General features: G+C 63.2%; 59 protein-coding genes and 2 pseudogenes (2 of these 61 running past the window's edge). 40 read left to right on the top strand and 21 right to left on the bottom strand.

Annotated features, from left to right (window positions below; all coding sequences use genetic code 11):
• Together eglC and AC0NIH_RS11695 are read right to left on the bottom strand one after the other, a co-directional pair.
• Positions 1-324, bottom strand: the 5' portion of a protein-coding gene (eglC, locus tag AC0NIH_RS11700; protein ID WP_473468704.1) for an endo-1,3-1,4-beta-glycanase EglC. 1,152 nt of this gene lie to the left of the window's left edge; only the first 324 of its 1,476 coding nucleotides appear in the window; the start codon lies at positions 322-324; its stop codon lies beyond the left edge, outside the window.
• Between the two features lie 422 nt (positions 325-746).
• Positions 747-1,625 (bottom strand): DMT family transporter, encoded by an 879-nt coding sequence (locus tag AC0NIH_RS11695; protein WP_473468726.1) that lies wholly within the window; start codon positions 1,623-1,625, stop codon positions 747-749.
• Positions 1,626-1,872: 247 nt separating this feature from the next.
• Here AC0NIH_RS11695 and AC0NIH_RS11690 point away from each other — a divergent pair, with 247 nt between their 5' ends.
• The 3 genes and pseudogenes from AC0NIH_RS11690 (at position 1,873) to AC0NIH_RS11680 (ending at position 3,164) form a co-directional block, all read left to right on the top strand.
• The gene (locus AC0NIH_RS11690; protein WP_473562737.1) at positions 1,873-2,022 is read left to right on the top strand and encodes a winged helix-turn-helix transcriptional regulator; all 150 of its coding nucleotides are present in this window, start codon (positions 1,873-1,875) and stop codon (positions 2,020-2,022) included.
• Positions 2,019-2,326, top strand: a pseudogene (locus tag AC0NIH_RS11685) (winged helix-turn-helix transcriptional regulator). Before AC0NIH_RS11690 ends, AC0NIH_RS11685 begins: the two are co-directional and overlap by 4 nt.
• Before the next feature lie 115 nt (positions 2,327-2,441).
• Positions 2,442-3,164, top strand: a complete 723-nt coding sequence (locus tag AC0NIH_RS11680; RefSeq protein WP_473468706.1) for an MBL fold metallo-hydrolase — start codon at positions 2,442-2,444, stop codon at positions 3,162-3,164.
• A gap of 58 nt (positions 3,165-3,222) precedes the next feature.
• Here the strand turns inward: AC0NIH_RS11680 and AC0NIH_RS11675 are convergent, their stop codons facing one another.
• The gene (locus AC0NIH_RS11675) at positions 3,223-3,828 is read right to left on the bottom strand and encodes an NADPH-dependent FMN reductase (RefSeq protein ID WP_023767573.1); all 606 of its coding nucleotides are present in this window, start codon (positions 3,826-3,828) and stop codon (positions 3,223-3,225) included.
• Between the two features lie 90 nt (positions 3,829-3,918).
• Here AC0NIH_RS11675 and AC0NIH_RS11670 point away from each other — a divergent pair, with 90 nt between their 5' ends.
• Entirely contained in the window at positions 3,919-4,287 is a 369-nt protein-coding gene (locus tag AC0NIH_RS11670) for a winged helix-turn-helix transcriptional regulator (RefSeq protein WP_023779866.1), read from the top strand.
• Positions 4,288-4,456: 169 nt separating this feature from the next.
• Here the strand turns inward: AC0NIH_RS11670 and AC0NIH_RS11665 are convergent, their stop codons facing one another.
• The 3 genes from AC0NIH_RS11665 to AC0NIH_RS11655 all read right to left on the bottom strand — a co-directional run bounded on the left by AC0NIH_RS11665 (position 4,457) and on the right by AC0NIH_RS11655 (position 6,458).
• The gene (locus AC0NIH_RS11665) at positions 4,457-4,660 is read right to left on the bottom strand and encodes a hypothetical protein (RefSeq protein WP_473468708.1); all 204 of its coding nucleotides are present in this window, start codon (positions 4,658-4,660) and stop codon (positions 4,457-4,459) included.
• A 111-nt stretch (positions 4,661-4,771) separates the two neighbouring features.
• Positions 4,772-5,167 (bottom strand): acyl-CoA thioesterase, encoded by a 396-nt coding sequence (locus AC0NIH_RS11660; RefSeq protein ID WP_013893544.1) that lies wholly within the window; start codon positions 5,165-5,167, stop codon positions 4,772-4,774.
• A 349-nt stretch (positions 5,168-5,516) separates the two neighbouring features.
• Entirely contained in the window at positions 5,517-6,458 is a 942-nt protein-coding gene (locus AC0NIH_RS11655; protein ID WP_473468710.1) for a phosphoribosylaminoimidazolesuccinocarboxamide synthase, read from the bottom strand.
• Between the two features lie 205 nt (positions 6,459-6,663).
• Here AC0NIH_RS11655 and AC0NIH_RS11650 point away from each other — a divergent pair, with 205 nt between their 5' ends.
• The 3 genes from AC0NIH_RS11650 to AC0NIH_RS11640 are packed head-to-tail and all read left to right on the top strand — an operon-like array spanning position 6,664 to position 10,405.
• Positions 6,664-8,280, top strand: a complete 1,617-nt coding sequence (locus AC0NIH_RS11650) for a GMC family oxidoreductase (protein ID WP_473468712.1) — start codon at positions 6,664-6,666, stop codon at positions 8,278-8,280.
• Positions 8,277-9,491: a mandelate racemase/muconate lactonizing enzyme family protein gene (locus tag AC0NIH_RS11645; protein WP_023779860.1), complete on the top strand. Its 1,215-nt coding sequence runs from the start codon at positions 8,277-8,279 to the stop codon at positions 9,489-9,491. Before AC0NIH_RS11650 ends, AC0NIH_RS11645 begins: the two co-directional genes overlap by 4 nt.
• Entirely contained in the window at positions 9,488-10,405 is a 918-nt protein-coding gene (locus AC0NIH_RS11640; RefSeq protein WP_287276155.1) for an NAD(P)-dependent oxidoreductase, read from the top strand. Before AC0NIH_RS11645 ends, AC0NIH_RS11640 begins: the two co-directional genes overlap by 4 nt.
• 93 nt (positions 10,406-10,498) lie before the next feature.
• Here the strand turns inward: AC0NIH_RS11640 and AC0NIH_RS11635 are convergent, their stop codons facing one another.
• Positions 10,499-11,437, bottom strand: a complete 939-nt coding sequence (locus AC0NIH_RS11635; protein ID WP_287276157.1) for a diacylglycerol/lipid kinase family protein — start codon at positions 11,435-11,437, stop codon at positions 10,499-10,501.
• Between the two features lie 821 nt (positions 11,438-12,258).
• On the opposite strand from AC0NIH_RS11635, the gene AC0NIH_RS11630 reads away from it, so the two are divergent.
• The 3 genes from AC0NIH_RS11630 to AC0NIH_RS11620 all read left to right on the top strand — a co-directional run bounded on the left by AC0NIH_RS11630 (position 12,259) and on the right by AC0NIH_RS11620 (position 14,575).
• Positions 12,259-12,693, top strand: coding sequence for a hypothetical protein (locus AC0NIH_RS11630; RefSeq protein WP_473468714.1), 435 nt, complete (start codon positions 12,259-12,261; stop codon positions 12,691-12,693).
• A 6-nt stretch (positions 12,694-12,699) separates the two neighbouring features.
• A complete protein-coding gene (locus AC0NIH_RS11625) occupies positions 12,700-13,830 on the top strand; it encodes a hypothetical protein (protein ID WP_473468716.1) in 1,131 nt (376 codons plus the stop codon).
• A gap of 223 nt (positions 13,831-14,053) precedes the next feature.
• Positions 14,054-14,575: a hypothetical protein gene (locus tag AC0NIH_RS11620; protein ID WP_023779855.1), complete on the top strand. Its 522-nt coding sequence runs from the start codon at positions 14,054-14,056 to the stop codon at positions 14,573-14,575.
• Positions 14,576-14,627: 52 nt separating this feature from the next.
• Here AC0NIH_RS11620 and AC0NIH_RS11615 read toward each other — a convergent pair whose 3' ends face one another.
• Positions 14,628-16,250: an FAD-binding oxidoreductase gene (locus tag AC0NIH_RS11615; RefSeq protein ID WP_473468718.1), complete on the bottom strand. Its 1,623-nt coding sequence runs from the start codon at positions 16,248-16,250 to the stop codon at positions 14,628-14,630.
• 134 nt (positions 16,251-16,384) lie between these two features.
• Positions 16,385-16,627, bottom strand: a complete 243-nt coding sequence (locus AC0NIH_RS11610) for a DUF1344 domain-containing protein (protein WP_023767559.1) — start codon at positions 16,625-16,627, stop codon at positions 16,385-16,387.
• Between the two features lie 433 nt (positions 16,628-17,060).
• On the opposite strand from AC0NIH_RS11610, the gene AC0NIH_RS11605 reads away from it, so the two are divergent.
• Positions 17,061-17,555, top strand: a complete 495-nt coding sequence (locus tag AC0NIH_RS11605; RefSeq protein ID WP_287276169.1) for a YegJ family protein — start codon at positions 17,061-17,063, stop codon at positions 17,553-17,555.
• 12 nt (positions 17,556-17,567) lie between these two features.
• On the opposite strand, the gene AC0NIH_RS11600 is transcribed toward AC0NIH_RS11605, so the two are convergent.
• On the bottom strand, positions 17,568-18,536 hold the full coding sequence (locus AC0NIH_RS11600) for a hypothetical protein (protein ID WP_473468721.1): 969 nt from the start codon (positions 18,534-18,536) through the stop codon (positions 17,568-17,570).
• A 418-nt stretch (positions 18,537-18,954) separates the two neighbouring features.
• On the opposite strand from AC0NIH_RS11600, the gene AC0NIH_RS11595 reads away from it, so the two are divergent.
• Positions 18,955-20,244: an IS4 family transposase gene (locus AC0NIH_RS11595; protein WP_473469862.1), complete on the top strand. Its 1,290-nt coding sequence runs from the start codon at positions 18,955-18,957 to the stop codon at positions 20,242-20,244.
• Between the two features lie 24 nt (positions 20,245-20,268).
• On the opposite strand, the gene AC0NIH_RS11590 is transcribed toward AC0NIH_RS11595, so the two are convergent.
• Positions 20,269-21,312, bottom strand: a complete 1,044-nt coding sequence (locus tag AC0NIH_RS11590) for a CapA family protein (RefSeq protein ID WP_473468015.1) — start codon at positions 21,310-21,312, stop codon at positions 20,269-20,271.
• A 106-nt stretch (positions 21,313-21,418) separates the two neighbouring features.
• Here AC0NIH_RS11590 and AC0NIH_RS11585 point away from each other — a divergent pair, with 106 nt between their 5' ends.
• Positions 21,419-22,690: a hypothetical protein gene (locus tag AC0NIH_RS11585; protein ID WP_473468013.1), complete on the top strand. Its 1,272-nt coding sequence runs from the start codon at positions 21,419-21,421 to the stop codon at positions 22,688-22,690.
• Between the two features lie 291 nt (positions 22,691-22,981).
• Here the strand turns inward: AC0NIH_RS11585 and AC0NIH_RS11580 are convergent, their stop codons facing one another.
• Positions 22,982-24,196: a clavaminate synthase family protein gene (locus AC0NIH_RS11580; RefSeq protein WP_473468010.1), complete on the bottom strand. Its 1,215-nt coding sequence runs from the start codon at positions 24,194-24,196 to the stop codon at positions 22,982-22,984.
• Positions 24,197-24,297: 101 nt separating this feature from the next.
• Between AC0NIH_RS11580 and AC0NIH_RS11575 the strand changes: the two genes are divergently transcribed.
• The 10 genes from AC0NIH_RS11575 (at position 24,298) to AC0NIH_RS11530 (ending at position 36,038) form a co-directional block, all read left to right on the top strand.
• Entirely contained in the window at positions 24,298-25,239 is a 942-nt protein-coding gene (locus AC0NIH_RS11575; RefSeq protein ID WP_473468008.1) for a LysR substrate-binding domain-containing protein, read from the top strand.
• 607 nt (positions 25,240-25,846) lie between these two features.
• Positions 25,847-27,466, top strand: coding sequence for a DUF2778 domain-containing protein (locus AC0NIH_RS11570; protein WP_473468006.1), 1,620 nt, complete (start codon positions 25,847-25,849; stop codon positions 27,464-27,466).
• Positions 27,467-27,594: 128 nt separating this feature from the next.
• Complete coding sequence (gene uvrB / locus AC0NIH_RS11565; RefSeq protein ID WP_473468005.1) at positions 27,595-30,765, top strand: excinuclease ABC subunit UvrB; 3,171 nt, start codon at positions 27,595-27,597, stop codon at positions 30,763-30,765.
• Between the two features lie 309 nt (positions 30,766-31,074).
• Entirely contained in the window at positions 31,075-31,980 is a 906-nt protein-coding gene (locus AC0NIH_RS11560) for a DMT family transporter (protein WP_473468003.1), read from the top strand.
• Between the two features lie 369 nt (positions 31,981-32,349).
• The gene (locus AC0NIH_RS11555; protein ID WP_473468001.1) at positions 32,350-33,876 is read left to right on the top strand and encodes an ABC-F family ATP-binding cassette domain-containing protein; all 1,527 of its coding nucleotides are present in this window, start codon (positions 32,350-32,352) and stop codon (positions 33,874-33,876) included.
• 117 nt (positions 33,877-33,993) lie between these two features.
• Positions 33,994-34,275: a type II toxin-antitoxin system RelE/ParE family toxin gene (locus AC0NIH_RS11550; RefSeq protein ID WP_023779627.1), complete on the top strand. Its 282-nt coding sequence runs from the start codon at positions 33,994-33,996 to the stop codon at positions 34,273-34,275.
• 14 nt (positions 34,276-34,289) lie between these two features.
• Positions 34,290-34,589: a HigA family addiction module antitoxin gene (locus tag AC0NIH_RS11545; protein ID WP_023779626.1), complete on the top strand. Its 300-nt coding sequence runs from the start codon at positions 34,290-34,292 to the stop codon at positions 34,587-34,589.
• A 133-nt stretch (positions 34,590-34,722) separates the two neighbouring features.
• Positions 34,723-34,905 carry a hypothetical protein gene (locus tag AC0NIH_RS11540; protein ID WP_013893521.1) on the top strand — a complete coding sequence of 61 codons (183 nt, stop codon included), beginning with the start codon at positions 34,723-34,725 and terminating at the stop codon, positions 34,903-34,905.
• A 159-nt stretch (positions 34,906-35,064) separates the two neighbouring features.
• Complete coding sequence (locus AC0NIH_RS11535; protein WP_023779624.1) at positions 35,065-35,487, top strand: VOC family protein; 423 nt, start codon at positions 35,065-35,067, stop codon at positions 35,485-35,487.
• Between the two features lie 197 nt (positions 35,488-35,684).
• A complete protein-coding gene (locus AC0NIH_RS11530; protein WP_473467999.1) occupies positions 35,685-36,038 on the top strand; it encodes a DUF1428 domain-containing protein in 354 nt (117 codons plus the stop codon).
• A 35-nt stretch (positions 36,039-36,073) separates the two neighbouring features.
• On the opposite strand, the gene AC0NIH_RS11525 is transcribed toward AC0NIH_RS11530, so the two are convergent.
• On the bottom strand, positions 36,074-37,711 hold the full coding sequence (locus tag AC0NIH_RS11525; RefSeq protein WP_023779622.1) for a tetratricopeptide repeat-containing sulfotransferase family protein: 1,638 nt from the start codon (positions 37,709-37,711) through the stop codon (positions 36,074-36,076).
• A 184-nt stretch (positions 37,712-37,895) separates the two neighbouring features.
• A complete protein-coding gene (locus AC0NIH_RS11520) occupies positions 37,896-38,120 on the bottom strand; it encodes a hypothetical protein (RefSeq protein ID WP_023779621.1) in 225 nt (74 codons plus the stop codon).
• 328 nt (positions 38,121-38,448) lie between these two features.
• Here AC0NIH_RS11520 and AC0NIH_RS11515 point away from each other — a divergent pair, with 328 nt between their 5' ends.
• The 6 genes from AC0NIH_RS11515 (at position 38,449) to AC0NIH_RS11490 (ending at position 41,565) form a co-directional block, all read left to right on the top strand.
• Complete coding sequence (locus AC0NIH_RS11515; RefSeq protein WP_013893516.1) at positions 38,449-38,655, top strand: cold-shock protein; 207 nt, start codon at positions 38,449-38,451, stop codon at positions 38,653-38,655.
• Positions 38,656-38,841: 186 nt separating this feature from the next.
• Entirely contained in the window at positions 38,842-39,111 is a 270-nt protein-coding gene (locus AC0NIH_RS11510; protein WP_023779620.1) for a hypothetical protein, read from the top strand.
• Complete coding sequence (locus tag AC0NIH_RS11505) at positions 39,108-39,374, top strand: hypothetical protein (protein WP_287278243.1); 267 nt, start codon at positions 39,108-39,110, stop codon at positions 39,372-39,374. Before AC0NIH_RS11510 ends, AC0NIH_RS11505 begins: the two co-directional genes overlap by 4 nt.
• A gap of 44 nt (positions 39,375-39,418) precedes the next feature.
• Positions 39,419-39,556 carry a hypothetical protein gene (locus AC0NIH_RS11500; protein WP_023768804.1) on the top strand — a complete coding sequence of 46 codons (138 nt, stop codon included), beginning with the start codon at positions 39,419-39,421 and terminating at the stop codon, positions 39,554-39,556.
• 91 nt (positions 39,557-39,647) lie between these two features.
• Complete coding sequence (locus AC0NIH_RS11495) at positions 39,648-39,866, top strand: hypothetical protein (RefSeq protein ID WP_473467995.1); 219 nt, start codon at positions 39,648-39,650, stop codon at positions 39,864-39,866.
• Between the two features lie 136 nt (positions 39,867-40,002).
• Positions 40,003-41,565, top strand: coding sequence for an EAL domain-containing protein (locus tag AC0NIH_RS11490; protein ID WP_473467993.1), 1,563 nt, complete (start codon positions 40,003-40,005; stop codon positions 41,563-41,565).
• A gap of 66 nt (positions 41,566-41,631) precedes the next feature.
• Here AC0NIH_RS11490 and AC0NIH_RS11485 read toward each other — a convergent pair whose 3' ends face one another.
• Positions 41,632-42,084, bottom strand: a complete 453-nt coding sequence (locus tag AC0NIH_RS11485) for a Kazal-type serine protease inhibitor family protein (RefSeq protein WP_473467992.1) — start codon at positions 42,082-42,084, stop codon at positions 41,632-41,634.
• Positions 42,085-42,583: 499 nt separating this feature from the next.
• On the opposite strand from AC0NIH_RS11485, the gene AC0NIH_RS11480 reads away from it, so the two are divergent.
• The 3 genes from AC0NIH_RS11480 (at position 42,584) to AC0NIH_RS11470 (ending at position 43,907) form a co-directional block, all read left to right on the top strand.
• Positions 42,584-42,796, top strand: coding sequence for a cold-shock protein (locus AC0NIH_RS11480; RefSeq protein WP_006202520.1), 213 nt, complete (start codon positions 42,584-42,586; stop codon positions 42,794-42,796).
• Between the two features lie 283 nt (positions 42,797-43,079).
• Positions 43,080-43,292 carry a cold-shock protein gene (locus tag AC0NIH_RS11475; RefSeq protein ID WP_008877668.1) on the top strand — a complete coding sequence of 71 codons (213 nt, stop codon included), beginning with the start codon at positions 43,080-43,082 and terminating at the stop codon, positions 43,290-43,292.
• 189 nt (positions 43,293-43,481) lie between these two features.
• Positions 43,482-43,907, top strand: a complete 426-nt coding sequence (locus AC0NIH_RS11470; protein WP_031250362.1) for a BA14K family protein — start codon at positions 43,482-43,484, stop codon at positions 43,905-43,907.
• 188 nt (positions 43,908-44,095) lie between these two features.
• Here AC0NIH_RS11470 and AC0NIH_RS11465 read toward each other — a convergent pair whose 3' ends face one another.
• The 3 genes from AC0NIH_RS11465 to AC0NIH_RS11455 form a co-directional block, all read right to left on the bottom strand.
• Entirely contained in the window at positions 44,096-44,734 is a 639-nt protein-coding gene (locus AC0NIH_RS11465; protein WP_287269300.1) for an MBL fold metallo-hydrolase, read from the bottom strand.
• A 198-nt stretch (positions 44,735-44,932) separates the two neighbouring features.
• Positions 44,933-45,247 (bottom strand): hypothetical protein, encoded by a 315-nt coding sequence (locus AC0NIH_RS11460; protein WP_013893507.1) that lies wholly within the window; start codon positions 45,245-45,247, stop codon positions 44,933-44,935.
• 145 nt (positions 45,248-45,392) lie between these two features.
• A complete protein-coding gene (locus AC0NIH_RS11455; RefSeq protein WP_023768810.1) occupies positions 45,393-46,286 on the bottom strand; it encodes a branched-chain amino acid aminotransferase in 894 nt (297 codons plus the stop codon).
• Positions 46,287-46,547: 261 nt separating this feature from the next.
• Between AC0NIH_RS11455 and AC0NIH_RS11450 the strand changes: the two genes are divergently transcribed.
• The 6 genes from AC0NIH_RS11450 (at position 46,548) to AC0NIH_RS11425 (ending at position 52,135) form a co-directional block, all read left to right on the top strand.
• On the top strand, positions 46,548-47,078 hold the full coding sequence (locus AC0NIH_RS11450; RefSeq protein WP_031258637.1) for a MarR family winged helix-turn-helix transcriptional regulator: 531 nt from the start codon (positions 46,548-46,550) through the stop codon (positions 47,076-47,078).
• On the top strand, positions 47,065-47,784 hold the full coding sequence (locus AC0NIH_RS11445) for a response regulator (RefSeq protein WP_013893504.1): 720 nt from the start codon (positions 47,065-47,067) through the stop codon (positions 47,782-47,784). Before AC0NIH_RS11450 ends, AC0NIH_RS11445 begins: the two co-directional genes overlap by 14 nt.
• A 47-nt stretch (positions 47,785-47,831) precedes the next feature.
• Positions 47,832-49,247 carry an ATP-binding protein gene (locus AC0NIH_RS11440; RefSeq protein ID WP_023768813.1) on the top strand — a complete coding sequence of 472 codons (1,416 nt, stop codon included), beginning with the start codon at positions 47,832-47,834 and terminating at the stop codon, positions 49,245-49,247.
• A gap of 278 nt (positions 49,248-49,525) precedes the next feature.
• Positions 49,526-50,548, top strand: coding sequence for a glycosyltransferase family 4 protein (locus tag AC0NIH_RS11435; protein WP_473467985.1), 1,023 nt, complete (start codon positions 49,526-49,528; stop codon positions 50,546-50,548).
• Positions 50,549-50,671: 123 nt separating this feature from the next.
• Entirely contained in the window at positions 50,672-51,592 is a 921-nt protein-coding gene (locus AC0NIH_RS11430; RefSeq protein ID WP_473467983.1) for a hypothetical protein, read from the top strand.
• Positions 51,593-51,736: 144 nt separating this feature from the next.
• Positions 51,737-52,135 (top strand): GFA family protein, encoded by a 399-nt coding sequence (locus AC0NIH_RS11425; protein WP_031258638.1) that lies wholly within the window; start codon positions 51,737-51,739, stop codon positions 52,133-52,135.
• Here AC0NIH_RS11425 and AC0NIH_RS11420 read toward each other — a convergent pair.
• From AC0NIH_RS11420 to AC0NIH_RS11410, 3 genes are all read right to left on the bottom strand, one after another.
• Positions 52,132-52,491, bottom strand: a complete 360-nt coding sequence (locus AC0NIH_RS11420; RefSeq protein WP_473467980.1) for a tRNA-binding protein — start codon at positions 52,489-52,491, stop codon at positions 52,132-52,134. The genes AC0NIH_RS11425 and AC0NIH_RS11420 overlap by 4 nt on opposite strands.
• Before the next feature lie 11 nt (positions 52,492-52,502).
• Positions 52,503-53,003: a type III secretion system chaperone family protein gene (locus tag AC0NIH_RS11415; RefSeq protein ID WP_013893499.1), complete on the bottom strand. Its 501-nt coding sequence runs from the start codon at positions 53,001-53,003 to the stop codon at positions 52,503-52,505.
• A 335-nt stretch (positions 53,004-53,338) separates the two neighbouring features.
• Positions 53,339-53,647, bottom strand: coding sequence for an accessory factor UbiK family protein (locus AC0NIH_RS11410; protein ID WP_473468019.1), 309 nt, complete (start codon positions 53,645-53,647; stop codon positions 53,339-53,341).
• Positions 53,648-53,863: 216 nt separating this feature from the next.
• Between AC0NIH_RS11410 and AC0NIH_RS11405 the strand changes: the two genes are divergently transcribed.
• On the top strand, positions 53,864-54,103 hold the full coding sequence (locus AC0NIH_RS11405; protein WP_473467977.1) for a BrnA antitoxin family protein: 240 nt from the start codon (positions 53,864-53,866) through the stop codon (positions 54,101-54,103).
• 136 nt (positions 54,104-54,239) lie between these two features.
• Positions 54,240-54,407: pseudogene (locus AC0NIH_RS11400) on the top strand (prolipoprotein diacylglyceryl transferase family protein); its annotated part runs 18 nt beyond the window's last position; the annotation flags it as partial.

Genomic DNA, 54,407 nt, shown 5'->3' with positions numbered 1-54,407 from the left:
CAGCCCATTCCCGAAAGCAAAGTTATTGGCGTGTGTGACGATGAGGTTCTCGACATTGTCGGGGAGCTTGTAGCTCATCCATGTGCTGATCGTGTCGATGCCGGCCCCAACGCCCTCGGCCACCTTGTTGCCCGCCGCATAGAGGTAATAGATGTCGTCGCCCGTGCCGCCATGCATGGTGACGTTGACACCGGATGCTCCGTAGATGGAGTCGTTTCCGGAGCTGCCGTACAAGTCCGGTCCGGACCCTGCCGCCGAGAACCAGTGGTTGGAAGCGCCGCTGTAGGGAAGAGGAACGCCCAAAGCGTTGACGAAAAAGCTCATCGGACAAATTCTCCTCGTGATGCCAGGCCTGCTTGAACCGCTCGACATGGGTGCGAGGCGGGTGCATCCGGACCAACGTTGCCACGCACGACATCGTTCCGGGAACTTGCCACATAGATCAACATTACATCGACTGTTCAGTGAGATTTTCTGGACTGAAAGCACAACGATCCGGGAAATGGTCTACGGACAGTAATTTGACCGGCGAAATATTTATTAAAAATTTCGCAACACGCGCCGATCTGCCTGCGACCATGCTTGATTTGGTCAAACGGAAGCGCCCCTGCGTTCTGATGGGGCGTGGAATCGCCGCTCTGGAAATAATGCGTCAACGCGCCGGGCTGGCGCCGCGGGACAGGCTGGTCGCCACCCGACTGCTCGGCGACCACCGCAGCAGCGCCCTAAGCGTGTCGCGGGGACTCTTAAACCGCGGCTTCGATCGGCTCGGCAAGTCTGGGATTGGAGCGTGAGGCGATCAGGCAGCTGGCCACGATAAGGCCGGCTCCCGTCAGCGTGGTCCAGGTCGCCGCCTCATTGAAGAAGAACCAGCCGATCGCGACCGCCCAGATGAAAGCCGAATATTCCGTCGGGATCAGATATTGCGCTTCGGCGCGCGCGTAGGCCCAGCTCATCAGGAACTGGCCGGCGAGCGACAGCGCCGTCACCCCGGCCAGCGGAAGCCAGAGATTGCCCGGCAGGGCAACGGCGAGCCAGGGCGCGGCAAGGCCAAGCGTGATCGCGACGCAAAGGTTTTGGAACAGCATGATCTCGATCGGCTTGGCCACCTGGGCCTGCCGTCGCGCAAGGATCAGATTGTAGGCGTAGAACACCGTCGATGCGAGCACCGCCGCCGTGCCGAGCAGCGCATCCTTGGGATAGCTCGCCTGCCCGAATTGTCCGGCCATGATGATTATGACGCCGGCGATGCCTGCCAGCGAGGCCCAGATCGCCTGGCGCTGTATGCGTTCGCCCAAAAGCAGCGCCGCCAGCAGGAGCGCGAACAGGGGCGCGACGAAGCTGAGCCCGATCGCCTCGGCGAGCGGCAGCCTGGCAAGCCCCCAGAAGAAGGACAACAAGACGATGCCGACGACCACGGCGCGCAGCGCATGCAGCCTCAGCACGGAAAGCGTGGGCCACGAGCGCGTCCCTGCCGACCAGGCCGCGCCGGCGACCACCGTCGCCAGCATGCTGCGCCAGAGCACCGTGTTGTAGACGCCCACGGCGATGACCAGGACCTTCATCGCCGCATCCATCGCCGACAGAAGGAAGATACCGAGCGCGCAGACGAGCACCGGGATCATGGGGGAAACGACGCCTGCCAGGCCGGATGACTTCACTGCGTTGCTCACGTGATGGATCGCAACCTGACATATCAGGGCAAAACGGCGGGGCCAGATGGCAGCCCCGCTGATATGGAGGTCCAACCCTTTCAGGCAGCGTCGAGGCGCGGGCGCCCCCTCAGGCTGCACTGGCATCGGCTGCGGTTTGCCACTATCTGCGGGGCCGCGACTACACACTCTTTTGTCCCCTGCTGACCAGGAGGTGACCATGGCCAGCCCAGCCAGGAAAATGCCAATCAAGAGACTGCCGATGCTGCCGGCTGAACGGGCGCTCAAGGTAATCGCCGGGCGTTGGAAGGCGGTCATCCTCTATCACCTGTTCGATGGGCCACTGCGGCTCACCGCGTTGAGGCAATGATGCCCGGCATCACTCAGAAAGTGCTGATCCAGCAGCTCCGCGAAATGGAGGAGCACGGCCTCGTCAGCCGCGAATCTTCGCCGAGGTTCCCGCGCGCGTCGAATATTCGGCGACCAGTCTCGGCCTCAGCCTCGAGCCGATCCTGCTGGCGCTCTGCCAGTGGGGCCAGCATCACGCCGGCGAGCTGAACGAGACGCACCGCCTCGCCGACTGCATCACCCGGCCACGGCAGGCGCGGCACGCACATGGCATAGGTCGAATCGACAGGGCGGGTTGCCGACATTGGCTGCCCATAGCAGACTGACTGACATCTTCAGAACGGATCGGCAAAAAATGCACCGGTAGCTTCGGGCGAACTTCATTCGACCTACACTCTGGGTGACCTGCGCATCACCGCCCTGCGCGATGGCTATGTCGACATGCCGATCAGACGGCTCCGGCAAAACGGTGACAAGCCATTTGACGACGAATTGCCGGAACAAGTTACGCTGGTTGGCGGTCAACTCAGGCTTTCCGTCAATGCCTTCGCGATCGACGATGGACATGAGATCACTTTGATCGATACCGGCGCCTCGAACGCCTGGCACCCGACCATGGGCCGGCTTCCCCAGGCGATGGACGAGGCCGGCATCGATGTCAGCAGAATTCGCGCCGTCTGCTTCACCCACACGCATCTCGACCACATCCATGGCCTTGTGCTTGCCGACGGCCGGGATGCTTTCCCACACCTGGCGCGCCTGCTCGTTCCCAGGCAGGAACTCGGCCTGTTTCGCGCCGAAGCGAAGCTCGAACGGTTTCATGGCATGGCGCAACCATTCGAAGCCGGGGACCGCCTCGATACCCATGTTGACGTTATCGGCGCGCATGGCCACGAGGTCGGTCACAGCTGCTTTCGCGTTTCGAGCGGCGGCGAGCGCATTTTGATCTGGGGCGATACCGTTCACGTCCCATCGCTTCAGTTCGATCGGCCTGAGGTGACCTGGGAGTTCGACGACGATCAGGACCAGGCGCGCGAGAGCCGGTTGCGGCTGCTGGCGCTTGCGGCGGACGATCATTGTTTCGTTGCGGGCGCGCATCTGGACTCGCCCGGCATCGGCCGTGTCATCCGATCTGGCGGCGGCTTTCGATTTGAGCCGCTATAATTGAAAGGGGCGGCGCAAGCGCCGCCCCGTATCCCTGGGAGGATAATTCGACCGGCGATCAGGCCGCCTTGATTTCCTCGTCGACCACGTCGGCATCGCGAGCCTTCTTCAGCGCCTTGGCCCACCAGGCCACATCGTTGACCAGGGCGGTGGCCGCCTGGTTCAGGTGCTCAAGCTCATCGAGCTTCTTCTCGCCCTGGCGAACGGCGAGGAAATCGGCCCAGACGATGTGGACGGCGGACTTGACCGGCGCCATCTGCAATTCGACGGCATGCATGCGCAGCTGCTCGACAGCGCGGGCGCCGCCGACGCCACCGTAGCCGACGAAGCCGGCCGGCTTCTTGTTCCATTCGTTGGCGGCGTAGTCGATGGCGTTCTTCAGCACGGCCGTAGGGCCGTGATTGTATTCGGCGGCGGTGAAGATGAAGCCGTCATATTCGGCGACCTTCTTCTGCCAGCGCTGCGCCACCTCGTTGGTCGACGGCACCCAGGCGGAGGACGCGACCTCGTCGAAGAAGGGCAGCGGGAAGTCGCGCAGGTCGACGATTTCGACATCGATATCGGCATGCGACTTGGCGATCTTGGCGATCCATTGGGTGGGCACATCGGCGAAGCGCGCGGCGCGCGTCGAACCAATGATGATGGCGATTTTCGGCTTTGACATGGGGGCTCTCCATTCCACTAAAAGCTGGTATCGTTTAGATACCGGCGCTATATGAGATACTGACAACTCAGCGCGCAAGGAGGCACCTTTTTGTTACTGAGGAACCCGCTTAACACCGAGGACTGCCGCGCCGTTTCGGAAATCCTGCAGCGCGTCGGCGACAAATGGACCGTGCTCGTGGTCGGCAAGCTTGGCGGCGGACCCTTGCGTTTCAACGAGTTGCGCGCTGCCGTCGGCGGCATTTCGCAGAAGATGCTGACCACCACCTTGCGCGGCCTGGAACGCGACGGCTTCGTCACCCGCACCGTGTTCCCGACCATTCCGCCACGCGTCGACTACGAACTGACCGAACTCGGTCACGAACTGTTGATCCCGGTCAGCGCGCTTGGCGAATGGGCACGCAGGAACACGCAGCGCGTCAGGGTCGCGCGCGAAAAGTTCGACGGCATGCACGGCTGAGATCCTTGCACGGCAAGGAGTGCGGAGTTTCGTTGTGAGCGCCGTCGCCTGATGACAAGCGGACTGGCGGTTCTTTAAACCAGATCTCGCGACTTTGGCTTTATGGGGCCTAAGACCACCCAAGCTGGCGCCGCTTTGGCGACGACAATCGCAATGGCAAAGTGACCATTCAGGATCTTGGCGCCTTGCCACCGCAATGCGTTGGCCCACAGATCGCGCACGTCGTGGCCGGCCCTCCGCCGCCGATATTGCCTTGCAGGCAGGCGATGCGCGGAGGGGCTTGCTTGACTTCGGCATAGGCCGTTGCGCCGAGCAGGCAGGCCAGCGCGAGAAGGGCTGCCGCGAGCCAGCCGTTCAGCATGTGTTGACGCATTGTCTCTCCTCCAACGCCGGCACAATCGGGCGTAAAGGCAACCATTGGATGTCGCGCGGGGCACCGCCCGCACGAGCGATGTTACAATTGCCCGAGTGGAACCAGCTTTCGTCAGCTCTCGGCAGGAACGGCCTTCGGCTTGCCCTCGCCATCCAGCGCCACCATGACGAAATCGGCGTGCGTCACCTTCTCCATCAGATCGGAGAGATAGCGTTGTGCCCAGGCCTCGACCTTGAGCGTCATCGAGGTGCGGCCGACGCGTTCGACATGGGTGTAGATGCACAGCGTGTCGCCGATCTTCATCGGCTTGGCGAAGGACATCTCCTTGACCGCCGCGGTCACCACGCGGCCCCGGGCGCGCTCGGCGGCGCGGATGCCGCAGGCAAGGTCCATCTGCGCCATCACCCAGCCACCAAAAATATCGCCGGCGGCATTGGCGTCCGAGGGCATGGCCAGCGTGCGCAGCGTCAGGTCTCCGATCGGCCGTCCGTCCGCGTACTGCACCATGGGCAGAATCCTTGTGAGATGGTGGTCATCGATCCGTATCGCCGCTGCTGGACCAGGTCAACGCGCCGCGGCTGCAGTTTCCTCGCCGTCGTGGGCTATAAGCTAACCCTGGCATTCGCGCGGTTGTGCCTGATTTTCAGCGGCTTCGGGTTTTGGGGCGGGTTTCCCCCACTCCGTCTCGGCTTCGCCGAGCCATCTCTCGCCCCTCCGAAGGGAGAGGAAGGGGCCATGCCGGCCAAGCTCGCGCCCTTCCTCTACCCCGTCGATCGGGGAGAGGTGTCGAGCGAAGCTCGACGGAGTGGGGGTCGACTGCACTGCGTAGGACCATTCGCTAGCTGAGAGGCGCCTCTTAAAAATAACCTGCCAGGTTCGAGCGGATGCGATCGAGAACGGTATCCCCGGACACATCGGGCACGAATTTCTTGCCGGTGATCGCCTCGTAGGCCTGCGCATAGACCTTGGAGGCCTGTTCGACGATCTCGTCCGGTATTTTGGGAATAGGATCCTTGTAGGGGTCGCAGCGCGCCGCCACCCATGAGCGGATGAAATCCTTGTCGAAACTCTCCGGCCGCGTGCCGTTGGCGAGCGCCTGTTCGTAGCTTCCGGCGATCCAGTACCGGCTGCTGTCGGGGGTATGGATTTCGTCGGCCAGGATGATCGTCCCGTTCTTGTCTGTGCCGAATTCGTATTTCGTATCGGCGAGGATGAGGCCACGTTCGGCGGCGCGTGCCTGGCCGCGGGCAAACAGCTTCAAGGCGTAGTTTGAAACCGTATCCCACTGCGCCTCGGTGAGAAGCCCCTGGTCGAGGATTTCCGCCCTGGACAGCGGCTCGTCATGGCCGCCGTCCGCCGCCTTGCTCGTCGGCGTGATGACCGGCTCGGCCAGCTTCTCATTGTCGCGCAGGCCGTCCGGCAAGCGCATGCCGTACATGTCGCGTTCGCCGCGCTTGTAGCGGGTCAGGATCGAGGTGCTGGTGGTACCCGCCAGATAACCGCGCACGACGATCTCGACTGGAAGGATGTCGAGCCTTGTGCCGACGACGACGTTGGGATCGGGATATTCCAGAACATGGTTCGGGCAGATATCGGCGGTTTCCTCGAACCAGTACCGCGCCGTCTGCGTCAGGATCTCTCCCTTGAACGGGATCGAGGTCAGGATGATGTCGAAGGCGCTGAGACGGTCGGTGGCGATGATGATGCGCCGCCCGTCGGCCAAATCGTAATTTTCGCGGACCTTGCCCTTGTAGTGACCAGGCAATTCGGGAATGAGAGCATCCGACAGGGTCCGCATTTGATTTCCTGCCTTCCGCAGAGTGATCGATGCCAATCGCATAAGCTGTCGACCCATGCCTATCAAGCGCGATTGTCGGGATTCCCCACAACACGACCTGGCATCACGGTCGCTTTTTTCACAACGCATGCCGGAAGGCACTGCGACGCGGCGAACCCGCCGCGTCTAGGCTGCGGCCAGTTTTCCGGAGCCACCCGTTTCAATCATGCAGACCTATGACTTCATCATCGTCGGCTCCGGCTCGGCCGGCTCGGTGCTTGCTGACAAACTGTCGGCCTCGGGCCGCTTCTCGGTGCTGGTGCTCGAAGCGGGCGGCACCGACCGCCGCTTCTACGTGCAGATGCCGCTCGGCTACGGCAAGACCTTCTTCGACCCCGCGGTCAACTGGAACTACAAGGCAGAGCCGGATCCCGGCCTTGGCGGCAATGCCGACCACTGGCCGCGCGGCAAGCTGCTCGGCGGGTCTAGTTCGATCAACGCCATGGTCTGGATCCGGGGCGCGCGCGAGGATTTCGACGACTGGCGTGCCGCCGGCAATCCCGGCTGGGGCTACGACGACCTGTTGCCGGCCTTCAAGGCACTCGAGGACAACGAGGCCGGCGCCGACACATGGCGGGGCGTCGGCGGTCCGCTGCATATCACCGACTGTTCAAACACCGTCCACCCGCTGACCAAGCGCTATCTCGCGGCCGGCCAGCAAGCCGGTCTGCCGCTCAATCAGGATTTCAACGGCGCTGCCCAGGAAGGCGTCGGCATTTACCAGATCTCGACCAGAAATGGCCGCCGCATGTCTGCGGCGCGCGCTTTCCTTCGCCCGGCGATGAAACGCGCAAACGTCCGCGTCGAAATGAATGCACTGGCGACCCGCGTGCAGTTCGAAGGCAAGCGCGCGGTCGGCATCGAATATCTGCAGAACGGCGAGACGAAGACGGCGCGCGCCGGCCGCGAGATCATCCTGTCCAGCGGTTCGATCAACTCGCCGCAATTGCTGCAGCTGTCCGGCGTCGGCCCGTCGGCGATGCTTGGTGGTCTTGGCATCCCGGTCGTCCACGCCAGCGAGAATGTCGGCGCCAATCTGCAGGACCATGTCGGCATCAACTACACGTTCAAGGGCAAGCTGCCGACGCTCAACCAGATCCTTCGCCCCTGGTGGGGCAAGCTCCTGGTCGGCATGCAGTATATCCTGACGCGGTCGGGCCCGCTGTCGCTGTCGATGAACCATGCCGGCGGTTTCTTCCGCACCGACCCGGCGTTTTCGCGCCCCAACATGCAGCTCTATTTCCAAGCCTTCTCGACCGTCATCCCGAAAGGCGGCGAGCGTCCGATCCTGACGCCCGATCCCTGGCCGGGCTTCTCCATCGGCCTGTCCAACTGCCGCCCGTCGAGCCGCGGCGAGATCATGATCCGATCCCGCAACCCGCTGGATTATCCAAAGATCGTCGCCAACGCCTATTCGACCAACGCCGACGTCGACGAAATGCTGGCGGCGGTGAAGTTCGTGCGCAAGATCGCCGCGATGCCGGCCATGGCCGAGATCATCGCCGAGGAGGTTCTGCCAGGCCCGTCGATCCAGTCGGACGCCGACCTGATCACGGATTTCAGAAAACGCTCCGGCACCGTCTATCACCCGGTTTCGACCTGCCGCATGGGCCCCGATCCCGCACGCGCCGTCGTCGATCCGCGCCTCAAGGTGCACGGCATCGAAGGCCTGCGCGTCATCGATGCCTCGATCTTTCCCGACAACATCACCGGCAACACCAATGCAGCCTCCATCGTGACCGGATGGAAGGGCGCAGAACTGGTTCTGGAGGACCACAAATGAAGATCACCGACGTCAAGACCTGGGTTGTCGGCAATCCGCCGCCCGGCATCGGCGGCAAGTACTTCATCTTCGTCAAGCTCACCACCGATGGCGGCGTGGTCGGTTATGGCGAGGCCTACAATGCCACCTTCTCTGCCCATGTCACGGCGAGGATGGTCGAAGACATGGCCGAACGCTATCTCGTTGGCCGCGATCCGCATGACATCGAGAATTTCTTCCGCCGCGCCTATTCCTCCGGCTTCACCCAGCGCCCCGACGTGTCCGGCATGGGCTGCTTCTCGGCGTTGGAAATGGCCTGCTGGGACATCATCGGCAAAGAGGCCAACAAGCCGGTCTACAAATTGCTCGGCGGCCAGGTGCACGAGACGCTGCGCTCCTACACCTATCTCTATCCGCACACCGGCAGTGTCCATTCCGAGGACGCGCCGGACGGCAAGAACGTCTATAACGACCCGGATTTGGCCGCGGCCTGCGCGCTCGAATATGTCGAGCAGGGCTTCAACGCGGTCAAGCTTGACCCGGCCGGCCCCTACACCGCCTTCGACGGCCACCAGCCGCGCCTCATCGACATCGATGTCTCCACCCGCATGATCAAGGCGATCCGCGAGGCGGTCGGCAACCGCGCCGACATATTGTTCGGCACGCATGGCCAGTTCACCGCGTCGGGGGCGCTGCGCATGGCGCGCGCCATCGAACCCTATGATCCGCTCTGGTTCGAGGAGCCGGTGCCGCCCGACATGCCCGAGGTGATGGCGCAGGTGGCTCGCGGCACCTCGATACCGATTGCCACCGGCGAGCGGCTGACGACCAAGTTCGAGTTCGCCCGCGTCATCGAGAACCGCGCCGCGACCATCCTGCAGCCGGATCTCGGCCGCTCCGGCGGCATTCTGGAGACAAAGAAGATCGCCGCGATGGCCGAGGCCTATCACATCCAGATCGCGCCGCATTGCTATTGCGGCCCAATCGTCGGTGCCGCCAACATCCAGCTGGCGGTGACGCTGCCCAACTTCCTGATCCTGGAATCGCTGAAGCAGTGGGACGGTTTCCACGCCACGCTGCTCAAGAAGAAGATCGAGTGGCAGGACGGCAATGTCATCCCGTCGAAAGAGCCCGGCCTCGGCGTTGAACTCGACGAGGCGGTCTGCGATGCGCACCCCTACACCGGCAAGGACCTGCATCTGCAGATGATGCAGACGCCGCTGATGCCGTGAGCGAACGCTACGCCTTCATCGGCCTCGGTCATCTCGGCGGCAATCTTGCCGCCAGCCTGATCCGCAACGGTTTTGCCGTCATCGTGTTCGACCGCGATCCCGACGCCGTCGAGCGTCTTGTCGCGCTCGGTGCCACCGCCGCCAGCAGCCCGGCCGAAGCGGCGGCACGGGCCGGCAATGCTATAACCTGCCTGCCCTCGCCCAAGGTCAGCGAAGCAGTGCTGACCGGGCCTGGCGGGTTATTGGAAGGTCTGCCCAGGGGTGGCACCTGGATCGAGATGTCGACCAATGGTCGCGACGAGATCCTGCGCCTTGCCGCCCTCGCCTCGGCCAAGGGCATCGAGACGCTGGAGTGCCCGGTCACCGGCGGCGTTCATCTGGCGGCCTCCGGCAAGATCACCGCGCTGGTCGGTGGCGACGCCGCACTCTATGAGCGCCATCGACCGGCGATCGAGGCGATGTGCGCGAAGTCGTTCCTGATGGGACCGATCGGCTCGGCGGCGGTGATCAAGGTGATCACCAACATGCTGGCCTTCATCCATCTCGTCGCCGCCGGCGAGGCGCTGATGCTGGCCAAACAAGGTGGCCTCGACCTCGCGCAGAGCTACCATGCAATCGTTGCATCCTCCGGCAACAGCTTCGTCCACGAGACCGAAAGCCAGCTCATCCTGAACGGCTCCTACGACATCGGCTTCACCATGGACCTAGCGCTGAAGGACCTCGGCTTCGCACTGGGCATGGGCAAGGATTTCGGCGTCCCGCTCGATCTCGCCACGCGCGTCAACGCACTTTTTCAGCAGGGCAAGGCCGCCTATGGCGGCGGGGCCTGGTCGACCCAGATCGTCAAATTGCTCGAGGATGCCGTCGGCACCGACCTGCGCGCGCCCGGTTTTCCGGCCAAACTGGAGCTTTGACCTGGAGGCCAAAACCAAAGGGATTTCATGAACTTGAGTTGATCGCCGGATTCACTCTCGAAAGGAGTTGAATCAAACCCGCAACGCCTTGATTCAATATCTGAGCGTCAGCGCGCCCGGCAGGATCTCGAAAGTCGCCGGTATGCGCCCGGGCGACTCGCCGTCTATGTCGACCAGCGCGTTGTTTTCTGTCCCATCGCCGAGCGGTTCGACAACCACTTTCTTGCCGCGCAGGATGGTGATGGCCGGATGGTTGCGATGCCTGCCGCCATAGAGCAGGCGGATGTCCCAGATCAGCTTCAGCTTGCCCGCCGCGCGCAAGATGACGATGTCGAACTCGCCATCGGTCAGTTCGGCATCCGGCGCGATCATCATGCCGCCGCCGAAGAATTTGCCGTTGGCCACCGCCACCAGCGCCATGCGCGCCTCGACCGGCGCAGCGTCGTCGACGGTGATCCTGACATACTGGAAGCGGTAGCGGATGAACTCGACCACGGTGCGCCACAGGAACAGCGCCTTGGCCGACATCTTGCCCTTGCGCTTGTCGGCATTGACGGCGCGGTCGGTGGCGCCGGACAGGCCAAGACTGGCGATGTTGATGAAATGGCGGCTGGCCAGCGCGCCATGGTCGTCGACGTAGCCGATACGCCCTGCATCGACCTTGCGCCCCTTCGCTTCGGCGATCCGCTTCAGCGCCGCATCCACTTGCTTCGGCAGGCCGAGCCCGCGCGCGAAATCGATGCCGGTGCCGCATGGCAGCAGACCAAGCTCGGTTGTGCGGCCGCCTTCTTCGGCCGCCTGCAGCAGGCCATCGGCCACCTCGCTCGCCGTACCGTCGCCACCGGCTGCGATCACCAGGTCGAAACCGCTGGCGGCAAGGTCGATTGCAAGGCGTTCGGCGTCGCCCTCGGCCTGCGTCTCGCGCAATTCGAAATCGCCGAAGTGCTTCTTCAGCGAGGCGGCGACTTCAGGCCAATGCCGTTTCAGCCGGCCGCCGCCGGCAATCGGATTGAGCACCACCCCGACTTTCAAATACGCGCCCTCCCCGTCGCCGGGCCTGTGTGCCCGATCCTCTGCCGGCCCAATCTTTAGCCGGCATTGAAGCCCGCGCGCGCCGGCAGAGCAAGGGGCGCTCGGCTACGGGTTCCGAAAAGCGTGGGGCAGGCTGTCTAAGGCGTTCGAGCCTGAAACCCATGGGCTTCTGGCATCGGTCCCCGATAATCCCGCTATCCACAGGCCCATGGCCATTCCCCAAGGCCCTTACCCGGCGTAAGTTTAACCCATCTCAGGCGGCTACCGATCATCAAGCCGAAAGGCGAAAGTGAAAGGCGGATTTCCTGAGGCCCGTACGGCCCGGACCGAGAACAGGCTTGCCTGTGCGAGGGACGGAGGCCGAGACCTACGGGGCCGCGGAAAGCGTGCCAACGCCGACGGCGGACCGATGCTGCCATGAAGGACGGCAAAAACCTTCGATGGCGCGCAGGGCAAAGCTCGCAAGGGCCAAGACCGGCGTGGTCTGGAACGGACACTGCCTTCGGGTGGTGGCTGGCAGGACCGTCAAAATCAAGGCCGGCATGGCGCGACGACTTTACGGAAGTTGCTGCCGCGACCGTGTCCTGATCTGACAGGGAGGCGCTGGGAGAAATCCCGGCGCCGACTGTCGTTTTTGGCCCCCTCGATATCCTTTGCCAGCGATCTTGCCGGCGCCGCTTCACCGCGCGCTGAAATCGGTTAGTATCGAGCAGATAGAGTCTGTTCGATACGCGCTCGGAGACTGTTTCGAAAGTTGCTCTGGCGCCATCAGATGGCCGCCGGAGTGACTTTCCAAGCAGTCTCTTGAAGGGGGATACTTCATGACGCTCATCCAAAAGCTTGCCTTTGCCTATGCTTTCCTGTTCTTCGGCGTCGTCGCCGTCGGCTACATACCGGCCTTCAACGACGCCAACGGCAATCTGTTCGGGCTGTTCTCGCTGCAATGGTACGACGACCTGCTGCACGCCTTCTCCGGCGTCTGGGCGCTGGCCGCCGCCTTCATCTCGCACCGCCAGGCGGTGTTCTATTTCAAGCTGTTCGGCTCGGTCTATCTGTTCGACGGCGTGCTCGGGCTGATCACCGGCTCCGGCTGCCTTGATGCCGGCATCTTCATCAACGGTTTCCGCTCCCTCAACGACATCGAATTTCCCGCCCGCTTCTTCGCCAACCTGCCGCACCTCGTCATTGGCGGCTTCGCCGTCTATGTCGGCTTCTGGCTGTCGAAGCGCATTTACGACCACTTCGCCACGGCCTGACCGGCCATGTTCCTGCTCCGCTGGCTGAAGCGCATCATCAAGACGATCCTTTGGCTGATCGTCATCGTCATCCTGATCCCGATCGTCGGGCTGGCCTATGGCTTCCTGACGACGCCGTCGCTCGACAAGACGCCATTGCCGGGCATCGCCGACGGCGCGCCGCCCAAGGCGCTGGCCGACAAGGTCCGCACTGAGATCCCCGGCTACCAGCGGCCGGAGGAATCGACCTTCCTCACCTACCCGGAATGGGCGATCGTCTATGCCGCGCGCGAATATGCCGGCTTCGTCGCCAAGGACCAGCCGAGCGGCTTCCCCTACTGGTCCTATGTCGGCCGCTTCTGGCAGGACTACGCCATGGTGATCCGCGCCGGTTCTGCCTACAAGTTCAACTATGCCAACCATCAGATGCTGGTCATCATCGGCACCAGCCACTCGATCGAGCACATTTTGCAATGGGCCTATGAAAACACGGTCGGTCGCATCACCGAGGCGACGACGGCCAAGCGCACCGCGGCCGACATCTACCAGGCCAAGGTGGCGGCCGAGTACGCCGCTTTCCTCGACCAGGTGCCGTGGTACCAGTTCCCCTATGCGCAGAAGCGCGCCGGCCTGTTTGCCGTGCAGCCGGCACCGGGCGACAGTTCTATCCGCACCAGCGAACGCAAGCTCGCCTTCGGTCTCGCCGACACCATCAAGCAGGGCTATGCCGACCTGATCGCCAAGGCGCTTGCCGCGACCTCCGACCCGGCCCTGCTCGACATCCACGTCTGGGCCAAGGGGCCGGTCGGCGAAGCGACACGCACTGAGCCCGACACCTTGCTGGAACGCGACTATGGCATTGACGGCACCGTCTTCGTCACCAAGCGCTATCAGGTGTTCACCGACATGATCCCGCGCCTGATCGACAAGGGGGTCTCCTTCGTCGAGATCGGCGGCAATGACGAGACCATGGTCACCATGCTGTCGACGGATGCGATCGCCGTTCCCGAAGGCATGCGCATCCTGTTCAGCTACCCGCTGCCGGCCGATCCCTCGATGCGCCGCACCGGCATGGTCGTCGCCGTGCGCAAGCTGCACCTTGTGCTGCCGTCACTGATCAAGGCCGGCGCGAAACTCGAACACGTCTACGATTACTGACAGGGGGACGGCGGCCGGGGCGGCAGGGAACCGCGTCTCTGTTGCAGAATCGACACCCGGTTGATCTTTCGGACACCACGCCACGCTCAATCCACAATCGCGGCCAAATCCCGCCTTGTTCGCGCGCGATGAAACGCTTCCATGTCGCCCAAAGCGGAAAACGGTTTGGGACCGTGACATGGCACATGAATCGGTTGCCGGGGCATCTCGAAGGGACAAGACCGTGATCAAGACCGCCCTTGTCGCCATGACCATCGTCGGCTGCGACTGCGACGCCAAGCTGTGCGAATATATCGGTGAGACGCCGGCCAAGTGGTCGACCATCGCGGAGTGCGAATCGGCGATGAAGAGCCAGATCCTGCACGAGAGCAATTTCAACTATCCGCTCGTCTCCGGCATCTGCCGCACGAAGGGATCGTCGTCCTCCTCGCAACTGGCGGCCATCGCATCCCGTCCGGAACTGAAGCCCGCCAGCAGGATCGTCAAAACCCAAAACCCGCTGCCGCCGGAGCTCAGCCATCGGCCGAGCGTTCCGGTCGGCTCGCCGACGACGGCCCTGGAAGCAGCAGCCGCCCGGCCTGTCGCCTATGAGCAGGTGGTCGATGGTGGCACCGGCGTGCTCTACCGCACCAAGAACGGCTACGCCGTGGTCAAGACCGATCTCGGCCGCGCCGCATCCGCGACCGCGGACGCGGCCAAACGCTCGGTGAACTGGCTGACCGGCCTGATGCCGACGGGGCTGTAGGCTCCAAACGTCGCGCTCTACGGCGCCCTCCTCACAAGAAGTTCTGCCTGGCCTACGCCACCCCGCTCAGCGCCTTGATGGCGCGGTAGAAGGTCGAGGAAAACAGCTCCGTCGGGTCATAGCGCCGCTTTGCCGCCAGGAAGGCCGGCAGTTCGGGATAGGAGGCCAGCAATTCGCTTGCCGTGTAGTGCAGCTGGTAGGGCAGGAAGAAACGCCCGCCATGCCGGATCGTCGCGTCGATCAGCGCCCGCGTCAGCGCCCGCATTTTAGCGTTGCCGTCGGCATCGGTCGGCTGGTTGATGTAGAGCACCAGCGAATAGGCCGGCTCCGGTGCATAGGTCAGCGCCAAATCCTCCTTGTGGACGATGCGCACCGACGCGTTGAGCACAGGCAGGTCCTGGTTGCGCAGGATCTCGCGGGCCTCGGCGATGAATGGATTATACGCCGCGCGTGGAATAAAATATTCGTGCAGGATGTCGGTCTCATCCACCAAATCGTTGAAGAGATAGGGCACTGAATCGTGCATCGGGTTGTTGCGGGTGACGAGGCAGGCCTCGCCCTGCGCCATCGCAGCCGTGCGCGCCACCGTGCAGCTCTCGAATTTCGGCTCCAGCGTCTTTTCGGTGAACCATTTCAGCTCCTGGAACAGGCTGCCCTGCTTGGCCAGATTCATGATCACCCGCTTCAGCCCGACACCCTCCGGCTCGCCGATCTCGGGCTGATCGGCCGGCGGCTGCTCGGCCACCTTGTCGTAGCGATAGACGATCATGTCCTCGAGGAAATTGCCCGGCGCCGTCGACAGATGGCCGTAAAACAGGCCGATCCCCCTGTTCGGCTCCAGCACCTCGGCAAAGAATTTCGGAAAGTCGTCGGATTTGATGATTTCCCGTGAGGTCCGGTAGACGGCATTGTCGACGATATCGAGCGTCGCTTCCAGCACCACGCCGAACAGGCCGTAACCGCCGACGACATGACGGAACAGCTCGGTGTTCTCGCTCGGAGAGCAGGTGATCACCGACCCGTCGGCCAGCATCACCCGCATCGAGCGGATCGAACCGGCAACCGAACCCGCCTGATGGTCCATGCCATGCGCGTTGACGGACAGCGAGCCGCCGACGGAGAAGATGTCGGTCGACTGCATCGACTTCACCGCGAAGCGCGGATGCAGCATGTTTTGGATGTCGTGCCAGCGCGCGCCCGGCTGCACCGTCATGGTTCGGGCCGCCGCGTCGACGGTCACCTTGTTGAACTTTCTGAGGTCAAGCACCAGCGCGTTGTCGTCGAAGGCGTGGCCGCCCATCGAATGACGGATGGCGGCCAGCGAGACTTTCAGCCCGTTGTCGCGAGCGAAGGCCAACGCCCTGGCGATATGGTCCTCCTCGCCGACCTCGACCACGCCATAGACCGGCGTCCTCGACAGGCCGCTGGCATCATTGATGTCGCCGCCTTCGGCCGACCAGGGCAGTGCGGGATCGAAGGCCGGCGCGTTCTCGAGCGGCTTCAGCGGCAGGGCAATGCCGTCGACCTCTGCGATGCGGCCGGCATTCTTCGGTCCGGAAGGCCCGCGCGCCAGCCGCGCCATGGTGGTTCCGCCCCACAACACCGCGCCGCCGGCCACCGCCGCACCCAACAGCAGCCGCCGCGACAGGCGAAACCTTTTTTGGTGCTCGGCCATGAATATCCCCCGTTGGCCAAGGGATAGCGCGGCCTTTTGGCAAAAACCATAGCGGCTGTGCCGGAACGGCGTTCCGGCACCTTCTCCCCGAGATAATGACGGGGAGAAGGCAAGTGCTTGAACGTCGGCGGCTTTTACGAAGCCTTCTTGATCGACGTCACCATGCCGGTCTTGTCGTCGACCGTCACCGCCACCTTGGCGCCAACCTTCAGCTTCCCGACCGCCGCGTCCGGCGACAGCTGGTAGATCTTGCCATCGTCGAGCGTGATCGACTTGGTCGTCGCGTCGACCGACTGGATGGTGCCCTGAACGGTCGCGGCATAGGCCGTGCCGAGGAAGGCGAGCAGGGCGGCGGTGGTTGCGAGGGTCTTCTTCATCGGTAAGCACTCCATGCTGTTTCAGTTCTCGCCCGGTGTCGCCTTGGGAAACGACGGCACCGAACGGCCTGAAACTGAGCGGAAAGCATGCCAGCCGCAAATCACGTTGGGTGAATTTTCGCAAAGCAATTCATAGGCTTAATTCCGACACATTGCCTGCGGCTGAGGTGACCTCTTGCCGCTTTGGCGCTTCCCGGCAAGCGCGCTCCGTCCACGAAAAGAGTCACTTGGCCGATTGCGGCGAGCGATGTCCGAACACCATGCTGCCGCCGCAATCCTCGTTGGGCCGCTTCACGAAACCACCCGCTGGCTTTCCAGCCATACAAGTTTTGTTTCACCGATCGGCACGAAACCTCTACCTTAGCTCGCGCTATGGTTGCAAATTCGAAATGAGTGCACGAGAATATCGGCAGCCAGAGGGGGGCGTGATTCCATGAAGTTTGTATTCCGGACCATAATATCGCTGCTGCTGGCGCTTGGGCCCGGGTCCGCCTCTGCGCAGGACGCGGACTCGGATGGCGACAAGACGATCATGTTTACCGAGGACGACCCCGAGATGGCAGCAGCGACCGCGAAGGCGCTCGCCAGCCTGGACGAATTCCTGGCGTTGTCCGAGGCTCCTCCGTCCGACACGGAGAGGTTCAAATTGAAGGTCAAGGTGCGCGACGGCAACGTCACCGAGCACTTCTGGGTCATCCCGTTCCGGCGCACCGAAACCGGCTTCGTCGGCATATTGGCGAACCAGCCGGAACAAGTGCGCAATGTCGTCCTCGGCCAGAACATCGAATTCACCCGGGACGATATTTCAGATTGGGGCTATACCCGCGATGGGCGGCAGGTCGGCAGCTTCACCGTCTGCGTGATGTTCAAGAAAATGTCGAAGGAAGAGGTGGAGACCATGCGCGACAAATACGGCTTCGATTGCTGACGGCCAAGCCGGCTAGCCCGCCGCGTTCTTCGCGCCGATCTTGCGCACCAGCGCCGCCGTGGCCAACATGGCGCCCATATCCGATATCATCGGCGCGACGTGCCTGTTGTAGTCGAGTGGAACCGAAATATCCGGCAGCTCGAAGAAGTTCTTCGCCTGCGGCAAGAGCAGGAAACCGTCGCCGCCATTGAGCGCGACGCGGGCCGGATCGTCGGGCCAGGTTTCGCCCAGCCATTTCAGCGCCTGCGCCAGCCGACCGGTCACCAGCGGCCGCGCCGCCTCGACATTGTCGGTGCGGAACTCGTAAGCCGCGTCGAGCAGGGGCTCACCCGACGACAGCTCCTGCATCCTGGCCGTGAACATGCCGCGGAAAAAACCGATGACCGCGTTGGTGCGCCGCGTCGCCACCAGAATTCCAGGGAACGGCTCGATGGCCTCGAAGGCAACGATGACGCCCTTGAAGGCCGTCGATGAGCCCTTGCCCGTCCCTTCCCGCAATTCCGCTTCGTAGAGCTCGAACGGAAACTCGTCGTAGCGGCCGGAAATGACATCGTCGAACGCTTGCCGGTTGAACGGCCTGACCGCCTCGCGCGGCAGCCGGTCGAAGGAGTTTGGCCTGCCGCCGTGCTGGTAGCGCACATCGCGGATGAAGCCGAAGATGATGGGCAGCAGCATCTGGCGGAACGATTGCTGCAGCCGGGTCGCCGGCTTCATGGCCTGGAAGTAGAGCAGGCTCGAAGCCGCGAATCCGACGGCATAGAGGAACACATGCGGCGGCGAGAACCACTGCTCGTTTGGGTCGGCGACCTTGTTGAACAGCCAGGTGAGCACGACCACGGCGACCACGACCAGGCCGACAAACACCGGCACACGCCAGCGCACCTGCCGCGCCACCGAGGCCCGCGCCGCCTCATAGCTCTCGATGTCTTTCCGGATGGCGGCGGTAGCCGTCTCACCAGGCATGAAATCCGCTGTTTCCATCGCCACCCCCCGCAAGCCTCGATGAGCTCATGATAGCCAGTTTTGCGAGAAAGTCGCCAGCCGGAGGCAGCAAGCGCGAATCTTCCCTTCTCCCCTTGTGGGAGAAGGTGGATCGGCGCGTCAGCGCCGAGACGGATGAGGGGTGTTCCAGCGGAATGAGACGCTGGTGTTCCCTGGAACACCCCTCATCCGTCGCCTTCGGCGACACCTTCTCCCGCAAGGGCTAGTGTGCGCACACATTTGCTTCGTGCTTTGATCAAGCGTGAAGAAGCGACGCCGGAAAATGGCTTGAAGCGTTTGAATCGTATGTGATTCTGTAGCTGCCATTGTTGATTCTGGAGGCTTCGACGATGGCTTTGCTGCTTGGATACTTCGGCGACCTGCGCTTGCAAAAAAGGGGAGCATGGTTCTGGAGCGCATGTTTGCGCGTGTCAGCGCGGGCATGCGCCGGCTGGCCGACACGCGCGCGGAGAAGGTCGCGTTCACGCGCCTGTTTCGCAATCGCCACGTGAGCAAGCAAGAGATCATCCGCACGGCGGCGGCGCGAACCGCCGAAATGGCCGCCGGCCGCCACGTGCTGATCATCGAGGACAGCAGCGAGATCAACTATGAAGCCAAGGCTTCACGCAAGCGTGGCCTCGGTCGTGTCGGCAATGGCAAGGATATCGGGCTGTTCGTGCATCCGGCGCTGGCCGTGGATGCCGGGGACGGCTCGGTCCTGGGCCTTGCAGGCGCCACGATCTGGCGGCGCGAGGCAAAGAAGGCGCATGACTACCAGGCGCTGCCGATCGAAGCCAAGGAAAGCCACAAATGGATCGGCACCGCCAAGGCGGCATGCCAGGCGCTGACCGACACGCCGCAGATGACGGTGGTCGGCGACCGCGAAGCCGACATCTACGAAGTGTTTGCAAGGCTTCCCGGCGAGCGCACCCATGTGCTCATCCGCGCTGTACGGGATCGGGCTTTGGGCACGCGGGGCGAGCGCCTGTTCAGCGCGATCGCCAAGACGGCGGAAGCCGGCCGCATTGCCTTCGAGCTGCAGGCACGCCCTGGCCGGCCGGGTCGCACCGTCGAACTGGCCGTTCGCTTCACCGCGGTGAGCTTGCGCCAGCCCCGCCTTGGCGCCGACAGCCGCGATCCGAGCGAACTCACGCTCAACATGGTGGAAGTGCGCGAGATCGATCCACCTTCGGCCAAGGACGCGGTGATCTGGCGGCTGTTGACCACCCACAGCGTCGAAACACTCGCCGATGCCTGCCGCATCGTCGAGATGTATCGCTCGCGTTGGATCGTCGAGCAGTTGTTCCGGACCGTGAAGTCGCAGGCCATCGATCTGGAGGAAAGTCTCATCGCCGATGGCGATGCACTCGAACGCCTGGCCGCCGCCGCTCTGGTCGTCGCCACCAGGGTCATGCAACTCGTGCACGGGCGTGGTTCGCCGGGCCAGGGCTTCCAGGCCGCGCGCCTCTTTGATCCCACCGAGATCACCGTCCTGGACGTGCTCATCGCCAAGCTCGAAGGCAAGACCCAAAAGCAGAAGAACCCTCACCCCACGCACACGCTCGCCTGGGCCGCCTGGTGTATCGCCAGGCTCGGAGGCTGGAACGGCTACGAAAAGGAACGCCCGCCAGGGCCTATCACCTTCACCAACGGCCTCAGACGCTTCAACGCCATCGTAGACGGCTTCGTTCTCGCCTCACAAAAATGAGCCCGAAGCAAATGTGTGCCCACGCTAGCCCGCAAGGGGAGAAGGGAAGATCGCGCCCAGCCGCCGTTCGACCCTTTCCCTCATCGCCCCCTCCAACCCCTCCACCGGCACCAGCCGCTCCTGGTCCCTGCTCCGCAGCCTCAAAAAGGGATGCAGCCTATACGAGACAATCATCCCACGCGTTCCTGCATCGGCACTGACGTCGACGACGAAAATCCCGCCAATGCGCCCCGGCCATGGCTGGTGGACAAGGGCGGTGCCGAGGAAATCGCCAAGCCCATAAGCGACGACCGTCTTCCCGATCCGTTCCACCGGCTGCACGACATGCGCGTGATGGCCTGCGATCAGGCCGACGCCTTGCCCGGCCAGCCGCCTGGCAAGCGCTCGCGTTTCGGCGCGTGGAAAATGCCGGAACTCCCAGTCCCAATGCGGCACGGCCCAGAGGAGATCGAAACCGTCACGCGGCCAGCCTGCCGGGTCGCTGCCCATCGAGACGCGGCCGGCGAACAGATATTCATCCGCATTGCGCCACAGCGTGAAGGCGGCAAGGCCGATGGTCAGCGGTCCGGCTTGGACAGGCTGCACCGGGCCATTGGCCGCCAGGCCGATCGTGCGGATACCGAGCCGCTTCAGCGCCGCCACCGTATCGTCGAAGCCGGAGACGCCCTGATCGAGCACATGATTGTTGGCCAGCGACAACACCAGTTTTTCGCGGGCGATACCGACCGAAGACAGCGCCTCGGCCAGAAATCGCTCGCTCATCGCATGATGCGTGCCGAGCTTGGTGCCCAGAACGGCACTGGGCCTGTCCACGACAGGGCTTTCGCAATTGCCGATCACCAGATCGGCAGCACCTAGCAGCGCCTTGATGGCCGGATCGCAGTCCGGCGCGCTGCGATTGGCCACTGCCGAGATGTCGCCGATGAAGGCCAGCCGCACAGTCCGCTTCGGTGGCGGGTCCACCAATGTTGCAGCCGCAGGCGCAAAGCCGTTGGAATCGCCGCCGAGCGACGGCTTCAGGAAACGCGGCAGCCAGGACAGCTTGTAGGAGAGCGGATAGTTCGACACGCAAAGCCCAATCGTTTGCCCTGTGTAGACCGTCCGCCGGACAGGTTGAAGCGCGGAGGCCGACATTCGTGTATGGTCGCCCGCAACACCGCGTGGGAGGGAAAGAATGACACGAATAGCAAGCCTGCTGGCATCCGGCTTCATGATGGTTCTTCCCTTATCCTTTGCCAGCTTGTCTTCTGCCAGCGCCACCATGCCCGAAGCGGCAACCGCGCTGTTCGAGGCCAAGACCGTCGCCGCGCGCGACGGCGCGCTGTCGACGCTGGAGGCCGCCGCGCCGAAAGACCCGGCATCGGCCTATGCCGCCGGCGCCGGCGAATTCTTCACGGCGTTGGAGCTTCTGGCCAGCGGCCTGCACCGCCATGGCTTCGAGAGCCCGCAATCGTTCATGCTGCCGCTGATGCAGCTGCCGGTGCCGGACAATCCCAATCCCGAGCCGCTGACCTACGAACAATTCCGCGCCATACTGGTCGCCTTCCGCGACCGTCTGGCAAAATCCGCCGCTACATTGGGCTCGGTCCCCGCCGAGGCTGATATCGGCATGGTCATCGACCTTACCCATGTCGGCATCGACCTCAACGAGGACGGCACGATCGCGCCTGATGAAAGCATGGCGGCCATCATGGCCGCGCTGTCGCACGGCAGCATCCAGCAGGGCGACGCCGCACCCACGCTGACCTTCCGCTTCGACCGCGCCGACGGTTACTGGCTCCAGGGCTATGCCGAGTTCCTGATGGCGCAGGCCGATTTCTGGCTGGCGCATGATTTCAAGGGCACCTTCGACGGCTCCTTCCACATGCTGTTCCCGCGCGCCAAGCTGCCGCTGCAGGACATTCTCGTGCCCCCGCCCAGCGAGATGGGCTCGAGCATCTTCTCCTCGGAATGGCGCATCGCCGATTTCATCTCGATGGTGCACATGATCAACTGGCCAGTTGTCGAGCCGGAGCGCCGCAAGGCGGCGCGCCAGGAGCTGCTCGAAATGATCCGCCTGTCGCGCGAGGACTGGAAGGCGATCCGCGCCGAGACCGACAATGACCGCGAATGGCTGCCCGGCCCGCAGCAGAAGGGCGAGAACCCGCTGACCGGTCTCGAAGTCGGCGAGGAGCAGGTGCAGGCGTGGCTCGCCACCTTGACCATGGCCGAGGATCTGCTCGAAGGCCGGGCGCTGCTGCCGCATTTCCGCATCACCGGCAAGGGCATCAACATGAAGCGCTTCTTCGACGAGCCGAGGCCCTTCGACCTCGTGCTGTCGATCACCGGCCCGGGCATCGCGCCCTATCTTGAAAGCGGCAAGATCCTGACCAGCGAGGATTTCGACCAGATCCAGCGTCAGTTCGGCGGCGGTGGATTTTTGACGTTCGCGCTGTGGTTCAATTGAGGGCCCAACAGAACTTGGATTCCTTGCCCCCGGCCCGAGCCTTGATTGCCAGGTGGTTCCCCCAATCCGTCGCTGCTTCGCAGCGCCACCTTTCCCCCCTCCGGAGGGAAAGGAAGGGAGCGTTGCTGGACGAGCGTCAACGGCAAAGAACTTGGCGCCTTCCTCTACCCCGTCGATCGGGGGGTCCGAAGGACGGGCGAGACCCGTGGCTCGCCCCGGCAGGTGGGCTCGGCAAAGCCGAAACGGAGTGGGGGTCGACCAGCGCAGCATAAGACAATGCATGCGCCAAGCTCAGAAAATAGCCCCCTGATAGAGCACCTGTTCCGCCTCCTCCGGCGCGAACTGTCTAGCCAGCGACCGAAACGCGCTGTGCACCCCGTCGCGGTCGATGTTGCAGCTTCTGAGGTGCCGCACGGCCAGCGTCGGATCGAAGGCGCTGCGGCCATGCAGGACGCGCTGGTTGTCGAAGACCAGCACTTCGGCCGGCTGCAACTGGTGCTGGAACTGGTTCTGCGGATCGCAGATCAGCCGCGTCAGTTCGGCCAATGCCTCGATCAGGTCGTCGATGCGGTCTTCCGACGCCCATTGCGGCGCCAGGCAGCGGTCATTGTAGCGGATGCCGGTGACCGCGCCTGTCGCATCGAGGCTGATGACATGCGCCTCGGCGCTGAAGAACACCTCGCCGGCGTGCTCGCGGTGGAAGGTGACGCCCTGCCGGGTCAGCAGCTCGAACAGGTCGGGCGTCCTGTTTCGCATCAGTTCGGCGACATGAAAGCCGTCGACCATCAGCGACGTACCGCCGGCGCCCGCACCGGTGCGGATGGCGTGGAAGAAAATGAAGCCGGGCGGCGCGTAGCGGAACGGCTCGTCCGTGTGCGGAATCTGCGCCCGCGCCGTCTCGCCCGCCACCCGCGCATCCGGCCGCGAGATGAGATCGAACACCTTGCCGTAGCTGGTCTCCCGAATTGGCCCGTAGCGGCCGGCGACCCGCGCCGTCGCCTCCGTCTCGGCCGGAACCCCGGTCAGCATGGCGATACCGTGATCCCTCAGCGCCCGCAGCGACTGGAACAGCGCTTCGTCGTCCGCCACCACCGCGTCGAAGGCGAAGCGGCCGAGCCGGGCAGTGAGATTGCTGTTCCACAGTTGCGGCTGGAAGCGGACCGGGCCTGAACCGCCGGCATGACTGGCGAGGAAAGCCGCGTCGTAGCGCGAGACATGCCCATCCTGCCAGATCGCGGTGACCTGCCCCGGCGTCGAGACATCGAAACTCCCGGCACGGACGGCCTCGCCGACATCGGCCGGCGTCAGCCACCTCTTGCCCGAGGCGGTGTCGCCGCATTGCTCACATGCGCATGCAAGCCGCAGCCAGCGCGTCGAGAGTTTTGCCGCGCGGCCATCCGCCAGCTCGATGGCGATCCACCCGCCCTCGGCTCGCATGGCCTGGACCGGCATCGCTTGAGAGCCGGCATGTCCCGGCTGGCTTGCATGCTTTGGCGTGTCGAGCATCTGGTGTCCCCTGTGGTTTGAATTTCTTCGACCAGCCTAGGCAAGGAAAAACCGCTCTTCAAATGAGTTTCCTTCTCAAGCTTTTGAGGTAAACTCAAAACATGACAAGGTTGCGGGACTTGCCGCTCTCCGGCCTGCGCGCGCTGCTGGCCGCCGCCAGGGCCGGCAGCCTGACGCGCGCGGCCGATGAACTGGGCGTGACGCCCGGCGCCATAGGTCACCAGATCCGGCAGTTGGAGGAGCGGCTCGGCATCAAGCTGGTCCACCGCGAGGGCAACGGCATTGCCCTGACCCGCGCCGCCGAGGCCGCATTGCCCGACATCGATCGCGGCTTCGACGCGCTCGCCTCCGGCATGCGGCGGCTGCGCTTCGAACGGCGGGCCGAGACCTTCACCATCGCGGCCGATCCGTCCTTCGCCTCGCTCTGGCTGGCACCCCGGCTCAACAAGGTGCGGGCAGCGCTGGGCAGGCTGGATGTCCGCATCGTCGCCTCCGTCGCGCACGATGCCATGCAGGAGGAAGGCGTCGATCTCGCCATCAGCTATCGCCGGGGTGCCGCCCCCGACCTCGCATCGCTCGACCTGTTCACCGAGCGGGTGATCCCGGCCTGCGCGCCCACCTTGGTACGCGGCCATGTCAGGCCGGACGCGGCCGAGGTGCTGGACAGGATGCCGCTGCTGCACATCGACCCGACGATGGGCGACGACGTCTATCCCTCCTGGCGCGACTGGTTCGCGGCGGCCGGCCGCCAGCCGAAAGCCATCGACCAGGGCCCGCGCTTCGGGTTGACGATCGTCGCGGCACAAGCGGCGATCGCCGGCATGGGCGCGCTGCTGGCGAGCGAACTGGTGTTGCGACGCCATCTCGATCTCGGCCATCTCATCGAGATCGCCCGTGACGTGCCGGCGCTGACCATCAAGCGCCGTCTCGTCTGGCCACAGCACGGTCCGAAGGCCCGCCGTGCCGCAACCGTTGCCGCCGAACTGGCTGAGATCGCCGACATCGGTATCGATGGCGCCCTGCCCGCAGTAAGCCTGCCTTAACGCGGAACCCCGTGCAGCCTCCCAAGCAACCACTGCAATGGATTGCCGACGAAGGGCCCGCGTGATGAATGTATCGTGGCCGGCATCCGAGGCGAGGATGGCAATGGTGCCTGCTTCGAGCCGCAGCGGCGGATCCGACTTGGCGTTGCACCGGCTCCCAAAACGAGTCAATGGCCGTCGCGAGACAGCCGTCCGGGCCAAGAATTTGTGGCAGGCGGGCAACATTTTTTGACGGTGCCCAAGGCCTTCCCGACGCCACGCAACGAGCGCCCGCCATCGTGGCATGACCGGCCGAACAGCCACCCGCACAAATTAGCAAGGGCTGTTTTGCTTGACTTGCCGGACAAAAACGGGCAGCAAAACAGGATTGGAAGGGCTGCAATACCGCGTGCATGGTCGTGGACAAGCCTTTTTCGGCACAAAGTCCACGTCTCTCTGTTGGTTTTGAGAGGGATTGGTTAACCAACTTTGTCCATATTTTGAAGCAATCGGCAACTAACGACAGGCGCGGAAAACGCGTCGGGGACCACCTGGGATCACTCACAGAATGGTCGTCGCGGCTATCACAGCCGCGGACGTGGGAGCCGATTGGAGCAAGATTGGTGGCATGGCGTTCTTGAGTAGAAACATTGTCGGGGACACGCGTTTGGAGGGCGAGAATGCCTGCGACGCTCCACGTTCCTCATCCTTCACCCCTGAACGGATCGTCCGCTGGGTCGCCGTGCCCGGCGTCGGCGCTGCCGTGGGCCTTTGGCTGGTCGGCACCATGGCCGGCCTCAGTTCGGTCGGCGCCTCGTTGTCGGCGACGTCGGGCGGCCTGCCGCAGACGCTGTCCATGCCGGGCTCGCTGGCGCTGGCCGATCCGCTGAAACAACATTTCCTGACATCCTCGGCGCCGTTCGTGCTGGCCAATGCCCATGGCGGCGCACAAGCCCTGCACGATCATGCCGTGCAATGCGGCGCCAGCTGTTTCAAGCTGGCCAGGGTGAGCCCCCATACGGAGAAATCCGCACGCCTCGTGGCATCGGCAAAGCCGGCGGTCTTGAAGTCGAAGGCGCAGGAGCGCTTCGAACGCATGGAGGCATCGCTGTCGCCGACCAAGCTCGCGGCCGCCTTTGCCGGCGCCGGCAAGCCTGTCGCCACGGCCGACGCCCGCCCAGTGATTTCCAGCATCGGGGCCCAGATTACCCAGGCGTCGCTGGTGCCGTCCGTCAAGGTCGTGGCCAGCCTGTCGGACGACATTCCACCGCCCGCGGCGGAACGCTTCGCCCGCGCCGGCACCGGCTCCGTTGTCGTGCAGACCGCACCGGCGCCGACGGGTTTTGCCCAGCCGGAGACGCCTGACAACGCGCAGCTGGCGCTCGCTCTCGTCCAGTCGATGCCGGTCGAGGACGAAGCCTTCGCCTCACCGCTGCCGATGACCGGCGCCTCGGCCGATGTCGCGGTCGCGCCTGTCGAGACCCAAAAGGCGCAGCCCGGCGACGCCGCCTCGCTGCCGGACGCGCTGACCGACGACGTGCCGCTGCCGACTCGTCGCCCGCAATATGACGCGCCGCAGCGGCCCAAGGTGGTGGAACAGGACAACGCCGTGGAGCAGGACAAGGCCGTGGAGCAGGACAAGCCGGCTCCGCAGCCCAAGATCGCGCAGCAGAAGCCGGCTCCCCAGGCAAAGCCGGCCCAACAGGCCAGGCAAGGCCGCCAAGGCGGCGACGTGCTGGCCTATGCCAAGCCGGACACGCCTTCGGGCGGCCTTGGCCAGGCGTTCAGAAACCTGTTCAACGGGCCGAGCGCCGGAAGCGGTGCAGGACACGGCGTTGCCGTCTATGACATCAGCGCCGGCATGGTTTACATGCCGGACGGCGAGAGGCTCGAAGCGCATTCGGGCGTCGGCGCCATGACGGACCAGCCGCGCTATGTCAACCAGAAGAACCGTGGACCGACGCCGCCCAACACCTACAATCTGTCGCTGCGCGAGGCTCGCTTCCACGGTGTCGAGGCGTTGCGCCTCACCCCGGTCGATGGCCGCAACAAATACAATCGCGACGGCTTCCTGGCCCATAGCTACCTGCTTCGCGGCCGCTACGGACAGTCCAGCGGCTGCGTTGCCTTCAAGGACTATGCGCGCTTCCTCGCCGCCTACAAGAAGGGCAAGATCAAGCGGCTGGTCGTCGTGCCGCGCCTGAACGGATCGGCGACGCGGGTAGCATCCAACGGAAGCGGCGCCTGATCGGGATCGGACAGGCACGGGCCGTGGCTTTCTCCTCCTGACAGCCTCCTGTCAGGAGCCGCGTCTGGCGGCGTGCCCCGCCCCATCCCACTCTTTCCATTTTGGCCAAGACCTCCCATATTCGGGACATGGCCAGATCCCCCGACAAGAAAACGCCGCCGACGGCGAATGACGACCGCGCCGCGCCCAAGCGGCGCAGCCCGCTGACCGATTTCCTCGACGCCTCCGAACCGCTGCACAAAGGCGGCTTCGCCGAGATGCCGCAACCCGAGCTGTCGGGCACGCCGCTGACCGGTTCGATCGCCGACTGGGCCGAGCAGATCGAGCAGGAGGCGGAGAAGGAAGGGCGCCAGACCGGCAAGGGCGACGGCGGCAAATCGCCGAAACCGTCGAAGAAGATACCCGAGCGCTCCGCCGCCCCGGGCCGCACGGCGCGCGGCACCTCGATGGGCGGCGCGGCCACCGCCCGCGAGCGCACCGCCGCCGGCCTCAACCCGGTCGCCGGCCTCGACGTCTCGCTGGAAGAGGCCGAGACGATGACCTCGAGCGGCGTCACCGCGACGGTGGCCGCCCTCTCCGCACTGATCGAATCCGGCAATCCGCTGCACAAGGACGGCGTGCTGTGGACGCCGCACCGCCCTGCCCGTCCGGAAAAATCCGAAGGCGGCATCGCCATCAAGATGGTGTCGGATTTCGAACCCGCCGGCGACCAGCCGACCGCCATCAAGGACCTTGTCGAAGGCGTCGACAACAATGACCGCACCCAGGTGCTGCTCGGCGTCACCGGTTCCGGCAAGACCTTCACCATGGCCAAGGTGATCGAGGAGACGCAGCGCCCTGCTTTGATCCTGGCGCCCAACAAGACGCTGGCCGCGCAGCTCTATTCCGAGTTCAAGAAATTCTTCCCCGACAATGCGGTGGAGTATTTCGTCTCCTATTACGACTATTACCAGCCGGAGGCCTACGTTCCGCGCACCGACACCTTCATCGAGAAGGAATCCTCGATCAACGAGCAGATCGACCGCATGCGCCATTCGGCGACGCGCTCGCTGCTCGAGCGCGACGACGTCATCATCGTCGCCTCGGTGTCTTGCATCTACGGTATCGGCTCGGTCGAGACCTATACGGCGATGACCTTCCAGATGCAGATCGGCGACCGGCTCGACCAGCGCGCGCTGCTTGCCGACCTCGTCGCCCAGCAATACAAGCGCCAGGACATCAATTTCGTCCGCGGCTCGTTCCGCGTGCGCGGCGATACGATCGAGATCTTTCCGGCCCACCTTGAGGATCGTGCCTGGCGCATTTCGATGTTCGGCGACGAGATCGAATCGATCACCGAGTTCGATCCACTGACCGGGCAGAAGACCGGCGAGCTGAAAAGCGTCAAGATCTACGCCAACTCGCACTATGTGACGCCGCGTCCGACCCTGAACCAGGCGATCAAGTCGATCAAGGAAGAGCTCAAGCACCGGCTGGTGGAACTGGAACGCGCCGGCCGCCTGCTGGAGGCACAGCGACTTGAACAGCGCTGCCGCTTCGACCTGGAGATGCTGGAAGCCACCGGTTCCTGCGCCGGCATCGAGAACTATTCGCGCTATCTCACCGGCCGCCAGCCCGGCGATCCGCCGCCGACCCTGTTCGAATATATCCCCGACAACGCGCTGGTCTTCATCGACGAAAGCCACGTCACCGTGCCGCAGATCGGCGGCATGTATCGTGGCGACTTTCGCCGCAAGGCGACGTTGGCGGAGTATGGCTTCCGCCTGCCCTCCTGCATGGACAACCGCCCGTTGCGCTTCGAGGAATGGGACGCCATGCGCCCGCTCTCGGTCGCGGTGTCGGCGACGCCGGGCGGCTGGGAGATGGAGCAGGCCGGCGGCGTCTTTGCCGAACAGGTCATCCGCCCGACCGGCCTGATCGACCCGCCGGTCGAAGTGCGCCCGGCCAAAAGCCAGGTCGACGATGTCGTCGGCGAGATCCGCGAAACCACCAAGGCCGGCTACCGCACGCTGGTCACCGTGCTGACCAAGCGCATGGCCGAGGACCTGACCGAATACCTGCATGAGCAAGGCGTCCGCGTGCGCTACATGCACTCCGACATCGATACGCTGGAACGCATCGAAATCCTGCGCGATTTGCGCCTCGGCGCCTTCGACGTGCTGGTCGGCATCAACCTTCTGCGTGAAGGCCTCGACATTCCCGAATGCGGTTTCGTCGCCATCCTCGACGCCGACAAGGAAGGTTTCCTGCGCTCCGAGACATCGCTGATCCAGACTATCGGCCGCGCGGCCCGAAACGTCGACGGCAAAGTCATCCTCTACGCCGACCAGATCACCGGCTCGATGGAACGGGCGATGGCCGAGACCAACCGCCGCCGCGAAAAGCAGATGGAGTGGAACGCGGCCAACGGCATCACCCCGGAATCGGTGAAGTCGCGCATCTCCGACATTCTGGATTCGGTCTACGAGAAGGACCATGTCCGCGCCGACATCTCGCAGTTCACCGACAGTGCCGGCGCCATGATGGGCAACAATCTCAAGGCCCATCTCGACGCCATGGACAAGCAGATGCGCGACGCCGCCGCCAACCTCGATTTCGAGAAGGCAGCCCGCATCCGCGACGAGATCAAGCGACTGCGCGAGATGGAACTGTCGATTTCCGACGATCCGCTGGCGCGCGAGGTGGAAGGCCAAAGCCCTGCCTCGGGCCGCGAAAAGGGCAAGCACAACAAGGGCGTGGCCAAACACCGTACGGCGGAGGAACAGGAGCGTTTCCGCAAGTTCGAGGAAGCGCGTGCCGCCGAAGAGGCGGCCAAGGCTGCCCGGCCCAACCTCTTCCGCAAGCCTAATCTCGACGAGATGGGCGCCGACGGCGCTGTCCCGGTGAAGAAGCCGCTGTTTGCCAAACCCTCGATCGACGACATGGGCCCCGGCACCGATATGCCGACGCCGGCGGGTGCCGTATCGCGCTCGCTGTTCAAGAAACAGTCGGCGTCCGAGGCGCACGGCTCCGACTTCGGCATTCCAGGCGAAGCCACCAAGCCGCTGTTCAAGAAGAACTCGCTCGACGAGATGACCGTGCGACGCACGGAAAAGCCGGTCGAAGGAAAGCTGCCCGCCAAGCCGCAGCCAATCTCCCCCCAAGCGGGGGAGATGCCCGGCAGGGCCGAGGGGGGCGCGAGGGATCGCGACGACAAACCAATCATTCGCCAGCGCGCCGGCATCGGCTCGTATGAGGATCCAGTCGACGCCCGCCGAGAGAAGCGCCGGCCGGGCAAGACGGGTCGGCCGGGACGGTAGCGGCCTCTTTCCTTCTCCCCCTGTGGGAGAAGGTGGATCGGCGCGATAGCGCCGAGACGGTTGAGGGGTGTTCCAGCGGAGTGAAACGTTGGTATTCCCTGGAGCAAAAATCCACCCGTAAACCACGTCGCCTGAGCTAATGGTTGCGCTTCTCCCCCTGTGGGAAGGCAAAGCGCTCCGCTCCTACCATCCCGCTTCGCCCAGCCGCAACCACCTCTGGACCATGAGCCATTCCTTGCCGCCGAGCGGCGGAAACGATACGCACGGCTGCAATTCCGCTTCTCCACGCAACATTCCGCCGGCCCACCCATGAAACCCAGGGATATCGCCGCCTACGTCTTCCTGGCCATCACCTGGGGCCTGTCCTTCCTCGTCCTGCTCAAGGTGGTGCATGCCTTCGGCTGGGTCGGTGCGGTCACCTTGCGCGCGCTGATCGCCGGCATCACGCTTTTCCTGCTCGCGGCGGCGACGCGGCGGCGGCTCGATTTCAGCGCCGGCTGGCGGCACTTCGCCGTGGTCGGCGCGACGACGGTCGCGGCGCAACTGATCGGCCTGTCCTACGCCACCCCGCGCATCGGCACCGCGATGGCGGCGATCCTCGTTGCCGCGATCCCGCTGTTCTCGATGATCCTCGGCCAATTGTGGGAGCTTGAACGCATCACTGTTCGCGGACTGGCCGGCCTGCTGCTCGGCGCCGCCGGCATCACCGTGCTGGTCGGCTTTCCCGCCGTCCCGGTCACGGCACCCTTCGCGTTCGGCTGCGCCGCCTCATTGTTCAGCTCCTTCTCCGCCGCCTTCGGCAGCAACTATGCCAACCGCCATCTGCGCGCGGCGGGCTCATTCGAGCTCACCGGCGCCGCTTTCCTGTTCGGCGGCCTGATGACGCTGCCGCTGCTGTTGGCAGTACCCGTTCCGGCCATGCCACGCCCCGTCGACTTTCTCTACCTCGCCCTTCTCGCCTGCGTGATGAGCGCGCTGACCTACATCGTCTATTTCCGGCTGGTTGCCAGCATCGGCGCCACCAGGACGATCAGCGTCGAATTCGCGGTTACGACGATAGCGGTGCTGGCCGGAACGCTTCTGCTCGGCGAGCAGCTGACCGTCGTCCAGGGCTTCGGCGCGACGGCGATCATCGGCGGCTGCATACTGGTGCTGGACCCGTTCCCGCGCCGGACGGAAGCGGCCGTCTTGCCATCGGCCCAACCTTTGGTGTAACCGCCTCTAGCATGATCCCGAAAAGTGGAATCTGGTTTTCGGGCAAGATCATGCTTTAACAAGAGAACAGAGCCTCGGGCTCTGTACTCGAACGTCTGAAAGGAGGGCTCACGTGTTCACGTTTCATCGTCACCATCGTCAGCGTGGCCCGATTTCTGCCCTGCGAGCTTGCTTGCAGGGCTGACCACGGTCCGGGTTTTTCCCGCTTCGATTTTTTGGTCTGCCCTTCGTGGTGCTGCAATGCCGAGCCTGATGGCCAGCAGCGCACCGTCAAAGTGTATCCGGAGTTGTCTCCGGCAAGAGCGCATGACCCCGACAGCCGGATGGTTTCGGAAAGGATCATGCGCCAACCAAAAAAGCGAAATCACAATGGCCCTGATCAGCCTCAAATCCCTCGGCGTCACCATGAGTGCGCCGCTGTTTTCCAATCTCGACCTCACCATCGGCACCGGCGACCGGCTCGGCATCGTCGCCGCCAACGGTCGCGGCAAGTCGACCTTGCTCAAATGCCTGACCGGCGAGATGGAGCCGACGTCGGGCGACATCACCCGCACGCGCGGCCTGCGCGTCGGCCATGTCGAACAGTCCGTTGCCCCTGCCTTGCTCGACCGCACCTTCCATCAGGTGGTGGCCGACGCCCTGCCGCCCGAGCAGGCCGACAGTGAGATGTGGCGCGTCGATGTGGTGCTGGATTCGCTTGATGTGCCGGAGGCAATGCGCGAGCGAGAAATGCGCGCGCTGAGCGGCGGCTGGCAGAGGCTGGCGCTGATCGCCCGCGTCTGGGTCACCGATCCGGACGTGCTTTTGCTCGACGAGCCGACCAATCACCTCGACCTCGCCCGCATCAGCCAGTTGGAAAGTTGGATGAACGCGCTGCCGCGCGAGGTGCCTGTCGTCATCGCCAGCCATGACCGCGCCTTCCTCGACGCTACCACCAACCGCACCCTGTTCCTGCGCCCGGAACAGTCGCCGGTGTTTGCGCTGCCCTACTCCCGCGCCCGGCAGGCGCTCGACGAGGTCGACGCCTCGACCGAGCGCAAGTTCCAGCGCGACATGAAGGTGGCGCAGCAACTGCGCCGCCAGGCCGCCAAGCTCAATAACATCGGCATCAATTCGGGCAGCGATCTTTTGACGGTCAAGACCAAGCAGCTCAACCAGCGGGCGGAAAGACTGGAAGAGGCGGCGAATCCGGCGCATCGCGAGAAGTCGGCCGGGGCAATAAGGCTGGCCAATCGCGGCACCCACGCCAAAGTGCTGATCACGCTCAACGATGCGGCGATTGAAACGCCCGACGGCACGCTGCTGTTCAAAACCGGCAAGCGCCACATCTGCCAGGGAGACCGCATCGTGCTGCTCGGCCGCAATGGCGTCGGCAAGTCGCGCTTCGTCACCCTGATCCGCAACGCCATCCTCGAGCCGGACACCGTTCAGAATGTGAAGGTGACGCCGTCGACGGTGCTTGGCTACAGCGACCAGGCGCTGTCGGGCATCAGCGGCGACGACACGCCGCTGGCCATGGTCTCTCGCCGCCACGATGTCGGCGAGCAACGCGCCCGCTCGCTGCTTGCCGGCGCCGGCGTGGTCATCGAGATGCAGGAGAAGAAGATCGGCGTGTTGTCCGGCGGCCAGAAGGCACGGCTGATGATGCTGGCGCTCAGGCTCGCCAACCCCAACTTCTATTTGCTCGACGAGCCGACCAACCATCTCGACATCGACGGCCAGGAAGCGCTGGAGGAGGAATTGCTCAAGCACCAGGCAAGCTGCGTGCTCGCCTCGCACGACCGCTCCTTCATCCGCGCCATCGGCAACCGCTTCTGGCTGATCGAGAAGCGGAAGCTGACCGAGGCGGACGACCCGGAGGATTTCTTCCGGGAGGTGGCTGAAGTCACCGGTTGAGCGGAGAAACGGAACTCCGGCCTGCCGTCGGCAGGTCGGAGGTTCGTATCATTCCATGAGACGTACCGTTGACTCCCGAAACGTATCGTGTGATGGTACGTCCATTGGATTCGACAAATGATACGCTCGTTCAAGGACAAGACCAGCGAGGCCGTTTCGAACGGCAAGTCTCCAAAGGGCTTTCCATCGGACCTTGTCCGATCAGCCCAACGGAAACTGTTCATGATCGACAACGCGACCGAGTTGTCGGACCTGAAGACGCCCCCAGGCAACAGGCTTGAGTCCCTGAAAGGCAATCGGGCCGGCCAACACTCCATCCGCATCAACGATCAGTTTCGCATCTGCTTTCGCTGGGTGGATGGACAAGCCGAGGGCGTCGAAATAACCGACTACCATTGAAGGACAGATGTCAAATGCTGAACATCAACCCGCCTATCCATCCCGGAGAAATCCTTCGCGAGGAATACCTCGTCCCGCTTGGCCTGAAGCCGTATACGCTGGCCAAGAAGCTGCATGTGCCACGTACACGCATCGAGCGCCTGGCCGGAGAGACGACACCGGTAACGCCCGACACCGCCCTGCGCCTTGCGAAGTTTTTCGGAACCACGCCGCAGTTCTGGATGAACATGCAGGCGAGTTACGATCTTGCCGTGGAGGGAGAGGCCAAGAAAGCCGATCTCGAAACGATCGAACGTTTGGAGACCGTTGCTTAAGGTAAATAGCGCCAGAACAGCCGGTCTCAAGCTGCTCGAAAAAGATTCAAGAGCTGTGTCGGATTGCCTGAACCTGCCTCGTCCTTGGGATGCCGACACGATGATGCCGGCGTCAACCCAGGGAGAATGCATCATGTCCGTCCTTTCATCCATCGGTCGCATCGCAACCCAATACGCGGCAGCGCGTGCCCGCCATCGCAGCGAACGCATCCTGCTCTCGCTGCCGGCCGAACTGCGCAAGGACATCGGCTTTCCGGAAATCCTGGATGCGCAAGACAGCCGTCGCGCGGCTACCTTCTCGGCCAAAATCATTTGACCGCGGCGAACCGGCCCATGTGCCTGTCGTTCAAACCCTCCGGTTGCCCGGCCTGTCCGGGCCCCGCCTGCGAAAAAAATTCTGCGGCCATGTAGGATAGCAGTCGTCCCGTGCGTCCTGGGATTGGCAAAGCCAAGTTAACCCAAAGAGGAGCAAGAGATGACCGACCAGACCCCCGTTCAGCCCAGGGCAGAAGTGCTCGGCGGATTGACCCCCTATCTGCAGGTGGACGGCGCCTTCAAGGCCGCCGAATTCTACAAGAAGGCTTTCGGCGCCGAGCAGGTCTTTGCCTATCCGGCCGACGAGCAGGGCCGCACCATGCACATCCATCTCCACATCAACGGCTCGACGCTGATGCTTTGCGACGCCTATCCCGAACACGGCCATCCGCATCAGAAGGCGCAGGGCTACACGCTGCAGCTCCATCTCGGCGATGGCGATATCGACACCTGGTGGCAGCGCGCCGTCGATGCCGGCTGCGAGGTGGTCACGCCACTGCAGGTGATGTTCTGGGGCGACCGCTGGGGTCAGATCAACGATCCGTTCGGCGTCGCCTGGGCCATGAATGCGCCAGTGAAGTAAGGCGGAAGCTTTTAACCTCTCCCCTTGTGGGAGAGGTCGGATTGCCCCGAATTGCCTTTCGCAATTCGGTTGGCAATCCGGGTGAGGGGTAACTTGGCGCCAAGCTGGAACACCCCTCATCCGTCTCGGCGCTGCGAACAGATCCACCTTCTCCCACAAGGGGGAGAAGGAAGAACCCACCAATGAGGAGTTCCACCATGTCCTATGTCGACGGTTTCGTGCTTGCCGTGCCTAAGGCTAAACTTGACGACTACAAGAAACTCGCCAACCTCGCAGGCCCGATATGGATGGAACACGGCGCGCTGGCCTATGTCGAATGTATCGGCGACGACGTGCCCTATGGCGAGGTCACCTCGTTCCCGCGCGCCGTCCAGGCCAAGGACGACGAGGTCGTCATCTTCTCCTGGGCCGTTTACGAATCCAGGCAGAGTCGCGATGCGGTCATGGCCAAGGTGATGGCCGATCCTCGCCTGCAGTCCGACTGGTCGACCATGCCGTTCGACGGCAAGCGCATGATCTTCGGCGGCTTCCAGCCGTTCATGGAGCTTTGAGCAGCTGGCGCAACTGAGCGCCTGTTGCCAATCTATTACCCGCCGAGCTTATCAAGCAGCGGCTTCAGCCTGTCTCCATAGCGCTTCCACAGGTCGACCGAGCCCTGGTACATCGGCTGGCGCACCTGCGCGGCCGATGCGGTGCGCACAGGCCGGTCGGTCTGGTGGAAAGACAGCACGGCATCGTCCCATGGCAGGCCGAGATAGTCGATGAGCGCCCGGCTCTGCCCTTCCTGGTCGGCGACGAAATCCTCGTAGCGCAAGTCGTGCACGACGCCCGGCATCACGCTGTGCCAATGCGCCATGATGTCGGTGTAGAGATTGTGGAAGTCGGCGAGTTCGCCGAGATCATAGCCGTAGCGATGGCTGTCGCCGCGGAAATGCACCTTGTAGATCGACAGGCAGGTCGCCGCCGCATCGCGGGCGCAATGGATGATCCTGGCCTTCGGCATCATCATGTGGATGAAGCCGACGAGCAGGAAGTTGCCCGGCATCTTGTCGGTGACATGGCGCATATGCGGGAAGCGGGCGTGCAGCATGTCGAGATAGGCCCGGCCTGCCTCGGCGAAATCCGAATCGTCCGTATCCGTTACGCCCCAGGGGAAGCCGCCCGGCATCGTCGCCGGGAACTGCTTGCCGACCGCCTTCTTCAGGATGCTGAGCTCGCCCGCGCCATAGACCTGTGGATGGCTGGCGATGATCTGCTCGACCAGCGTCGTACCCGAACGCGGCATGCCGACGATGAAGATCGGCGCGTCATCGGTGATCGGGCTCGGCTTGTGCCTTTCGAAGAAGCCGGCGTTGAACACCGTCTTCATCGCCTCGAATTCAGCGCGCGTCCTGACGGGATCATAGTTGATCCCCTTGCGGCGAATGGCATTGCCTTCGGTGAAATAGTCGAAGGCCCTGTTGTAGTCCTTCAGATCGTCGTTGGCCTTGCCGAGTCCGAAGGACAGCTGCATGCGTGCCAGGCTGCCCTGCGGCGCCTTGGCATGCTGGGCTTCCATGCCGGCCAATTCGGCGTCGCGCTCCTGCTGTCGCTTGACCTGCGCCAGCATCAGCCAGGCCGTGGCCATGCCGGGATTGACCGCCAACGCCTGCCGGAACAGATCGGCCGCTTCGTCGAGCTTGCCCTTTTCCATCAACCCGACGCCGAGCCCGTGCAACAGATCGGCATCCTTGGGGCGGATGGTCAGTGCCTCCTGGAAAACCGCCAGCGCCTCGTCCAGCCGCCCGGCCTCCTGGAGCGTTTCGGCAAGCCCGATGCGGGCGCGCACATGAAACGGGTTGCGTGCGACGGTGCCGCGATAGATCTCTTCGGCCTCCTCGAACTGGCCGACCTGCTTCAGCGACGAACCGAGATTGTCGCGCGCAGCGAGCTGGTCCGGCCGCAGATCCACCGCGCCACGGAAGAAATCGATGGCCGCGGCAGGGCGGCCGAGATCGCGCATCACCGTGCCGAAATTGTTGAGGAAGTCGGGATTGGTCGGCTGCAACTGCACCGATTGTTCGATGAGATCCAGCCCTTCGTCGCTGCGCCCGGTCTGGTGCAGCAGCAATCCCAGGAAATGCGCCGCGGCCGCGTGCTTGGGCTGACGCGCCAGCACCTGCCGGTAGATCGCCTCGGCTTCCTGACGGCGCCCGGCCTGATGGAGTTGCAGCGCCTGCTGCACATACTGGTCGAGCCCCAGCGGCGGCTGTCCGCCAGCGCCAGACCTCGCTCCCGCACCCGCCGCTCTTCTCTGATCTCTGTTAATGGGAAACCTGCCGTGTTTGTCCGCCTGCCGCGATCTAAGCCATTGGCGCGGCGGGTTCAAGGCTTTGCGTGGTTCCCAGCCCTATCCGTCGTGAGGGCGATCAGATCAGACGATTGGTCTCGGCAACCTGCCTGGCCCGCCTCACGGTGCCATCGGTGTCGGCGATCGTTCGCCGTGCCGCCTCATCGCTTCTGATGGTCAGCCGTGCCGACTTGACGATCATCGGCTGGCCGGTGGGGCCGACAGCAATGGCATGTATGGTGGTCGGCTTGATGATCGGATTGACCGCCGCGGTCTTTCCCCTTGAGCTTCTTGTGTAAATCATGGATTTGTCCTCGTTCCGTAGTAAATAAAAATACCTGAGCCCGGGAAATATCCCCGTGCACCGTCAGAATTTTTTGAAATATTTTGCAATCATAGCAGAATTATATTGGTATTTATAGCGATCTATTTTTTACCGAAGGCGGGCGGATTTCATGAATCATCTTGAAGACGGCGCCCAGCCGATCTATATATAACAGGCATCGTTTGGGCCAGAATTGGCATCTCGCGGCGTCAGAGGTTCTCGACCCGCCAATCTCATGCCAAATCATCGATACCGGGCGCGCGGCACATTGGCCGTGCGACGATTTCTCAATCCGCGAAAGACATTCATGAACACCGGAACCGTGAAATTCTACAATGGCCAGAAGGGCTTTGGCTTCATTCAGCCGGCCGACGGCGGCAAGGACGTTTTCGTCCATGTCAGCGCATTGGAGCGCGCCGGTTTCCCGGGTCTCGCCGAAGGCCAGAAGCTGCAATTCGAGTTGGAGCGTGACGCCAAGGGCCGCGAATCGGCCGCCAATTTGCAACTAATCTGATCCGGCCGAATTCGATGAACGCTGACCACGGATGTACTGGCAGCTCTCGAAAGCGGCTTATTTCCAGCGATTGCCGGAAATAGGAAAGCGGGGCTCGTCCCCGCTTTTTTGCCTTCAGGATCGCCGTTTCGCATGCGCCCCCCAAGGCGTAAAAATATCAAGGCGTAAACTATCAGGGCCAGGACAATGCCGGACCGCACCACCCATTCCATCGCCCATTTCACCGCACCGTTCGTGCTCGGCGGGCTGGAGGGCCAATTGCCGGCTGGCGATTACGACATCGATCACGACGAAGAGCTGGTCGAAGGCATGTCGCGGCTTGCCTGGCGCCGCGTCGCCACCTTCATCCATCTGCCGGCAAGGGCGGTGAAGAACCCGCCCACCAGCCAGCTCGTCGCCATCGATTACCTGGACCTCGAAACAGCGCTGAAGCGCGACCGGGAGAATGCAGCATGATCCGTTTCCAGCCGAATGCGCGGCCGCGCAACGACACCCCCTCGCACCTCTTTGCCGTCGGCCAGACCGTGCGCATGAAAGGCCGTGGCGGCCTTCTCCTCAAGACCGCGGACCTGTTCGAAATCAAGAGCAGGTTGCCGGTCAAGGACGGTTCCCCGCAATACCGCATCCGCAGCGAACACGAGACCCATGAGCGGGTTACCACGGAAGACAATCTCGAACCGGCCGACAATCCGATTGTTGCCAACAATCCGATTGTCTGAGACCGCGCCAAACGCCAAACCAACACGCATGAGGAGCAGCCAAGATGGCCAAAGGTCAGCAGCGAAGCAATCGCGAAACGCGCAAGCCGAAGAAGGACAAGGTGGTAGCCAAGGCCGCCTCCCCGTTCGGCTCGTCGGTCAAGCAGGCGGAGAACGGCCTGAAGCCGAAGTCCAAGGGCTGACGAACTAGGGGGCGCCTCGTGTGTCCCTCTCCGTCTTCTGCTAAGGCGACGGACCCAACAGGCCCATGCAACGCTTGCCACGGAGACTTGCTTGAACTTCGTCATCGAGTTCTACCGGTCGCGTGACGCAGAGGAAGCGACGCTCGACAAAGTGTCGCTGGAAGCGCCGACCTTGCGTGCCGCGCTGCAAGGTGCGACCGCGCTGTTCCACAGCCTGGCCATGCCGCAAGTCCCCGATCGCCTGCGCATTTCCGATGAAAACGGCAGCGAACTTTATGCCGGGCCGGCCGATGGGGCGTATCCGACCTAGACGAGAAGCATTTGCTGCATGACCCCATTAAAGTTGACGTAAGGACGAGGCCATAAGATCCGCCTGAACGCGGCCGCCAATCGGGCCGAGGCATTGTGGGCCGCCCGGCGCGATCGTCGGCCAAGGCAGGAGGCACATGGACAGGTCTCGCATCATCGTGACGGCGGTGGTGCTGGCCTTGCTCGGCGCCATCGTGCCCATCGCCGCGATGTTTCACCTTTCATGGACCCAGGCCGTCCAGAACGAATACGAACGGCTGCACCAGTTCGCCAGCCGCGCCATCGCCAGGGCCGACATGTCGCTCGATGAGGCGAACGATGCCTTGCGGCAGATAGACCGGTTCAGCGGCATCCCCTGTTCGGCGGAGCACATAGCCCGCATGCGGCAACTTACCATCAACACGCGCACCATCGAGGAAATGGGCTATTTTGAAAATGGCCTGCTCAAATGCTCGTCGTGGGGACCGACCGAGGGCCGCGTCGCGCGTTCCAGGCCGGACTTCATCACCAGTGACGGCATCGCCGTAACCGCCCGCATGCAGCCCGTGATGAGCGTGGGCCATACGCTGATGGCGCTGCAGTTCAAGCACCACAACGCCCTGGTCGATCCGGTGCGCTTTGCCGACGTCGTCGTCGATCCCGGTGTCCAGCTCGCTTTGACGACGAAAACCGGCATCCTGCTCGGCACGCTGAACGGCCCCGATCCGGCGCGGGTTGAAAAGATCATCGCCGGTCCTGAGGAAGGCATCGACGACGGCCTTTTGTTTGCCACCGCGCGCGGCACCGGCTGGATCGCCGTCGCCACCGAACCGGAAAGCCAGATTCTGGACAGCGTGCGCCGGCAGCAGCTTTTGCTCCTCCCGCTCGGCGCCTTCATTGCCGCCTTCATCATCGGCATGGTCGTCTGGTTTTCCCGAAGACGGCTTTCACCCCTGGGAGAGTTGCAGATCGCCGTGCGCAAGCGCGAGTTCATGGTGCACTATCAGCCGATCGTCGATCTCAAGACCGGCAGATGCGTCGGCGCCGAAGCGCTGGTGCGCTGGAAGCGGCCGGACGGCTCCCTGGTGCGGCCCGATCTTTTCATTCCGCTTGCCGAGGAGAGCGGCCTGATCACCGCCATTACCGACCAGGTGATCGCGCTCGTCGTGTTCGACCTGAACAGCCTTCTGGTTGCCGACCGCTCCATTCACATCGCCATCAATCTCAGCGCGGCGGATGTCGGCACCGAGCGGGTTCTGCCGATTATCGCCAAGGCGCTGCAGCACACCGGGATCCAGCCGCAGCAAATCTGGCTCGAGGCGACCGAGCGCGGCTTCGTCGATATCGAGGCGGCTCGATCGGCGCTCGCCCGTGCCCGCGAACTTGGCCATGCGGTGGCGATCGACGACTTCGGCACCGGCTACTCGAGCCTCTCCCATCTCGAAGGCCTGCCGCTCGATGCGCTGAAGATCGACAAGGCGTTCATCGACACGATCAGCACGAATTCCGCCACCAGTTCGGTGACGCCGCACATCATCGACATGGCCAAGACGCTGAAGCTGACGATCGTCGCCGAAGGCGTCGAAACCCAGGCGCAGGCCGACTACCTCGTCGAACGCGGCGTCGAATATGGCCAAGGCTGGCTGTTTGCGAAGCCGATGCCCGCGGCCGAGTTCATCGCCTATTGTCGGCAGGCGAAGATACGGCCAGGCGGACGCTGAGCATGCGCGCCCTCTCCCGATTCGTGGGAGAAGGCGCAAGCCTACGCTTTCAGCACGGGGCTTTTTTCAGCACGGCCCGTCACCAACCACACGATAGTCCGCGGCGCGGGCTTCGCAGGCATTGGGGAAGCTGCGCATCTCGCCATGCCGGCGGGCGCAGACGGGAGCGTATTCGCGGGTGCAAAATGTCTGCTCTTCGCCACCGCCACCACCGCCGCCATCGCGGCAGGGACCGTCACGCACGATGCGGTAGCCGGCGCGGTCGGCAAGGCAGGCATTGGCGAAGGTCTGGCGGTCACCACCGCGCCGGGCACAGACCGGCTCGTATTGCTTGGTGCAGAATTGCGGCTCGGGCCGCGGTGGTCGCGGACGCGGCCCCGGCCCGTCATCGACGACGACGGTGCAGGCGGCCAGAAGCGCCGACAGGAACAGGACGGCCAACCCTTGCCTGGAGTAGCCGAACCCCAGTCTGGAGAAGCCAAACCCTTGCCTGGAGAAAAATGACGCCTGAAATTTCATGCTGATCTCTCCCTCGATCCCATCCCTGATGATGATCCTCGCAATTCGCCCTCCAAATGCAACCCCCGTTTGCAGCCCGCACGGCAAACCGCGACGGGAGTGGCGGTGACCGGTCCGCGCCTCCGGTGTCGCTGGCCTATGCTTGACCATGGCCGTGGGCCGATGACCCGCCCGGCAACGAGGCCTATTTGCGGCCGATCGACATTCAGATCGGTCGATTCTTGCGTCGGGATGCGCCCAATGTGGCGGCCCGCGACGCTATCTTGCAACCTTCACGTTTCCGTGCGATAAATTCCGTGTTCGGGCATTTGCGACCCGGAGAGCGGAACGTTTTGGACGACCTTTCCCCGATACTGTGAATCTCTGACGGCCCCGTTTTTCGGCGGGGGGTTTGACCATGCGCCAATGCATGACTGCCGAAAGCAACCACCGGGAACTGCCCTCGACGCCAGTGGCGGGCAGGACCACCAAAGACTGAACGGGTGAAGGAGTTTCCCCAATGGCCCAGACCGGCACCGTTAAATTCTTCAACGCGACCAAAGGCTTCGGTTTCATCACGCCCGACGGCGGCGCCAAGGACGTGTTCGTCCATATTTCCGCGATCGAGGCCTCGGGCCTGCGCACGCTGGTCGACGGCCAGAAGGTCACTTTCGACGTCGAGCCGGATCGCATGGGCAAGGGCCCGAAGGCCGTCAACCTGCGCGCGGCCTGAACCGTCGACGCGTCGCACGTCCCTGCGGATGTGCGAACGAGGCACCAGGGCTTGGCCCTGGGCATGCAAACAGTTGGAAGGCGCGATGATTTTTCATGTCGGCGACGCAGCTTGAATGCACGTCGCCCAAAACCGGATCCGGTTTTAGGTCAACGACATGCATCACAACGCTTTAAGTGCCTGTAAAACTTTCTCTTGCCGATGACGCTAAAATAAAGGACAAATTTCCTCTCGGGCATTTGCCGGCCCGAGACTGGAGTTTATGGGATCAAAGGAGCTTCCCATGCCGCAGACCGGCACCGTCAAATTCTTCAACCATGCCAAGGGCTTCGGCTTCATCACGCCGGACGATGGCGCGAAGGATGTCTTCGTCCATATTTCGGCCGTGCAGGCGTCGGGTCTTCCCGGTCTCGAAGATGGGCAGAAAGTGACATTCGACACCGAGCCGGACAAGCGCGGCAAGGGGCCCAAGGCCGTCAACCTGTCGGTCGGCTGAGCCGGCTTCGGATACAGGTCGGCTCGGCGGGCCGGTTCTGCTCAATTGCGAGCGTGTTTTTTGGCGCTTTTTGGATCGACCCGTCGAAATCCGTTCAGCCTCCGTTCAGCCACGGTCGCATATTAGTCTTTGGTAAAGCCGGACCGCATCCCCTGCAAAACTGCACGGCCCGGTACGAAGGAGACCAAGATGAACCGAATTTTCAAGACAGCCGTGCTGTCCGCCGCCGTGGTCGCCACCACGCTCGCGACCTTGCCCGCCGCCAACGCGCGTGACTGGCGCCATCACCGCCACGGCAATGGCGATGCCGTTGCCGCCGGCGTCCTCGGCCTCGCCGCCGGTGCCCTGATCGGTGGCGCGTTGGCCAACGACCGGCCGCCACCCGACGCTGACCGCTACTACGATGACGGTTACTACGATCGTGACGTCGTGGTGCGCCCGGCCCCGGTCCGCCGCTACTACGCTGAGCCGCGGGTGGTCTATGCCGACCGTTATGCCGAACCGTGGACGCGTGACTGGTACGAGTACTGCTCGGACCGCTACCGCAGCTTCAACTCGCGTACCGGCACCTTCACCGGCAATGACGGCGAGCAGCATTTCTGCACCGCCAACTGAGTGCATGTCGCCCAAAAGTGCGCAGCGGTTTTGGGATAACGACTTGCACAAGATAGAATTTCAAAGCGCGAAAGCGCTTTAGGGCTTCCCTGCCCCACAAAAAAGCGCTGGCTGCATGGTCGGCGCTTTTTTGTAGTGTTGCCGCTTCGGAACTCTTCTGAGGTCGGCTCGGATCCAGTCCGAAGGATTCAAGTCAGGAACGGATTGGTCCTGCGCTCTTCGCCAAAACGGCCGCCGGGGCCATGGCCGCAGATGAAGCCGATATCGTCGCCGAGCGGCAGCAGCTTGTCCTTGATCGACGCGATCAGCGTCGCGTGGTCGCCGCCCGGCAGGTCGGTGCGGCCGACCGAGCCGCGGAACAGCACGTCGCCGACATGGGCGAACTTGGCCGCGCGGTTGTAGTAGACGACATGGCCAGGCGCATGACCCGGGCAGTGCAGCACCTCGAACACATGGCCGCCGAACGATACGGTCTCGCCCTCGGTGAGGAACCGGTCGGGAACGCAATCGCGCGAACCGTCGATGCCGTAGCGCCTGCCCTGGTTCGCCAGATTGTCGAGCAACGGCTTGTCGGCCGCATGCGGACCGATGATCTCGATACCGAGCGCCTCCTTCAAGTCCATCGCGCCGCCGGCATGGTCGATGTGGCCATGGGTGATCCAGATCGCTCCAGCCGTGATCGCATTGTCCTTCAGCACCGCCAGCACCTTGTCGATGTCGCCGCCCGGATCGACGACCACACCGTGCTTGTCGTCCATGTCGAACAGGACGGTGCAGTTCTGCTGGAACGGTGTGACCGGCACGATGCCGGCATTGAGCTGACCCATGATCGTCCTTTCGCTATCTCGGCCGTCATGTAGAGGCAGCAGCGAAGGGCGTCCACCCTCGAGGGGACGAACAGCCACTCACTTCAACGACAGGAATGGCGCTTCAACGACAGAAATGGCGCTTCAACGAAAGAAGTGGCGCTTCAAAACAGAAATGGGCGGCCGAAGCCGCCCACTTGGCCACCCCGAGTGACAGGCTTATTTCTTCATGGCGCCCATGACCGCGCCGAGAATGCCGGTCAGGATCGCGCCGCCACCGGCGCCGCCGACGATGTTCTGCAGGTTGAGCGCGCTGCCGAGACCGCTCGTTGCCGCCGCTGCCGCTGCCGGATCGACCGTGCCGCCGAGCAGGCTGCCGAGGATGGCCGCACCGCCGACGCCGCCAATGGCGCCGCCCAGGATTTTGGGAAGCTGACCCATCGCTGCCGTCTTGAGCGCCGCACCGACCGCCTGACCACCGATGATGCCTGTAATCACCTGTATAATGATCGGAAGAAGCGTGTTCATGTCCATATGGTTAGTCCCTCCATAGCTGCCAGCCTCCCGGGCCGACAGCATCATGAGACGCCGAATTGGACGAAAGTCAAATGCAGAAACGCTGAAATAAAAGGGGCGATCCGAAAACCGCCCCTGCTTGCGAAAAAAGCTGTGACTTTCGTTATTCTGCAGCGATCGCGTGCTTCGGCTGAACCGCGACAGAATAGTCGTTCATGAGATTCTTTGCGATTTCACCAACCTCGAATCGGTAAGGCCCGATCTCCGAAACCGGCGTTACTTCCGCAGCCGTCCCGGTCAGGAAACATTGCTCGAAGCCCTCGAGCTCTTCCGGCATGATTGCACGTTCAATGACCTCAAGGCCGCGATCCTTGGCCAGCCCAATGACCGTGCGGCGAGTGATGCCATCGAGGAAGCAGTCGGGCTTGGGTGTATGGATCTTGCCGTCCTTGACGAAGAAGATGTTGGCGCCGGTTGCTTCCGCGACTTGCCCGCGCCAGTCGAGCATCATGGCGTCGGCATAACCCTTGGCCTCGGCGGCGTGCTTGGACATGGTGCAGATCATGTAGAGGCCGGCGGCCTTCGACTTGGACGGCGCGGTGCGCGGGTCGGGCCGGCGCCATTCCGCTATGTCGAGACGGATACCCTTCAGCTTCTGCGCCGGATCGAAATAGCTCGGCCACTGCCAGATGGCGATGGCGCAGTTGATGCGGTTGTTCTGGGCCGAAACGCCCATCTGCTCGCTGCCGCGCCAGGCGATCGGCCTGACATAGGCGTCCTGGAAACCCTGCTTCTTCAACAGCGTGGTCGAGGCGTCGTTGAGCTCGGCGACCGAATAGGGAATCTTGAAGCCGAGCAGGCGCGCCGATTCATGCAGGCGCTCGGTATGCTCGTTGAGCTTGAAGATCTCGCCGCCATAGGCGCGCTCGCCCTCGAAGACGGCGCTGGCATAGTGCAGGCCGTGCGTCAGCACGTGGATCTTGGCGTCGCCCCACTGGACGAACTCGCCGTTCATCCAGATGAAGCCGTCCAGTTGGTCGAAGGGAACGGATGCCATGGTAACCTCCCGCGGGCCGCGGCCCGCATATCTTTAGTGTCGTTGCGTGTTCTTTTTGGCCGTGCCATGTGATTGGAGACGCCGGCCGGTGTCTCGAAGCGTAAGCGGATATTCACGCTCTGGCAAACTCAGGAAGTTCCGGAAAAACCGGCTTGCCTTGCCTTTTCGTTCGCAATCCGCCCAAAAGCTTGTCAAAAATTACCATTGCAGGGAAATTACGTCAATAGTACTGACATAATATCCCTTTCCCATGGAGAAATGATGACGGATCGAAGCCACGCAGGGAAACCGATCAGGACCGCGATCACCGACGAGGACGGCATCGACTTCGCCATCATCGAGCTGTTCTTCTTCGCCTATCGCGACTTCACCTCCGATCCCGATCAGATCCTGGCCGATTACGGCTTCGGCCGTGCCCACCACCGGGTGCTGCATTTCGTCAACCGCAGGCCGGGCCTGACGGTCGCCGAACTGCTCGACGTGCTCAAGATCACCAAGCAGAGCCTGGCGCGCGTGCTCAAGCAACTGATCGACACCGACCATGTCGTGCAATTGCAAGGTCCGCGCGACCGCCGCCAGCGCGAACTCTATCCGACGGCCAAGGGCCGTGCGCTGGCTCTGGCCCTGGCGCGGCCACAGTCGCGCCGCATCCGTGCTGCATTGGAAGATTCCGGAGCCACCGAACGGACCTTGGTGGAACGCTTCCTCGAAGCGATGGTCAATCCGGAACTGAGAGCTCAGATCGACGTTGGGTCCGCAAAAATGTCAGGGAAAAGCCATGGAGAGCACTGAGAGGGTCGATCAGGCGGCCGCACCGGACGACGACGCGCCGCATCTGCTTGTGGTCGACGACGACACCCGCATCCGCAATCTTCTCAAGCAATATCTGACCGAGAACGGCTTTCGCGTTACCGTTGCCGGCAATGCCGACGAAGCCCGGCGCAAGCTCGCCGGCCTCGATTTCGACCTGCTCGTGCTGGACGTGATGATGCCGGGCGAAAGCGGCGTCGATCTCACCAAATCGTTGCGCGCCGAAAAGAACGTGCCGATCCTGATGCTGACGGCGCTGTCGGAGACAGACAGCCGCATCTCCGGACTGGAGGCCGGCGCCGACGACTATCTGCCAAAACCCTTCGATCCGCGCGAGCTGATCCTGCGCATCAACAACATCCTGCGCCGCGGCGGCCCGGCGACGACGCCCAAGGTCGAACAGCTGGTCTTTGGCCCCTACACCTTCCAGATCGCCCGGCGTGAACTGAAGCGCGGCGGCGAGGCGCTGAAGCTGACCGACCGCGAGCAGGAGATCCTGGCGATCTTCGCCGCGCGCGCCGGCGAGACCATTCCGCGCCACGAACTGGTCGGCGACGATTCGGAGGTCGGCGAGCGCACCATCGACGTCCAGATCAACCGGCTGCGCCGCAAGATCGAGCGCGATCCGTCCAACCCCGTCTGGCTGCAAACCGTGCGCGGTATTGGGTATCGGCTCAGCGTGGAATAGAGTTACCGGCGGCGGCCTGAATTGCGGCCGGCGGATGAAAAGAGCCAATGGCGACCACGGAACTGGAACAGCCGGAAAATGACGCCTTGAGCGCACGCGCCACGCGAACGCTCAAGACGGTGCCGCGCATCTGGAACCGGTTCTGGCGCCTCGTTTCTTTTTACATGCCCAAGCGCCTCTATGCGCGCTCGCTGATCATCGTCATTGCGCCGATGATCCTTCTGCAATCGGTCGTCGCCTTCGTCTTCATGGAGCGTCATTGGGCGACCGTGACGCAGCGCCTGTCGCAGGCCACCGTGCGCGACATCGCAGCCATCATCGATCTGATCGAGACCTATCCGCACGATGCCGACTATGCCAACATCATCCGCATCGCGCAGGATCGCATGCAGTTGAAGGTCGACCTCCTGCCTCCCGACCCCCTGCCGCCGCCTGGGCCGAAGCCCTTCTTCTCGATCCTCGACGACGTCCTCTCGTCCGAGATTACCCGCCAGATCAACCGCCCGTTCTGGATCGACACTGTCGGCAATTCCAACATCGTCGAGGTGCGCGTCCAACTCGAGGGCAAGGTGCTGCGCGTCTTCGTGCGCCGCAGCCAGGCCTATGCCTCGAACACCCACATCTTCCTGATCTGGATGGTCGGTACCTCGCTGGTGCTGCTGATGATCGCCATCCCCTTCCTGCGCAACCAGATCCGGCCGATCCTGACGCTTGCCGAAGCCGCCGAGAGCTTCGGCAAGGGCCGGCCGATGCCGCGCGATTTCCGTCCGCGCGGCGCCGAGGAGGTGCGGCGTGCCGGCTTTGCCTTCATCCAGATGCGCGAGCGCATCGAGCGCCAGATCGAACAGCGAACCGCCATGCTCACCGGCGTCAGTCATGACCTGAGAACCATCCTCACCCGCTTCAAGCTGCAGCTGGCGCTGGCCGGCGGCAAGGCCGACACCAAGGCGGCCCTCAACCAGGACATCGACGACATGCAGTCGATGCTGGAAGGCTATCTCTCCTTTGCCCGCGGCGAAGCCTCGGAAGATCCGGGACGCTTCGACCTCGAAGCTTATTTCCAGAAACTCGGCGAAGAAGCGGCCCTGCGCAAATGCAAACTGTCGACGACGCTTTCCGGCGATCCGACCGTGCATGTGCGGCCGAATGCCTTCGCCCGGCTGTTGTCCAACGTCATCGGCAATGCCTTCCGCTATGCCAAGACGGTGGAGGTCACCGCCGACCACGGACGTGGCTCCCTCGTCGTCACCGTCGACGATAACGGTCCCGGCATTCCGATCGACAGGCGCGAGGACGTGTTCAAGCCCTTCGTACGGCTTGACGAGGCCCGCAACCTCGATGCCAGCGGCACCGGGCTGGGCCTGTCGATCGCCCGCGACATTGCCCGCAGCCATGGCGGCGACATCACCCTCGACGACAGTCCGCTCGGCGGATTGCGGGCCGTGATCAAGGTTCCGGCCTGACCGCGGCACGATCCCGGAAAGTAGAACCGGCTTTTCTCGGACAAACGGAAATCGTTTGTCCAGAGATCATGCCCAACCGGAAGGCTGCTTCATCCGCCCGTCATGAAATCATGATCAAGAGCACGCATGAAACGCGCGACTACACTTGATTCGTCCTTGCCGCCTCACTTCGATCCCGTACCCGCCAAGGTGCGCTGGAGCCAAGCGCGGGCGGCGGGCTGGTCGCCGTTCCGGCATCGTCTCAACGCAACCGCCGACCTTTCCAGCAAAGGGCCGCCATGCGCATCTTGATGGTCACCGACGCCTGGCGCCCGCAAATCAACGGCGTCGTCCACACGCTGGAGCGGCTCACCGAAACCCTGAAATCCTTCGACGTCGCGGTCGATTTCCTGACACCCAACATCTTCCGCACGCTGCCCTTGCCGACCTATCCCGACATCAGGCTGGCGTTGACCACGCCCGGCCACGTCGCGCGGCTGATCGATGCCTACAAGGCCGACCACATCCATATCGTCACCGAAGGGCCGCTCGGCATCATGGCGCGGCGCTATTGCCGCAATGCCGGCCGCCCGTTCACCACCAGCTACCACACGCGCTTTCCTGAATATCTCAGCGCCCGGCTGCCGGTGCCGGAAAGCTGGGCCTATCGCTGGCTTCGTGATTTCCACAATTCCGGCCAGGGCACGCTGGTCGCCACCCAGTCGCTCGCCGACGATCTCTCGGCGCGCGGCTTCAACAAGCTGCGGCCGTGGACGCGCGGCGTCGATACCGACCATTTCCGCCCGGACAAGCGCAAGGACCTCGGCTTTCCCGGCCCCGTCTTCCTCTGCGTCGGCCGCGTCGCCATCGAAAAGAACCTTTCCGCCTTTCTCGACCTCGACCTGCCAGGCAGCAAGGTGATCGTCGGCGAGGGACCGGAACTCACCAAGCTCAGGGCAAGGTACCCGCAGGCGCATTTCCTGGGCCACCGCCCCAATGACGAACTGGCCGAGATCTATGCCTCTGCCGACGTCTTCGTCTTCCCCAGCCGCACCGACACCTTCGGCAACGTCATCATCGAGGCGCTGGCCAGCGGCACGCCGGTGGCCGCCTATCCGGTGACCGGGCCGATCGACATCGTCGGCGACGGCTTTGGCGGCGCGGTCTCGAACGATTTGCGCGAGGCAGCGCTTGCCGCCCTCAACGTCGACCGCTCTCAGGCTCGCGAACGCGCCATGCGCTACAGCTGGAAGGCTTGCGCCGAAATGTTCCTCCATGCGGTCGAGGAGGCGCTGGGCAGGACGCGCAAGCTGGCGGCCTGATGGAGCTGGCGCGCTGCGATGCATCGCGATCGTGCGCGGCGGGCTTCGATCTCCGCGAGCGCGCTTCTTGCGAGAGCTTGTGCAACCGTTCCGTGCGGTGCATTATTGTGCGCGTGTGGGGGATTGGCGCCGATTTCAACGCTGGACGAGTTGCCTGCCGTAACGCCGAAGCGCCGCCTGTTGCGCATCGGCAAGACCGTCGCGAGAGTGTTCGGCTATTGCCGTGCGAACGCCTGGCCACTTTTCGTGGCCGCCTGGTTACCCTGCTTCCTGACGACGCTCTGTCTGATTGTGCTTGCTTTTGTTCTCTTTGCCGATCCGAGACAGGCGCCCACCTGGCTTCTATCGCGAGGCTTTGACCCCAGGACTTGGCTTTCCGCCATTGTTGCCGCGCCGTTCTCGGGAATGGTCTTTGCGTTCGTTCTGGATCGCATGGCGAACGCGCCCGAGCCCGGCCGTGTCGTTGTTCGGCGCGGCATTGAGAGCGTCAAACACTTTGCGATCCCGGGCATGCGCCTTGAGTTCGGTCAGCGGATTCTTGTGGCTGCGTTGCTGCTCGCTGTCGTCCAGCTCCTTTGCGGCTTTGCCGTCGCCAGTGAGCACGGACTGCTCGTTGCCGGCCTGATGGCCACACGTGACCTACCGCTCAGCCCCGAGGATGTCGCGCCTTGGGCGTCGGCGATAGGAGTCTTCAACGTCTTCGTTGGCGGTATCGTGCTAGCCTGGACATATCTGTTCGTCGGCGATTTTCTCTGGACGGGATCGTTTGATCCAATCGGATGCTGGCGTGCACTCGATGGCAATCATCTGCGTTTCGTCGCCATTATGTTCATCGTTCTCGCGACAGTCGCCATACTCAAATATGGGCTGATCCTGGCCGCAGCCTTGGTCCTGATTCCTGCGGATGCCGCGGCGCCCTCCTTCTTGAACCTCATGCTGATGCATTTCGGCCTGGCATGGCCGTTCGACCTCCTGCATCTCGTGCTCTCAGCCGCAACGGTCGGAACCATTCTCGGCGCGTTCCGGCCCCAGCCTGCTCGCTAATCCCAGAGCAGAGGCAACGCCTCGCGAACGCGAGGACAATCGCTAGCGCCGAATGTCGGAATTGGGCACCAGCTCGGCGCATTTCGTGGCGCCTTCCTCACGCCCAGGCATGAAGCTGTCCTTGTTGAGCCAAGGAGAACTTGCATGCGTGGTCATTGCTTATGTGGCGCTATTGCTTTCGAAGTCGATGGCCCGGCACGGGCCTGCGTGGTCTGTCATTGTGAAAGTTGTCGGCGGCAATGTTCTGCGCCGATGACCACCTATATTGGCGTCTTGAACGGCCAATGGCGATGGCTGGGTAAGCTACCGAAGGTATTCAACTCTTCTCCCGGTGTGGAAAGAACATTTTGTGATCACTGTGGCTCGCCGTTGTCCTTCCGCTCAAAGAACATGTCTGATGTCATGCATTTTTTTACGGCAGCGATGGAGGAGCCAGAAAAATTTGCACCTACGCTGCATGTGGCTTTTGAGGAGAAGCTCCCTTGGTTGAAGCTCGCCGACAACCTGCCGACCCGTTTTGGGCCTGACTATACGAAAGACTAGAACAGCCGGCCGCCGTCCGGCACCTTGCGCTCGATGGCGCCGAGCACCACGGCGCCCTCCTCGTCGGGAAAACCCAGCGTCAGCACTTCCGACATGAACGGCCCGATCTGGCGCGGCGGGAAATTGACCACCGCGAACACCTGCCGGCCTACAAGCGTTTCCGGCGTATAGTATTTGGTGATCTGCGCCGACGACTTCTTGATGCCGATGTCGGGGCCGAAATCGATCTTCAGCTTGAAGGCCGGCTTGCGCGCTTCCGGAAACGGTTCGGCCTCGACGATCGTGCCGGCGCGGATGTCGACACGATCGAAATCGGCAAAACTGATCTCAGGTTTGCGCTCTTTGCTTGCACTCATTCGCGTACCGCTCAGGCGTTGCCATAGGTCTCGAACAATACGCCGGCCAGCGCATCCTTGGCCGAGGTTCCCGACCAGACGACGAACTGGAACGCCTGGAAGTAGCATTCGCAAGCTTCCAGCGCCGAGGACAAGAGCACCTCGACCTGCTGGCTCGACGGTTCGACCCCGCCGGCCAAAAGCAGCGACTGGCGGAACATGATCGCGCCTTCCTGCTCCCAGAGATCGAAATGGCCGAACAGCATCTGCTCGTTGATCAGCGACAACAGCCGCATCACTTCCAGCGCGCGGGTCTCCGGCACCTTGATGTCGAAGGCGCAGGCCAGATGCAGCGCCTCGAAATCCTCCATCCAGGAGAAGGACACGTGATAATCGGTCCAGCTGCCGGCAACCGAGATCGAGATTTCATCATCGCCGGCCCGTTCGAAGGACCAGTCGTTGTTGTGGGCCACCTGCTCGATAACATCCACCGGATGGATTTCGCGGGAGAATTCGAGTTCGAGAAGTTCCATGGAATGCTTCCTGTCGTTCTGAGGAGCGCCGCCACACGCTCCGCGGGAGGGCACACAACGAACAATCTGATCTAGAACTCGGACGGCCAGGACTTTCTTCGCGCGAAAGACTGCTTCTCGACGCAAAGACCCCAGACCGGACCCCACCGCCCGGCCGCATGACCCTGCTCCGAATCATGCAACAAATTCAGTCTATTGATCGGGAGTCGCGTGAACAGCCCAATTTTTCGCACTGCGGCATTCGCATGTGGAAAGGCGCTGTCACAAAGATTCATGCAATGCCGTTAAGCGATTCACGGCAAAGCGCTTTTCAGACTCGCACTATGTGGAAAAGTTTAACGATTATTTTTTGCGCGAGGCTTTGCCGCCGCCGCCGGTGCGGCATCACCGGCCAGTTCGGCGAGCCTGGCTTCGAGCGATTCAATACGGGCGGCAAGCCGGGCATTCTCGTCCCGGGCCTTGGCGGCCATCTCGCGCGTGGCCTCGAATTCCTCGCGCTGCACCACGTCCATCGTGTTGAGGATACGCTCGGCCTGCCCCTTGAAGGCGGTCTCGACCTCGCGCCGAACGCCTTGCGCGGCACCCGCGGCATCGGTCATCAACTTGGCGAATTCATCGAGAATGCGGTTCGGTCCGGTCGACATGGCAAATCCTCGGTTGCTGAAATTGACGTAGTGGCGCGGCGCGCCGAATGCAAGAAGGTTGAGGGCTGGTGCGGCCTCTGCGTTGCTATGGCGCATGGCAGTGCCATGCTTGTAAGAAGCTCTCAGGCGGCGCAAAAGCTGTACTTGAGGGCTCCAGATCGCCTATTGTGTTCTCATCTCCTACCGCGTCAAGCACATCTCAGTCAGGGTCAACCAATGGCAACGCCCCCGCGCCGACCGACAAATCCGATGGCAGCCGCCGAAGCTGCCTTCAAACCGGTGAAGAAGCCGGCACCGCCAATTCGCGAAGCTTCGGCCGCGCCGAATGTCCGCGAGCTGGTTTCGATCCGGATCGACCGGGCCGTACTCGATCATTTCCAGGAAGATGGGCCCGGCTGGCAGGACAGGATCAACGACGCGTTGCGGCAGTTGGTGGCCGCCAAGCTTCGGGATTGAGCGCACCGCCTGCGCGGCGCGATGGGCCTGCAACGGTGATCCGATCCGACCTTTGACGCCGACCACCTTGCCTTGACCCTGCCAAAACCCTGCCGCATGGTCCGCGCCCAACGCGTTCGCAACCGAGAGCTCCCCGTTGAACGAATATTTCCTGCTGCCGCTGGCCTCGCTGCCGTTTCCCAACATCAACCCGATCCTCATCCAGATCGGGCCGCTGGCGGTGCACTGGTACGGCGTCGGCTACATCGTCGGTATTCTGTTCGCCTGGTGGTATGCCAAGCGGCTCGCCGCCAATGCGAGGCTG

The organism is Mesorhizobium sp. WSM1386, from assembly GCF_055901595.1.
The sequence above is the reverse complement of the archived record's forward strand: the minus strand, read 5'-3'. Positions and strand labels throughout refer to the sequence as shown.

Coding starts and splice junctions, on each gene's coding strand:
- AC0NIH_RS11605 (WP_287276169.1), top strand. CDS start 17,061: ATGAAGTTTGTATTCCGGACCATAATATCGCTGCTGCTGGCGCTTGGG.
- AC0NIH_RS11615 (WP_473468718.1), bottom strand. CDS start 16,250: ATGGCCGAGCACCAAAAAAGGTTTCGCCTGTCGCGGCGGCTGCTGTTG.
- AC0NIH_RS11665 (WP_473468708.1), bottom strand. CDS start 4,660: ATGCGTCAACACATGCTGAACGGCTGGCTCGCGGCAGCCCTTCTCGCG.
- AC0NIH_RS11520 (WP_023779621.1), bottom strand. CDS start 38,120: ATGATTTACACAAGAAGCTCAAGGGGAAAGACCGCGGCGGTCAATCCG.
- AC0NIH_RS11470 (WP_031250362.1), top strand. CDS start 43,482: ATGAACCGAATTTTCAAGACAGCCGTGCTGTCCGCCGCCGTGGTCGCC.
- AC0NIH_RS11445 (WP_013893504.1), top strand. CDS start 47,065: ATGGAGAGCACTGAGAGGGTCGATCAGGCGGCCGCACCGGACGACGAC.
- AC0NIH_RS11655 (WP_473468710.1), bottom strand. CDS start 6,458: ATGCGGACCCTGTCGGATGCTCTCATTCCCGAATTGCCTGGTCACTAC.
- AC0NIH_RS11435 (WP_473467985.1), top strand. CDS start 49,526: ATGCGCATCTTGATGGTCACCGACGCCTGGCGCCCGCAAATCAACGGC.
- AC0NIH_RS11650 (WP_473468712.1), top strand. CDS start 6,664: ATGCAGACCTATGACTTCATCATCGTCGGCTCCGGCTCGGCCGGCTCG.
- AC0NIH_RS11600 (WP_473468721.1), bottom strand. CDS start 18,536: ATGGAAACAGCGGATTTCATGCCTGGTGAGACGGCTACCGCCGCCATC.
- AC0NIH_RS11535 (WP_023779624.1), top strand. CDS start 35,065: ATGACCGACCAGACCCCCGTTCAGCCCAGGGCAGAAGTGCTCGGCGGA.
- AC0NIH_RS11580 (WP_473468010.1), bottom strand. CDS start 24,196: ATGCTCGACACGCCAAAGCATGCAAGCCAGCCGGGACATGCCGGCTCT.
- AC0NIH_RS11675 (WP_023767573.1), bottom strand. CDS start 3,828: ATGTCAAAGCCGAAAATCGCCATCATCATTGGTTCGACGCGCGCCGCG.
- AC0NIH_RS11460 (WP_013893507.1), bottom strand. CDS start 45,247: ATGGACATGAACACGCTTCTTCCGATCATTATACAGGTGATTACAGGC.
- AC0NIH_RS11595 (WP_473469862.1), top strand. CDS start 18,955: ATGTTTGCGCGTGTCAGCGCGGGCATGCGCCGGCTGGCCGACACGCGC.
- AC0NIH_RS11545 (WP_023779626.1), top strand. CDS start 34,290: ATGCTGAACATCAACCCGCCTATCCATCCCGGAGAAATCCTTCGCGAG.
- AC0NIH_RS11550 (WP_023779627.1), top strand. CDS start 33,994: ATGATACGCTCGTTCAAGGACAAGACCAGCGAGGCCGTTTCGAACGGC.
- AC0NIH_RS11450 (WP_031258637.1), top strand. CDS start 46,548: ATGACGGATCGAAGCCACGCAGGGAAACCGATCAGGACCGCGATCACC.
- AC0NIH_RS11480 (WP_006202520.1), top strand. CDS start 42,584: ATGGCCCAGACCGGCACCGTTAAATTCTTCAACGCGACCAAAGGCTTC.
- uvrB (WP_473468005.1), top strand. CDS start 27,595: ATGGCCAGATCCCCCGACAAGAAAACGCCGCCGACGGCGAATGACGAC.
- AC0NIH_RS11515 (WP_013893516.1), top strand. CDS start 38,449: ATGAACACCGGAACCGTGAAATTCTACAATGGCCAGAAGGGCTTTGGC.
- AC0NIH_RS11585 (WP_473468013.1), top strand. CDS start 21,419: ATGACACGAATAGCAAGCCTGCTGGCATCCGGCTTCATGATGGTTCTT.
- AC0NIH_RS11500 (WP_023768804.1), top strand. CDS start 39,419: ATGGCCAAAGGTCAGCAGCGAAGCAATCGCGAAACGCGCAAGCCGAAG.
- AC0NIH_RS11570 (WP_473468006.1), top strand. CDS start 25,847: ATGGCGTTCTTGAGTAGAAACATTGTCGGGGACACGCGTTTGGAGGGC.
- AC0NIH_RS11690 (WP_473562737.1), top strand. CDS start 1,873: ATGGCCAGCCCAGCCAGGAAAATGCCAATCAAGAGACTGCCGATGCTG.
- AC0NIH_RS11540 (WP_013893521.1), top strand. CDS start 34,723: ATGTCCGTCCTTTCATCCATCGGTCGCATCGCAACCCAATACGCGGCA.
- AC0NIH_RS11465 (WP_287269300.1), bottom strand. CDS start 44,734: ATGGGTCAGCTCAATGCCGGCATCGTGCCGGTCACACCGTTCCAGCAG.
- AC0NIH_RS11425 (WP_031258638.1), top strand. CDS start 51,737: ATGCGTGGTCATTGCTTATGTGGCGCTATTGCTTTCGAAGTCGATGGC.
- AC0NIH_RS11490 (WP_473467993.1), top strand. CDS start 40,003: ATGGACAGGTCTCGCATCATCGTGACGGCGGTGGTGCTGGCCTTGCTC.
- AC0NIH_RS11680 (WP_473468706.1), top strand. CDS start 2,442: ATGCCGATCAGACGGCTCCGGCAAAACGGTGACAAGCCATTTGACGAC.
- AC0NIH_RS11575 (WP_473468008.1), top strand. CDS start 24,298: ATGACAAGGTTGCGGGACTTGCCGCTCTCCGGCCTGCGCGCGCTGCTG.
- AC0NIH_RS11475 (WP_008877668.1), top strand. CDS start 43,080: ATGCCGCAGACCGGCACCGTCAAATTCTTCAACCATGCCAAGGGCTTC.
- AC0NIH_RS11625 (WP_473468716.1), top strand. CDS start 12,700: ATGTTCCTGCTCCGCTGGCTGAAGCGCATCATCAAGACGATCCTTTGG.
- AC0NIH_RS11530 (WP_473467999.1), top strand. CDS start 35,685: ATGTCCTATGTCGACGGTTTCGTGCTTGCCGTGCCTAAGGCTAAACTT.
- AC0NIH_RS11555 (WP_473468001.1), top strand. CDS start 32,350: ATGGCCCTGATCAGCCTCAAATCCCTCGGCGTCACCATGAGTGCGCCG.
- AC0NIH_RS11415 (WP_013893499.1), bottom strand. CDS start 53,003: ATGGAACTTCTCGAACTCGAATTCTCCCGCGAAATCCATCCGGTGGAT.
- AC0NIH_RS11560 (WP_473468003.1), top strand. CDS start 31,075: ATGAAACCCAGGGATATCGCCGCCTACGTCTTCCTGGCCATCACCTGG.
- AC0NIH_RS11455 (WP_023768810.1), bottom strand. CDS start 46,286: ATGGCATCCGTTCCCTTCGACCAACTGGACGGCTTCATCTGGATGAAC.
- AC0NIH_RS11695 (WP_473468726.1), bottom strand. CDS start 1,625: ATGATCCCGGTGCTCGTCTGCGCGCTCGGTATCTTCCTTCTGTCGGCG.
- AC0NIH_RS11510 (WP_023779620.1), top strand. CDS start 38,842: ATGCCGGACCGCACCACCCATTCCATCGCCCATTTCACCGCACCGTTC.
- AC0NIH_RS11405 (WP_473467977.1), top strand. CDS start 53,864: ATGGCAACGCCCCCGCGCCGACCGACAAATCCGATGGCAGCCGCCGAA.
- AC0NIH_RS11660 (WP_013893544.1), bottom strand. CDS start 5,167: ATGGTGCAGTACGCGGACGGACGGCCGATCGGAGACCTGACGCTGCGC.
- AC0NIH_RS11645 (WP_023779860.1), top strand. CDS start 8,277: ATGAAGATCACCGACGTCAAGACCTGGGTTGTCGGCAATCCGCCGCCC.
- AC0NIH_RS11610 (WP_023767559.1), bottom strand. CDS start 16,627: ATGAAGAAGACCCTCGCAACCACCGCCGCCCTGCTCGCCTTCCTCGGC.
- AC0NIH_RS11630 (WP_473468714.1), top strand. CDS start 12,259: ATGACGCTCATCCAAAAGCTTGCCTTTGCCTATGCTTTCCTGTTCTTC.
- AC0NIH_RS11420 (WP_473467980.1), bottom strand. CDS start 52,491: ATGAGTGCAAGCAAAGAGCGCAAACCTGAGATCAGTTTTGCCGATTTC.
- AC0NIH_RS11410 (WP_473468019.1), bottom strand. CDS start 53,647: ATGTCGACCGGACCGAACCGCATTCTCGATGAATTCGCCAAGTTGATG.
- AC0NIH_RS11505 (WP_287278243.1), top strand. CDS start 39,108: ATGATCCGTTTCCAGCCGAATGCGCGGCCGCGCAACGACACCCCCTCG.
- AC0NIH_RS11440 (WP_023768813.1), top strand. CDS start 47,832: ATGGCGACCACGGAACTGGAACAGCCGGAAAATGACGCCTTGAGCGCA.
- AC0NIH_RS11485 (WP_473467992.1), bottom strand. CDS start 42,084: ATGAAATTTCAGGCGTCATTTTTCTCCAGGCAAGGGTTTGGCTTCTCC.